The sequence below is a fragment of the Streptomyces sp. NPDC104106 genome (assembly GCF_055584345.1).
Map to the genome: position 1 here is coordinate 789,573 of NZ_JBVJMF010000001.1, position 57,438 is coordinate 847,010.

Sequence of the window (57,438 nt, forward strand, 5' to 3'; positions counted from 1 at the left end):
CAGGAAGCGCAGGGCCTGGCCGTATCGTCCCCGTACTGGCAGCACGTCGCACCTCCGTAACCGCGCGGCAACATCGCCGTGCTGGCGTGATGTTAGCCACATCACGGAGGCTGAGTCAGTACCCCGGAAGAGACCTTTCTGTGACCTCGTCGGCGCCATGGCCGAAAACGGCGGCGCCCTGACCGCCGTATACAGCGGTCAGGGCGTTGAAACCCCCGGTCAGAGGGGTCAGCGGGCCGCGCGGTTGACGGCCGAGACGACCGCCTTCAGCGACGCACGCGTCGTGTTCGCGTCGATGCCGATGCCCCACAGGACCTTGCCGTCGATCGCGCACTCGATGTAGGAGGCGGCCTGCGCGGAGGCGCCCTCGCTCATCGTGTGCTCCTGGTAGTCCAGCAGGCGTACGTCGATGCCGATGGACTGCAGGGCGTCGAAGAAGGCCGAGATCGGACCGTTGCCGGAGCCAGTCAGGACCGTGTCCTCGCCGTCGACCGTCGCCTCGACGGTCAGGGTGTCGACGCCGTCCGTGTCCGTCGTGGACTGGCCGGTCCTGACCTGGATGCGGCCCCAGGGGTTGTCCGGGTTCGGCAGGTACTCGTCCTGGAAGACCGCCCAGATCTCCTTCGGCGTGATCTCGCCGCCCTCGGCGTCCGTCTTCGCCTGGATGAGCTTGGAGAACTCGATCTGCATCCGGCGGGGCAGGTCCAGCTTGTGGTCGTTCTTCAGGACGTAGGAGACACCGCCCTTGCCGGACTGCGAGTTGACCCGGATGACGGCCTCGTAGGAGCGGCCGACGTCCTTGGGGTCGATGGGCAGGTACGGCACGGCCCACTCGATGTCGTCGACGGTGACGCCCTTGGCCCTCGCGTCGGCCTCCATGGCGTCGAAGCCCTTCTTGATGGCGTCCTGGTGGGAGCCGGAGAAGGACGTGTAGACCAGGTCGCCCACGTACGGGTGGCGCGGGTGGACCTCCATCTGGTTGCAGTACTCCCACACGCGGCGGATCTCGTCGATGTCGGAGAAGTCGATCTGCGGGTCGACGCCCTGCGAGAACAGGTTCATGCCCAGGGTGACCAGGTCGACGTTGCCGGTGCGCTCGCCCTGTCCGAACAGGCAGCCCTCGACGCGGTCGGCGCCGGCCATCAGCGCCAGCTCGGCCGCCGCCACCGCCGTACCGCGGTCGTTGTGGGGGTGGACGGACAGGCAGACGTGCTCGCGGCGGGTCAGGTTGCGGTGCATCCACTCGAAGCGGTCCGCGTGCGTGGACGGGGTCGAACGCTCAACGGTCGCGGGCAGGTTGAGGATGATCTCGCGGCCCGGGCCGGGCTGCCAGACGTCCATGACCGCCTCGCAGACCTCCAGGGCGAAGTCCAGCTCGGTGTCGGTGAAGATCTCCGGGCTGTACTGGTAGCCGAACTCGGTCTCCGGGCCCAGCAGCTTCTCGGCGTACTCCATCACCAGGCGGGTGCCGTCGACGGCGATCTGCTTGATGTCGCCCTTGGAGCCGCGGAAGACGACGCGGCGGAAGACCGGGGCGGTGGCGTTGTACAGGTGGACGGTGGCCCGCTTGGCGCCCTTCAGGGACTCCACGGTCCGCTCGATCAGGTCCTCGCGGGCCTGGGTCAGCACGGAGATCGTGACGTCGTCCGGGATCGCGCCCTCTTCCTCGATGATCGAGCGCACGAAGTCGAAGTCGGTCTGGCCGGAGGCCGGGAAGCCGACCTCGATCTCCTTGTAGCCCATCTTGACCAGCTGGTCGAACATCCGGCGCTTGCGCTCGGGCGACATCGGGTCGATGAGGGCCTGGTTGCCGTCACGCAGATCGGTGGACAGCCAGCGGGGGGCGGCGGTGATCCGCTTCTGGGGCCAGGTGCGGTCGGGGATGTCGACCTGCTCGTAGCGACCGTACTTGTGGATCGGCATGGTGCTGGGCTGCTGGCGGTTGGCCATGGTGGCGTGGGCTCCTCAGGGTGTCCGGATGTGGGGTGTCTTTCCGGATGTCCGGGTCGGCCGACGACGCAACGCCAAGCTCCGCGGGGAGGGAGTCGGCCTTGACTACAGGCCCTCGCCGCGGCAGCTAAGGAGAAGCAGCCCGAAACGCATGATGCTTCGCAGCGTAGCCGAGGCGCGCCGGTTGCGCGGGTCCGTATCAGTATGCGGGATCGACCGAGCAAGGGGGATGAACAGGGACAAAAAGTGCGCCATACCACTCCCGGCTACGGAGTGTGGCCAGGCGTCCCGATATTTCACCCAATCACGGTCGCGACTAGTGACACTGACGTCACGCAGTGCGATGGTTTTCGGCATGACGACCAACGGGGGCTTCCAGCCCGTCTTCTGCACGATCGTGCCGCCGCACATCCTCGACCGGCTCGCCCAGCACGAGGACCAGGCGCTCTCCGCATCCGCGCTGCGCACCCTCCAGCACGACTCCGCGCTGCGCAGCCGCCGCCGCGACACCGCGGTCGCCACCCAGACCGTCATCGCCACCGCCGCCCAGGCCGACAGCAAGCCCCGGCGCACGATCTACGACGTCCGGCACGGCAGCGACCTGCCCGGCACCGAGGTCCGCGCGGAGGGCCAGGACCCGGTCCAGGACGCCGGCGTCAACCGCGCCTACGCCGGTCTCGGCGCCACCTTCGAGCTGTACCTGAAGGCCTACGCGCGGGACTCCATCGACGGCAACGGCCTGCCGCTCAACGCGTCCGTGCACTACGAGACCGACTACGACAACGCCTTCTGGAACGGCGAGCAGATGGTCTTCGGGGACGGCGACGGCCAGGTCTTCGTCGACTTCACCAGCTGCGTCGACGTCATCGGCCACGAACTCACCCACGGGGTGACGCAGTACACCGCGAACCTGGAGTACCAGGGCCAGTCCGGCGCGCTCAACGAGTCGGTCTCCGACGTCTTCGGCTCGCTCATCAAGCAGTACTCGCTCGGCCAGAGCGCCGACCAGGCCGACTGGCTGATCGGCGAGGGCCTGCTCGCCCCCGGCGTCCACGGCACGGCGCTGCGGTCGATGAAGGCCCCGGGCACCGCGTACGACGACCCGAGGCTCGGCAAGGACCCGCAGCCCGCGACCATGGCGGGCTATGTGCACACCAGCAGCGACAACGGAGGCGTCCACACCAACTCCGGCATCCCCAACCACGCCTTCTACCTGCTCGCCACGGCCATCGGCGGCAACGCCTGGGAGAAGGCCGGCCAGATCTGGTACGACGTGCTCACCGGCGGCGAGTTGCGCTCGAACGCCCAGTTCGCCGACTTCGCCAAGCTCACGGTGAAGGCGGCCACGGCGCGGTTCGGCTCCGGGGACGAACTGGAGGCCGTGCAGAAGGCGTGGGAGACGGTCGGGGTGCGGACGACGTAGATCCGTACTAGACACGGACCCATGCGTATTCGAGTGCAGCGCACGGGTGGTTTCGCGGGGATCGGGCGCGGGGCCGAGGTGGACACCTCGGGCCGGCCCGACGCCGCCGAGTGGCAGGCCCTGGCCGAACGGGTCCTCGCGTCCGGCCCGGGCGCCCCGCCCACCGGCGTCCCCGACGGCTTCCGGTACGAGATCACCGTGGACAGCCGCACGGTGTACGCGGCCGATCCCCGACTCACCGACGACCAGCGGGAGTTGATCTCCCGCGTACTGAAGGAGGGGGCGTGAGCGTCCGGGAGGCGGGCGTCTGAGCAACGGTTGCCGCCGGGGCGTTGACTTCTGTTACCGAGGGTAAGGATGATCCGGCCATGGCGACTGACGCAGGCGATCCGATACCCCGGTTCCCCGACGGCTTCCTGTGGGGTGTGTCGACCTCGGCCCACCAGATCGAGGGCGCGGCCGAAGAGCGCGAACCTTCCGTGTGGGACGTGTTCACGGCCGAGCCCGGCCGGGTGAAGGACGGCTCGACGGCCGCGGTGGCCTGCGACCACTACCACCGCTACCGCGAGGACGTCGCCCTCCTCACCGGCCTGGGCGTGGACGCGTACCGCTTCTCCGTCTCCTGGCCGCGGGTGAACTCCCCGGGCGGGCTGGACTTCTACGACCGCCTGGTGGACGAGCTGTGCGCGGCGGGCGTCCGGCCCGTGCCCACGCTCTTCCACTGGGACCTGCCCGCTTCGCTGGAGGAGGCGGGCGGCTGGCTGGAGCGGGAGACGGCGGCCCGGTTCGCCGATCACGTGAGCGTGGTGGCCGAGCGGCTCGGCGACCGCGTGCCGAAGTGGATCACCCTCAACGAGCCCGCCGAACACACACTGCTGGGGCATGCGCTGGGCGCCCATGCCCCCGGCAGGCGGCTCCTGTTCGACGCGCTCCCGGTCGCCCACCACCAGCTCCTCGCCCACGGCCTCGCGGTACGGGCCCTGCGCGCGGCCGGCGCGCACGACATCGGCATCGCCAACTCCCACGGCCCCACCTGGCCCGCCTCCGACGCCCCGGCCGACCGGGAGGCTGCGGGCTTCTACGACGTCCTCCTCAACCGCCTGTTCGCCGAACCGGTCATCCTCGGCCAATACCCCGAGGGCATGGGCGAGCTGATGCCGGGCGACGACGTCGCGGCCGACCTGGAGGTCATCGCCGAGCCCGTCGACTGGTACGGGATCAACTACTACGCGCCCACCCGGGTCGGCGCGCCCGGGGGCGGCGACGGCGAGTACGGCGGCCTCACCCTTCCCGCCGAACTCCCCTTCTCGGTGAGGGAGATCGAGGGCGCGGCGAGGACCGACTTCGGCTGGCCGGTCGTCCCGGAGGCGCTGACGGAACTGCTGACCGGCTTCCGCGAGGCCTACGGCGACAAGCTCCCGCCGATCGTCATCACCGAGAACGGCTGCTCGTACGACGGCCTGGACGACCGGGACCGCATCGCCTACCTGGACGGCCACCTGCGCGCCCTGCACCGCGCGCTCGCGGCCGGGGTGGACGTGCGCGGCTACTTCGTGTGGTCCCTGCTGGACAACTTCGAGTGGGCGGAGGGCTACGCGCGCCGCTTCGGCCTGGTGCACGTGGACTTCGCCGATCCGGCCACGCTGAAGCGCACCCCGAAGGCCTCCTACCACTGGTTCCGGGACGTGCTCTCGGCCCAGAGATGACCGCGGTCCGCCCCGCGGCGGCGCTGTCCGAGCCGGCCGAACCGGTCGGCCGGGGCTGGACCACGGCGCTCTCGCTCGCCAACGGGGCGATCTGGGTGGGCTGGTTCGGCCCGCTGCAGATCCTGCTGGCCTCCCAGGCCAAGGACTTCGCGCCCGGCTCCGGGATGTCAAAGGAGACCGTGCTCGCCTGGGTGACGGGGGCGGGCGCGGGGGTCTCGCTGCTCGCCAACCCCTTCTTCGGCGCGCTGTCGGACCGGACGACCGCCCGCCCGGGCCGCCGTACGCCGTGGATCGTGGCCGGGACGGCGGGCGGGGCGCTGTCGCTGCTGCTGCTCGCGCGGGCGGGCGGGGTGTGGTCGATGGCGGCGGGCTGGTGCCTGGTGCAGCTCACCCTGAACGCGGCGTTCGCGGCGGTGACGGCGGCCGTGCCGGACCGGGTGCCCAGGGGCCAACGCGGCGCGGTGGGCGGCTGGTTGGGCGCCGCTCAGATCCTGGGCGTGGTCGGCGGCACCGGACTCGCGACGGCGGCCGGCGGCACCGGGGCCGGGTACGCGGCGTGCGCGGTGTGCACGGTGGCGGGCGTGCTGCCGTACGTGCTGCGGTACCCGGACCTGCCGCTGTCCGCCGGTGACCGCCCGCCGTGGTCCTGGCGCGGTTTCCTGGCGGGCTTCTGGCTGAGCCCGCGCCGGTACCCGGACCTGGGCTGGGCGTGGCTGACCCGGTTCCTGATCAACCTCAGCAACGCGCTGGTGCTGCTGTACCTGCTGTACTACCTGCGCGACCGCCTCCATTACCACGACCCCGGCCAGGGAGTGCTGATCCTGACGGCCGTCAACAGCCTGACGCTGATGGCGACCGTCGTGGCGGGCGGGGTCTGGTCGGACCGGGTGGGCCGGCGCAAGCCGTTCGTCGTCTGGTCCGGGGTGCTGATGGCGGTGGCGACGGCGGCGCTGGCGGGGTGGCAGACCTGGTCCGGCGCGGTCGTCGCGGCGGCGGTCCTCGGGATCGGCTTCGGCGTGTTCACCTCCGTGGACTTCGCGCTGATGACGGACGTCCTGCCGAAGGCGCTGGACCGGGGCAAGGACCTCGGCGTGATCAACGTGGCCAACGCCCTGCCCCAGGTCGCGGCCCCCGCCCTCGCCGCGCCGGTCGTGACCTACCTGGGCGGGTACCGGGTGCTGTACCTGACGGCGGCGGTGATCGGGCTGGCGGGGGCGGTGCTGGTGGGCCGGATCCGGGGCGTGGACTGAGAGGCCGTCGCTGACGCCTGTGGCTACAGGGCGCCGGCGTCGCGGGCGGTCCAGACGCTCGGGAAGAGCGGGCGGTAGCCGAGGTCGCGGCGGATCTTCCCGGTGGACATGATGCCGAGCCACGGGTCGGGGTCGGTCCGGGTGGCCATGCCGGCGGGCGGTTCGGCGCCGCCCAGTTGGTGCAGATCGACCGCGGTGACGGGGGCGTCGTCGGCGATGTTGTGGACCGGGCCGTTCACCGCCGGCGCGTACAGGAGCCGCAGGAGCCCCTGGGCGACGTCGGCGTGGTGGCCCATGTGCAGCCGCTGGGTGGGTGCCCAGTGCGCGGCCCAGCGCAGGGAGTCGGCGAGGTGCGGGTCGCCCTCGCCGTAGACGAAGGGGAGCCGGCCGATCCTCAGGTCCAGGCCGTCGAGGGCGAGCAGCTCCCGTTCGGCCGCCGCCTTGGACTCGGGGTAGGCGCCCCACATCGCGCCGCCGGGCCGGGACTCGTCGTCCTCGACCAGCGGCCGGCCGCGGCCGGTGCCGTACACCAGCCCGGTGCTGACCTGGACGAACCGTCGGACACCGGCGGCCTGCGCGGCCCGGCCCAGGGCCACGGCCGCGTCCCGGTTGACGGCCCGGGCCTCCTCGTCGGGCACCCCGCGGAAGGCGGCGGCGACGTTCACGACGGCGTCCGCCCCGGCCACGGCCTTGCCGAGCACGTCGTCGTCGCGCAGATCGCCGAGCACGACCTCGGCGCCGAGGCCTTCGAAGCGCTCCGCGCGGGCGGCGTCCCTGACCAGGACCCGCACCCTCTCCCCCGGCCGCGCCTGCGCCAGCAGCCTGGGCACGAAGCGGCGCCCGACCTGTCCTGTCGTCCCGGTCACCAATGTCAGCATCAGGTGCTCCTCTCGTCGCCGGCCAGCCTCGGTCCCGGCGGCGGCAGAGCGGGAGAGACCTGTCGGTCGGGGGATCGGCAGTCCCTGGATAAGCCCGGCGGCCTGCCGCACGCTGGAGGGGTGAACCGAGCCGAACTCGCCGATTTCCTGCGCCGGGGCCGCGCCCGGCTGAGCCCGTCGGACGTGGGCCTGACGCCGGGGGCCCGGCGGCGTACACCGGGCCTGCGCCGGGAGGAGGTGGCGGGGCTGGCGGGCATGTCGGTGGACTACTACACGCGGCTGGAGCAGTCCCGTGGCCCGCGCCCGTCCCGCCAGATGCTGACGGCGCTGGCGCGTGCGCTGCGTCTCGGCGACGCCGAGCACGACCACCTGTTCCACCTGGCCGGCGAGGAGCCGCCGCGCCGCGAGACCGCGTCGGCGCATGTCCGGCCCGGTCTGCTGCTGATCCTGGACCGGCTGTACGACACTCCGGCGCAGCTCTTGAACGACTGCGGGGAGGTCCTGGCCCAGAACGCGATGGCCCGGGCGCTGGTCGGCGACGTGATGTCCCGTCCCCGGCGCGAACGGAACCTGGCCCGCCGCTTCTTCCTGGACCCGGCCGCGCGCTCGCTCTTCCCGCCGGAGGACCACGAGCCGCACGCGCGCGCCCACGTGGCCAATCTGCGCGCGGTGGCCGCCGCCCGCCCCGACGACCCGGAGCCGGCCGGGCTGGTCGCCGAACTCCGGTCATCCAGCGAGGAGTTCGCGCGTCTGTGGGACGAACACGAGGTGTCCCTGCGCGACCGGGCGACCAAGCGCTTCCAGCATCCGCTGGTCGGCCTCCTGGAGCTGGACTGCGAGGTCATGCTGAGTCACGAGCACCACCACCTGCTCGTCGTCCACACGGCCCGCCCGGGAACGGACTCCTACGAACGGCTCCAGCTGCTGCGGGTGGTGGGCCTGCAGGACATGGCCCCCCACCCCGCCGACCGCTGAAGGCGGACGAGCACCTCCACCTGCTCACGGGACCGGCTAGAAGCCCAGCCTGCGCAGCTGCTTCGGGTCGCGCTGCCAGTCCTTGGCGACCTTGACGTGCAGGTCGAGGAAGACCGGTGTGCCCAGGAGGGCCTCGATCTGTTTGCGGGACTTGATGCCGACGTCCTTCAGGCGCTTGCCCTTGGGGCCGATGATGATGCCCTTCTGGCTGGGGCGCTCGATGTAGACGTTGGCGTGGATGTCCAGCAGCGGCTTGTCCGCCGGGCGGTCCTCGCGCGGGAGCATCTCCTCGACCACGACCGCGATGGAGTGCGGCAGCTCGTCCCGGACGCCTTCCAGCGCGGCCTCGCGGATCAGCTCGGCGACCATCACCTGCTCGGGCTCGTCCGTCAGGTCACCCTCGGGGTAGAGCGCCGGGCCCTCGGGGAGGAGGGGGATCAGCAGGTCGGCCAGCAGCTGCACCTGCTTGTCGCCGACCGCCGACACCGGCACGATCTGCGCCCACTCGAACCCCAGCTCCTTGCCGAGCTGGTCGATGGCGATCAGCTGCTCGGCCAGGGCCCTCGAGTCGACCAGGTCGGTCTTCGTGACGACGGCGACCTTCGGGGTCTTCCTGATGCCGGCCAGTTCCTTGGCGATGAAGCGGTCACCGGGGCCGATCTTCTGGTCGGCGGGCAGGCAGAAGCCGATCACGTCGACCTCGGCCCACGTGGTCCGCACGACGTCGTTCAGGCGCTCGCCCAGCAGCGTGCGCGGTTTGTGCAGCCCCGGGGTGTCCACCAGGATCAGCTGCGCGTCCGGCCGGTGCACGATGCCGCGCACCGTGTGCCGGGTGGTCTGCGGCCGGTTCGAGGTGATCGCCACCTTCTGCCCGACCAGAGCGTTCGTGAGGGTGGACTTGCCCGCGTTCGGGCGGCCCACGAAGCAGGCGAAGCCGGCGCGGTGGACGGCCTCGGCCGACTGCTCGGATGACTGGGTACGCACGCTCATGCCGTTCATTGTCCCTGATCCACAGGGCCCGGCCGCACAGTGAGGTTTTGGTAACCCTCGGGCAATGAAACGTCACGGAAACACACCCGTACGCGACCGGAAACGCGCGCCGGTGACCCTCTGACGCAGCCCCGACCCCCGTTGGAGACGCCCGTGACCCTCGCCGCCGCGCCCCAAGTGAACACCGGCGACACCGCCTGGCTCCTCGCCGCCACCGCCCTCGTCCTGCTGATGACGCCGGGGCTGGCCCTGTTCTACGGCGGCATGGTCCGCACGAAGAGCGTCCTCAACATGCTGATGATGAGCTTCGTGTCGATCGCCCTGGTCACGGTGGTCTGGCTGGCCGCCGGCTACTCCCTCGCCTTCGGGGACGACGCGTTCGGCGGGCTCGTCGGCGGCCTCGGCCACGCCGGCATGGCCGGCATCACTCCGGGCAGCGTGCACGGCACGGTCCCCACCCTCCTCTTCGCGACCTTCCAGCTGACCTTCGCGATCATCACCGCCGCCCTGATCAGCGGCGCGGTGGCCGACCGGACGAAGTTCTCGGCCTGGCTGGTCTTCGTCCCCGTCTGGGCCCTCGTCGTATACGTCCCGGTGACCCACTGGGTGTGGGGCCCCGGCGGCTGGATCGCGGACAAGCTCGGCGCGCTCGACTTCGCGGGCGGTCTGCCCGTCGAGATCACCTCCGGCGCCTCCGGGCTCGCCCTGTGCCTGGTCCTCGGGCCCCGCCTCGGGTTCAAGAAGGACGCCATGCGCCCGCACAACCTGCCCATGGTGATCCTCGGCGCCGGTCTGCTCTGGTTCGGCTGGTTCGGTTTCAACGCGGGCAGCGCGCTCGGCGCGAACGGCCTGGCCGCGGCGGCATTCCTCAACACCATGGCGGCCGGCTGCACCGGCCTGCTCGGCTGGCTCTTCGTGGAGCACAAGCGCGACGGTCACCCCACCACCCTCGGCGCCGCCTCCGGCGCGGTCGCCGGTCTCGTCGCCATCACCCCGTCCTGCGGCACGGTCTCCCTGCTCGGCGCCCTCGTCGTCGGCCTCGCCGCCGGTGTCGTCTGCTCGTACGCGGTGAGCTGGAAGTTCAAGCTGAACTACGACGACTCGCTCGACGTCGTCGGCGTCCACCTGGTCGGCGGCGTCATCGGCACCCTGCTGATCGGACTGTTCGCCGAGAGGGCGATGACCGGCGGCACGGACGGCCTGTTCTACGGCGGCGGCCTCGCCCCGCTCGGCAGGCAGTTCCTCGCCGTGGTCGTCGTGGCGGTGTACGCCTTCGCGGTGACGTACGGCCTCGGCAAGCTGCTCGACAAGGCGCTGGGCTTCCGGGCGAGCGAGGAGCAGGAGCACACCGGGCTGGACCTTACGGTGCACGCGGAGACGGCATACGATCACGGCGTCCTGGGCCACGGCGCCCCGGTCAGCGCGTCCGTCGTCCCCTCCGTCCAGAAGGTCAAGCCCCAGGCATGAAGCTCATCACCGCCATCGTCAAGCCGTACCGCCTCGACGAGGTCAAGACCGCCCTGCAGGAGCTGGGGGTGCACGGTCTGACCGTCACCGAGGCGAGCGGCTACGGCCGTCAGCGCGGCCACACCGAGGTGTACCGGGGGGCCGAGTACCGGGTCGACCTGGTGCCGAAGGCGCGCATCGAGGTCGTCGTGGAGGACGCGGACGCCGACGCCGTGATCGACGCGATCGTCAGGGCCGCGCGGACGGGGAAGATCGGGGACGGGAAGGTGTGGTCCGTGCCCGTCGAGACGGTCGTCCGCGTGCGGACCGGCGAACACGGCCCCGACGCGCTCTGACCAGCAGCGCGCCGCACACCGCAGCCGCCCCGGCCGACAGCCCGGCGAGGAGCCACGGCAGCGCGAGGAAGGCGGCGCTCGCCGACTGCCGGGTGCCCGGCGCGCTCACGGTCAACGTCACCTTCGCCCGGTCGAGTTGGGGCGCCCCGGACCACGCCTCGGTCAGCCGCACGCGTTGCCCCGGCAGCAGCTCGGAGGGGACCCGGGTCAGGGTGCGGTCGAGCAGCGTACGGCCGAACAGCCCGCGTGCCCTCAGCCGCACCCGCGGGTCGACGGTGACGTTGCCCGTGTTGCGCAGGGTGTAGGAGATGGTCGCCGTACTGGCGCCGAGCCCCGGGATCAGCGGCTGGTGGTGGCTGATCCGCACCTGCTCGACCGCGACCGCGGGGAGCGTGGGCCCGCTGACCCGGAGGTAGACCCGGGCGCCGACGGCCTGCCGCACGCCGAGGGCGAGGGAGCCGCCGCCGCGCTCCATGTGCTCGTCGAGGGCGACGATCGCGCCCGGGTGGTCGCCCGGTTCGGCGCCCTGCGGCACGCGCAGCGTGAACGGCACGGTGACGGTCGCGTGCCCCGGCACGGTGATCCGGGACCTGGCGGGCTCCGCCCAGGCGCCGACCCCGTGCATCGGCTCCGCCGGGCCGCGCACGGCGAATCCGCCGTCGCGGGCGGTGTTGTAGGCGTCGGCCGCGTAGAGCCGGAAGGTGAGCGGGCCGCCGGTCTTGTTCTGCACGGCGACCTTGTCGGTGAGGCTCTGGCCGGGATCGGCGGTCAGGGAGAAGTACGGGCGCGCGGCGACCTGCGAGGCGACCGGGTAGACGGACCAGCTGCCGTTGTCGGCGGCGTGCGCGGGTACGGCCTGCCATGCCGGCAGCAGGCCCAGGAGGAGGACGTACAGCTTGCGCATGGGTGCGGACCCCTGGGGTGAGGAAGGGACGGACGGGCGGGTGCGGACGCCCGTGTGCTCGGTCGGGCTCAGGTGAGCGTCAGCGTGAGCACGCCCGCGTACGAACCCGGGGGCGTGAACGCCGGGACGTCCAGGGAGAGTCCGGCGTCCACCGTGAACTGGCCGCCGGTGAGCGTGCCGTCGGAGGTCGACGCGAGGGTCGCTCCCGAACCGCCCACGGTCCCCGCCGAACCTGCCTTGCAGGTGCTGGGGCTGCCCGCCTTGGTGGCGCAGGCGGGTGTCCAGCTGAGCCTGCCGGCGTCGATCTTCGCCCCGGGCCCGGTGAAGTCGGTGACCTTGCCGGTGAGCGACCAGCCGGCCGGTCCGCCGCGGAAGTCCTTGACGGTCACCGTCTGGAGCTTGCCGGTCGAGGCCCCGCCCTGGCCGAAGTCGACCGACGACAGCGTGACGGAGTCCCCGGCCTGGGTCATGGCGAGGGTGCCCGCCTTGACGCTGGTCGTCAGCTTCTGGCTGCCCGGCGGGACGGGCGTGGTGTCGTTGACGACGTAGGCGGCCGGCCCCGCGCCCTTGTCCGCGCTCCAGGAGCCGCCCTCGTAGGCCACGATCCCGGTCGTCGTCCTGTCGTTGACGACGAGGGGGGCGCTGAAGGAGCCCTGGGCGTTCGCGGTCACGGTCGCGGTGTCCTGGGTCTGCCGGTCCCCGGCCCGGCCGGCCAGGGTGACGCTCGCGCCCGGCGTGAAGCCGCTGCCGCTGACGGTGACGCTCACTCCCGGGTTGCCGGAGGCCGAACTCAGCGCGATCGACCGGGTGTTGGCGGGAGTGCCGTCGCCGGCCGTGACGGTCTCGGAGACCGGTGCGGGCGGGTTGGTGACCGTGCAGGGGGTGTCCAGCTCCATGATGTAGCTGGTGTGGATGTTGTAGTCGCCGGGCGACAGGGTGATCTTCCCCGGCTTGGTGACGGTGAACGTGCCGGTCATGGAGAAGGACGGGAAGGCCGCCTTCCCCGGCACCGGCGGGTTCTTCCTCGGCCCGGCGACCGTGACGTCCCCGCTCTGCGCGCCGCCGAGGGTGACCTTGCCGGTCGGGGTCATGATGTCGGCGGGCAGGGCCAGTTCGGTCGGGTTGGCCGCGGCGGCGGTCACCACGGTGTACGTGACGGTGACGGTGTCGCCGACCTTGGGACTGGTGTTGTCCACCGAGACGGCGGCGGTGGTGGTGCCGTCGATGGGCGGCAGGCCGGCGACGGCGGGCGGGATGCAGTGCGTGGCGAAGTCGACGTTCGCGCCGGCGGCACCGGCCGGACAGGCCAGCGCACCGCCCGCGGCGACCGCGAGCGCGGTGGCCCCGAACAGCGAGATCCAGCGCCATCGCGGGGATCTTCGTGGTCTGGTCCGTGCTTCCGGGAGTGTGGCTGTGGCACCCATGGGCCCCCTCCTGAGGGTCGCGGGCGCAGCGGCTCGGCTGCGCCGACAGGGGGCATTGACGTGGAGCGGCGGTGAGAAGTCAATGAAGATGCCGCAGAAACCTGACGGTTCATCAGTTTCTGCGGCATCCGGAACAGATCAGTCGGTTCGGCCGGTCTCGGGCGTCAGTCGAAGACGAAGGGTCCGGGCGACTGCGGGCCGCTCGCGGTACAGGTCACGGTGATCCCGAAGATCACCATCTGCAGCGAGCCGCCGTATGCGTCCAGGCTGTCACCGGAGGCGACGGTGCCGCTGAGGGGACCGACGCTGACGGAGTCACCGGCGTTCATGGCCGGGTTCCTGGTCCCGCTGAAGACGACACTGCCGCCGCCCGCGTCGGCCATGGTGAGGGTGGAGGTGATGGAGTCCTGCGCCACCGCGACCGGCGTGGTGATCGCCGAGGAGGTGAGGGTCAGGGTGGCCGAGGTGCCGCTCTGGGTGGCGGTCAGCGTGGCCGAACCGCCGCCGAAGATGCCGCAGCTCGCGGTGATGGTCGCCGACTGTGGGGTGACGGCGGCCGCGGAGGGCGCGAAGGCCAGACCGGTGACCGCGAGGGCCCCGGCGGCCAGTGCCGCACCCATTGCCGTGCGCTTGCCTCTCATGGAGATCCGCTTCCCTTCCCTGGTGGGGAGTGCCAAGTGGGGGCCGACGGACGAGAGGCCTTGAGCAGGCGGGTGCGGGCACGCTGCTGCGGCGGTGCGGATCTGACGGCCCGTCGGAAAGGTACGGCTCCATTGATGCGCAAGGGCGAGAACCCAACAAGGATGAAATCCAGCCGACCTGTCGGTCGGCTGGACAACGGCCGGCTCAGCCCGCGGAGACGGTGCCGCGGACCTCGCCGTCCGGGCCGGCGATCAGGACGGGCGTCCCGGATCCGCCGAGGTCGGCCACGGCGGCCAGGTCCTCCGCGGGCACGGACTCCTTCTCGCTCACCACCGCCGCCGCCTCCAGGGACGTCGCCCCGGACGCCACGGCCATCGCGACGGCGGTCCGCAGCGCGCTCAGCCGCAGCGAGGCCAGCTCCACCGTCCCCGCGACGTACGTCCGCCCCGTCTCGTCCCGTACGGCCGCCCCCTCGGGCACACCGTTGCGGGCCCGCGCGGAACGGGCCAGGGTCACGATCTTGCGGTCCTCGGGATCAAGCGCGTTGCTCTCGGTCATGCCCCGAGCATACGAAGCGGCGCCCCGCCCGCCCCGCCACGGGGTCAGTGCAGGGTCTGGGTGATCGCGCTCCGCGCCGCCGTGTGCACCACGCGGCCGCGCGCGCCGTTCACCAGCGGCAGGAAGGGCGCGACATGCCCGCACTCGACGTCGGCGACGATCGGCACCCCGAGCGGTCCGAGCGCGTCGAGCACCGCCTCGTACTGGGTGAGGGTGGGGCGGTCGGGGGCGTGGGTCCGGCCGACGAGGACGGCGCCGGCGCGGTCGAAGAACCCGGCGAGACGCAGGCCGTGCAGATTGCGGCAGATGGTGAACGCGTTGTCCTCGCAGGCCTCGACGTACACGAGCAGCGGCTCGTCCCCGGCGAAGCCGGCGGTGTCCAGGTACGGCGTCCCCGCGACGTTGACGAGGGTCTCGATGCAGCCGCCGATCAGCCGTCCCTCGACGTCGACGTCACCGCCGCCGTCCAGCCGGGTCCAGGAGCCCTCCGCGTCCAGGGTGAACTCCCGCACCTCCGGGTCGCGCCGCCAGTCGTCGTAACCCCCCGACCGGTACCGGCCGGGGGGCACCTGGGTGAACGGCTCGCCCTGCGGCGCGGCCACGATGTCCAGCCAGGAGGCGAGCCCCTGCGGCGTCCGGTACGGGGTGTCCATGAGGTTGGTGCCGTGGACGGTCGCGACGCCGGTGAGCAGGGTCAGCGGGGTGATGATCGTGGACATGTCCGAGTAGCCGACGACCCAGGTCGGCTCGGCCCGTCCGATCGCCTCGAAGTCGAGGAGCGGCAGGAGGTCGACGGCGGTCTCCCCGCCCCACGGCGGCACCACGGCCCGGACCGCCGGATCGGTGAGCATGTCGGTGAGTTCGGCGGCGCGCTCGGCAGCCGGGGCGCTGAGGTGGGTCGAGCCGTCCATGCAGCGGCCGACGACCACCTCGTACCCGCGCGCCTCGATGTCCCGGACCGCGACGTCGAGCCGCCCCCGCAGTTCCTCCGCCACCCCGCTCGACGGGGAGGTCACACCGACACGGTCACCGGGGCGCAGGGGGCGCGGATAGCGAATCGTCATACACCGGATGCTCTCGGGCGGCACCAGGGACCCGCAACGGAATTACGACCGGTCCAGCCGCAGCCGCTCCGCACGCGGCAGCCCCGCGACGACCAGGTCGTACGAGTCCTCGATCAGCTCCCGGACCAGCCGCGCCGGCAGGCCCCCGTCCACCGTGACGGTGTTCCAGTGCCGCTTGTTCATGTGCCAGCCGGGCACGATCAGTCCCTCGTGCTCCCCGCGCAGCCGCACCGCGTCCTCCGGGTCGCACTTGAGGTTGACCGTCAACGGCCGCCCGCCCAGGTTCGACAGGGCGAACATCTTGCCCAGCACCTTGAAGACCGACGTCTCCGGGTTGAACGGGAACTCCTCCACGGCGGTGTTGAAGGACAGGCAGAAGGCGCGCAACTGGTCGGGGGTCACTCGGGTTTCTCCTCGTCCTCCGTGCCGGAGGGTTCCACCAGCACCGTGACGATCTTGTTGCGGCGGCCCGCGGCGGCCTCCGCCGTGAGCTTCAGGCGGCGCTCGTCGGGCAGTTCGACCTCGGCGGACGCGCCCGCGATGGGCACGCGGCCGAGGGCCTTGGCGAGCAGTCCGCCGACGGTCTCGACGTCCTCGTCGTCGTACTCCTCCAGCCCGTACAGCTCGCCGAGGTCGGTGATGTCGAGCCGGGCGGTGACCCGGAAGCGGTTGTCGCCGAGGTCCTCCACGGGCGGCAGCTCGCGGTCGTACTCGTCGGTGATCTCGCCGACGATCTCCTCCAGGATGTCCTCGATGGTGACGATGCCGGCGGTGCCGCCGTACTCGTCGATGACGACGGCGACGTGGTTGCGCTCCTTCTGCATCTCGCGCAGCAGGTCGCCGGCGTTCTTGGTGTCGGGCACGAAGACGGCCGGGCGCATGGCGGTGGAGACCAGGTCGCTCTCGGCGTCGCGGCTGATGTGCGTCTTGCGGACCAGGTCCTTCAGATACACGATCCCGACGATGTCGTCCTCGCTCTCGCCGGTCACCGGTATCCGGGAGAAGCCCGAGCGGAGCGCCAGCGTCAGCGCCTGGCGGATGGTCTTGAAGCGCTCGATGGTGACCAGGTCCGTCCTCGGCACCATCACCTCGCGCACCAGTGTGTCGCCGAGTTCGAAGACCGAGTGCACCATCCGGCGCTCCTCGTCCTCGATCAGCGACTCCTGCTCGGCGAGGTCGACGAGGGCGCGCAGCTCCGCCTCGGAGGCGAACGGCCCGCGCCGGAAGCCCTTGCCGGGCGTCAGGGCGTTGCCGATCAGGATGAGCAGCGACGGGATCGGGCCCATCACGCGCGCGAGCGGCACGAGCACGTACGCCGCCGCTGTCGCGGTGTTGAGGGGGTGCTGGCGGCCGATGGTCCGCGGGGAGACGCCGACCGCGACGTACGACACGAGCACCATGACCCCGATGGCCACCAGCAGGGCCTCCCAGGTGGCGGTGGACGCCTCCAGGCAGGCGTAGGTCACCAGGGCCGCGGCCGCCATCTCGCAGGCGACGCGCACCAGCAGGGCCAGGTTCAGATAGCGGGTGGGGTCCGCGGCGACCTGGGCGAGCTTGGCGCTGCCGCGCCGGCCGGACTTGACGGCCTCCTCGGCGCGGAAGCTGGAGACGCGCGCGAGGCCCGCCTCCGCGCAGGCGGCGAGCCAGGCGGCGACGACCAGCGCGATCGCGCCGATCACGATCTGCGGGGACATGGACGGACCAGCCCGCCTACGAGACCGTCGGCGCCGGCGACGGTCCGGTCAGGCCGCGCTCGGCCCGCCAGCCGTCGACGATGGCGGCCTGGAGCCCGAACATCTCCGCCTTCTCGTCGGGCTCCTCGTGGTCGTAGCCGAGCAGGTGCAGCACGCCGTGGACGGTGAGCAGCTGCAGCTCCTCGTCCATGGAGTGCTGCGTCGGGGCCTCCGCCCCCTGCTTGGCGGCGACCTCGGGGCACAGCACGATGTCGCCGAGCAGCCCCTGCGGCGGCTCGTCGTCGTCCTTGGACGGCGGCCGCAGCTCGTCCATCGGGAACGACATGACATCGGTGGGCCCCGGCAGGTCCATCCACTGGATGTGCAGCTGCTCCATGGCGTCGGCGTCCACGACGATCACCGAGAGCTCGGACAGCGGGTGGATGCGCATCCGCGCGAGCGCGTAGCGGGCGATGTCGAGGATCGCCTGCTCGTCGACCTCGGTACCGGACTCGTTGTTGACGTCGATCGACATGGTCGTGCTGGTCTACTTCCCCTTGGAGCCCTTGGCACCGGGCTTGCCGTGGCCGTCCTTGTGGGTGCCGTTCTCGGTGCCGTACTTGCTGTCGTACTTCTCGTACGCGTCGACGATACGGCCCACCAGCTTGTGCCGTACGACATCGTGGGACGACAGCCGGGAGAAGTGGACGTCCTCGACGCCCTCCAGGATCTCCTGCACCTGCCGCAGACCGCTCCTGGTCCCGCCCGGCAGATCCACCTGGGTCACGTCACCCGTGATCACGATCTTCGAGTCGAAGCCGAGGCGGGTGAGGAACATCTTCATCTGCTCGGGGCTCGTGTTCTGGGCCTCGTCCAGGATGATGAAGGCGTCGTTGAGGGTCCGGCCGCGCATGTAGGCGAGCGGCGCGACCTCGATGGTCCCCGCCGCCATCAGCCGCGGGATCGAGTCCGGGTCGAGCATGTCGTGCAGCGCGTCGTACAGCGGGCGCAGGTAGGGGTCGATCTTCTCGTAGAGCGTGCCGGGCAGGAAGCCGAGCCGCTCGCCCGCCTCCACCGCCGGCCGGGTCAGGATGATCCGGTTGACCTGCTTGGACTGCAGGGCCTGAACGGCCTTGGCCATGGCCAGGTAGGTCTTGCCCGTACCGGCGGGGCCGATGCCGAAGACGATGGTGTGCTTGTCGATCGCGTCGACGTACCGCTTCTGGTTGAGGGTCTTCGGGCGGATGGTCCGCCCCCGCGAGGACAGGATGTTCTGCGTCAGCACCTGGGCCGGGGTCTCCGGGCCGTCGCTCGTCCCGTTCTCGCTCGCCTTGAGCATGGCGATCGAGCGTTCCACTGCGTCCTCCGTCATCGGCTGCCCGGTGCGGAGCACCAGCATCATCTCGTCGAACACGCGCGAAATGAGGGCGACGTCGGCGGGATCGCCGGCCGCGCTGATCTCATTGCCCCGGACGTGTATGTCGGCCGCCGGGAAGGCCCTCTCGATCACGCGCAGGAGGGAGTCGCCGGAACCCAGCACGGTCACCATGGGGTGCTGGGCGGGGACGGTGAACTGCGCTCTCGCCTGCTCCTGCGCGGGGGTGTGAGCTGTGGATGTCTGTGTCATGGGCCGGCGCTGAGGCCTGCGCTTCCTCCTCGTCACGGCCGCCTGGCTGAGGGCGGCCTCGCGATTCCAGGGTACGACGGTGCGCCGACAACCCCGTATGCCTTTTCCGTGACCGTCCCCCACCGCCGCCCCGGCTACCCCACATCCCCGACACCACCACGAGACCCCGCTCCCAAACCCACCACGCCCCCTGCGTCCCCCCTCCCGGCTGTCCACACACCCTCGTACCTGCCACACCGCCACCCCCGGCTCCTCCACGCCCCGACACCAGCACCACCAGCGGCCACCTCCGGCGCCTCCCACACCGCCGTTCCAACGCCGCCCTCCGGCTCTCCCGCATCCCCGACACCGCCACCGCCACCGCCACCGCCACCGGCCCCGCTTCCCACGGTCTCCACCTACCGCCCCCGGCTCCCCCAGGCGCCGCCGGCCGCCCCCGCCCCCGAACAGCCCCGCTCCCCCAAACCCGCGGACGCCACTCACCGACGCCCTCGCCCTTCGCCCCCGGCCTCTCGCCCACCGCGACGTCTCCGCGCACCCCAGCACCGGGCGCCCGCCGTCCAGCCGACCGAGACGGGTGGGCGCGTGGGCGAAGAGGGGGTGCAGGGGGCGGAGCCCCCTGGGACGTCAGCCGGAGCGGCGGAAACCGATGGTCGGCACCGCACGCCGCAGCGGCCACGGCCGGTCCAGCTCCTCCGGCACGAGCCCGTCCAGGAACGCGTACCGCTGCAACGCCGCCGGATCCTGCCCCGGCAGGGACTGCACCCGGCGCCACCACGCCCCGATCTCCGACCACCCCGGCGCCGACAGCGATCCCCCGAACTCCTGCACCGACAGCGCCGCCGTGAGCCCGGCGAACGCCAGCCGGTCGGCCAGCGGCCACCCCGCCAGGGACCCGGTCACGAACCCGGCGACGAACACGTCCCCCGCCCCGGTCGGATCCAGCGCCTCCACGGCGATCGCGGGCACCTCGGCGGCCTCGCCCGTCCGCCGGTCCACCGCGTACGCCCCCTCCGAACCCAGCGTGACCACGGCCACCGGCACGTGTTCGGTCAGCGCGTGCGCTGCGACGCGCGGGCAGTCGGCACCCGTGTACCGCTTCGCCTCCTCGGCGTTCGGCAGGAACGCCTCGCAGTGCCGCAGGTCGGCGAGCCCCGACAGATCCCACGCCCCGGTGTCGTCCCAGCCGACGTCGGCGAAGATCCGGGTGCCCTCGCGGGCGGCCTGCGCGATCCAGGACGCGCGCGTGCCCGGCGTCAGGGAGGCCACGGCGGCCCGCGCGCGGGGCGCGCGAGCCGGCGCGCCCCCCTGGGGGAACACCGCCTCCGGCGGCGGCTCGTGCCCGTGCGACACCATCGTCCGCTCGCCCTCGTACGCCATCGACACGGTCACCGGCGAGTGCCAGCCGGGCACGGTCCGCGAGGCCGTGAGGTCGATGCCCTCGCCCTGTGCGAGCGCGTCCCAGCAGTACTCGCCGTAGTGGTCGTCGCCGAAGGCCGCCGCGAGGGAGGTCCTCAGCCCGAGCCGGGCGAGCGCGGTGGCCATGTTGGCGACGCCGCCGGGGCTGGAGCCCATGCCCCGGGCCCAGGACTCGGTGCCGCGCACGGGCGCCGAGTCCAGGCCGGTGAAGATGATGTCGAGGAAGACCGTGCCGGTCAGGTAGACGTCCCAGGGCGGGTCGCCGGGCGCGCGCAGCGCGGCGAGGGGGTCGACGTGGACCTGTCGGCTCCCGGCCTGGGTGAGGTGGTCCGGTTCCTCTCCGGCGATCGTGTGCGAGGCGGTCACGGTGCGCTCCCTGACGTGGTGCGGGTCTGGCCAGTGTGCACCACGTCACTCCGCGGATCGCCGGTTACGGCCACCCCGCGCACCGCTCCGCCCGGCCCGCCGGTCTCACCAGCGCGGCATCACCGGCTGCCGCCACCCCGGTTCGCCGGTCCGCATCGCCGCCGCGTCGTCGCGGTCGCGCAGCGCGCCGTCGTCCTCGGCCCACCGTCGGTGCAGCCGGTCCAGTTCGTCGCGGTCGAGCGCGACGCCGAGGCCCGGCGCGTCGGACACCGCGACCCGCCCGCCGTCGAAGACGAGCCGTTCGGTGAGGACGTCCTCCGACTGCCAGGGGTAGTGGGAGTCGCAGGCGTGGTGCAGGTTCGGCACCGTGGCGGCCACCTGGGTCATCGCGGCGAGGCTGATGCCGAGGTGGGTGTTGGAGTGCATGGACACGCCGACCCCGAACGCGGCGCAGATCGCGGCGAGTTCGCGGGTGTTGCGCAGCCCGCCCCAGTAGTGGTGGTCGGAGAGGACCACCTGGACGGCGTCCTTGGTGAACGCCTCCTTGATCTCCCCGAAGGTGGTCACGCACATATTGGTCGCGAGCGGTACGTGGGTCCCCGCCGCCACCTCGGCCATCGCCGGGGTGCCCAGCGTCGGGTCCTCCAGGTATTCGAGGACGTCCCCGAGTTCCTCCGCCACCTTCAGCGAGGTCTCGACGGACCAGGCACCGTTGGGGTCGAGGCGCAGCGGGTGCCCGGGGAAGGCCTCGGCGAGGGCGCGTACGGCCGCGATCTCCTCCTCCGGCGGGAAGACACCGCCCTTGAGCTTGAACGACGTGAAGCCGTAGCGCTCCTTGAACGTCCGTGCCTGCGCCACGACGCCCGCCGGGTCGAGGGCGGCCCCCCAGTCGTCGGGCTCGGCGGCGACGCCCGCCGGGTGGCCGGCCCACTTGTAGAACAGGTAGGCGCTGTACTCGACGGTGTCGCGCAGCTTGCCGCCGAGCAGGGCGTGCACGGGCAGCCCGAGCGCCTTGCCCTGGGCGTCGAGGCAGGCGACCTCGAAGGCGGAGAGCACGGACAGCCGCAGCTTGTCGGCGCTCTGCACGCCGCGCAGGCCGCCCGCGTCGACCTGGCCCTGGACCCGGGACTCGTCGACGCCGAGGTCGAGGGCGAACAGATCGTTCACATCCATGACCGACCGCCCGGTGAGCCGCTCGGCCAGCGAGCGGGCCGGCTCCAGGTACTTGGTGTCGCCGTAGGTCTCGCCGAGCCCGGTGATCCCGTCGGCGGTGACGATCTCCACGATCAGGCGGGGGGTGTACGGCTGGTGCACGCCCTGGGTGTTGAGCAACGGCGCGTCGGCCACCAGGATCGGCGTCAGGCGTACCTCGGCGATGGTCAGATCACGGGTCACGGGGCGGCTCCTACGAGGTCGAGTCCAGCGGCGAGCCGGGCCTTGAGGTCGGCGAGGCGCGAGTGGCTTCTACATATGAGAACCGAGATTAGATAGGCGAATCACGATCGTCAACGGAACCGTCGCCGTCCGGACCGCGAACGGCCGGGACGGCGACGGCCGGCTATCTCGCTCAGGACAGGCCGTCGCCGAAGTCGTACGCCTCCACCTCGGCGAGGTAGCGCGCCCGGCGCTCCTCGTCATCCTCCAGGAAGGAGGCGAGGAAGGAGTTGCGCGCCAGCTCGCGCAGCCGGTCCTCGGTCAGACCCAGGGTGCGGTGGACGGCAGCGAAGTTGTCGCCCGCGTAGCCGCCGAAGTAGGCCGGGTCGTCGGAGTTGACCGTGCACATGAGGCCGGCGTCGAGCATGGCCGGCAGCGGGTGGTCGGCCAGGGTGTCCACGGTCCGCAGCCGGACGTTGGACAGCGGGCACAGGGTCAGCGGGATCCGCTCCCGGACCAGCCGCTCGACCAGCGCCGGGTCCTCCACGCAGCGCAGCCCGTGGTCGACGCGCTCCACGCCGAGCACGTCGAGCGCCTCGGTGATGTACTGCGGCGGCCCCTCCTCACCCGCGTGCGCCACGCGCCGCAGGCCCAGCGCGGCGGCGGCCTCGTACACCTCCCGGAACTTCACCGGCGGATGCCCGACCTCCGCGGAGTCGAGTCCGACACCGGTGATCCGGTCCAGGTAGGGCGTCGCGGCCTGGAGGGTCTGCATGGCCGACTCGGCGGACTCGTCCCGCAGGAAGCACATGATGAGCTTCGTGGAGACGCCGTGGACGCGCTCGCTGTCGCCGAGCGCCCGCCACAGCCCCTCCACGACCGTGCCCAGGGCCACGCCCCGGGCGAGGTGGGCCTGCGGGTCGAAGAAGATCTCCGCGTGCCGCACGCCCTGCGCGGCGGCCCGGGCGAGATAGGCGTCCGCCAGGTCGGCGAAGTCCTGTTCGGTGCGCAGGACGGCCATCAGCTCGTAGTAGAGGTTCAGGAAGGACTGCAGGTCGTCGAAGTCGTACGCCGTGCGCAGCTCGCCGGTGTCCGCGTACGGGAGGGTCACGCCGTTGCGCGCGGCCAGCTCGAAGGCGAGTTCCGGCTCCAGGGTGCCTTCGATGTGGAGGTGCAGTTCTGCTTTCGGGAGGGGCATCAAAGCATCGTACGGGCGCTTTACCGCCGTTTCGGAACCGCCACCCGCAGCAGATCGTGCGCCACGCTCAGCTCCCCGTCGAAGCCGGCGGCCCGCGCCTGCCGCTCGAACTCCTCCGGATCGGAGTAGCGCTGGCTGAAGTGGGTGAGGACGAGGTGCCGTACGCCCGCGTCCCGAGCCACGGCGGCGGCCTGCCCGGCGGTCAGATGGCCGTGCTCCGCGGCCAGTTCGACGTCCTCGTCCAGGAACGTCGACTCGATGACCAGCAGGTCGCAGCCCTCCGCGAGCGCGTGCGCCCCGTCGCACAGCCGGGTGTCCATGACGAACGCGAACCGCTGCCCGCGCCGCACCTCGCTGACGTCCTCCAGCGTGACGTCCCCGAGCCGCCCCTCGCGCTGGAGCCGGCCGACGTCCGGGCCCGTGATCCCGTGCGCGGCGAGCCGGTCGGGCAGCATCCGGCGGCCGTCGGGCTCGGTGAGGCGGTAGCCGTAGGACTCGACCGGGTGGGACAGCCGGCGGGCCTCGAGGGTGTACGACGCCGTCACCGCGAGGACGCCGTCGGCGCGGACCGGCGCCTCGGTGACACCGACCGTCTCCCGGTAGGCCGTCGCGTACCGCAGGCGGTCGAAGAAGCGCTGCCCGGAGCGCGGGTAGTGCGCGGTGACCTCGTGCGGCACCTGGTCGAGATTGATCCGCTGGATCACACCGGCGAGGCCGAGGCAGTGGTCGCCGTGGAAGTGGGTGACGCAGATCCGGTTCAGGTCGTGGGCGGCGGCCCCGGCGCGCACCATCTGGCGCTGTGTGCCCTCGCCGGGGTCGAAGAGGATGCCCTCGCCGTCCCACCGCAGCAGATAGCCGTTGTGATTGCGGTGCCGGGTGGGGACCTGGCTGGCGGTGCCGAGGACCAACAGTTCACGTACGGACACGACGACCTATCCGGGGGGCCATTCCAGGCCACGGCCGCCGAGGACGTGTGCGTGGGCGTGCCACACGGTCTGGCCGGCGCCGGGGCCGGTGTTGAAGACGATGCGGTAGCTGTCGAGCTTCTCCTCGTCGGCCACGGCCTGGGTCTCGGCGAGCACGTCGGCGGCGGCCTGCGGCGCCCGGGCGGCGAGGGCGGCGGCGTTCTCGTAGTGGACCTTCGGGATCACCAGGACGTGGGTCGGCGCCTGGGGGTTTATGTCCCGGAAGGCGAGGGTGGTGTCTGTCTCGCGGACGACCGTCGCCGGGATGTGTCCCGCGACGATCTTGCAGAACAGGCAGTCGTCCTGCGGTTCGCCTGGCATCGCGTGTGCGCTCGCTTTCGCCGGTGATCAGTACGGGGGCATCGTAGTCGTTTCAGGTGGGCAGCCCGGGTGGGATTTTCGCGGGCCGCTCCTGAAGCGCCTCCAGCGCGAGGCGGATCGCCGCGTCCAGTTGGGCGTCCGTGCCCGCCGCCCAGTCCTGGGGCCGCTGGACGACCTCCACGTCCGGGTCCACGCCGTGGTTCTCCAGGTCCCAGCCCTGTCCCTCCAGCCAGATCGCGTACTTCGGCTGGGTGACCAGGGTGCCGTCGACCAGGCGGTAGCGGCTGTCGATGCCGATCACGCCGCCCCAGGTGCGGGTGCCGACGACCGGGCCGATGCCGAGGGCCCTGATGGCCGCGATGACGATGTCGCCGTCGGAGCCGGAGAACTCGTTGGCGACGGCGACGACCGGGCCGCGCGGGGCGTCCAGGGGGTAGCTGGTGGGGCGCACGCCCCGGGGCATGTCCCAGCCGATGACGCGGCGGGCCAGCTTCTCGACCACGAGCTGGGAGGTGTGGCCGCCGCGGTTCTCGCGGACGTCGACCACCAGGCCCTCGCGGGCGACCTCGACGCGCAGGTCCCGGTGGATCTGGGCCCAGCCCGGCGCCTGCATGTCGGGGACGTGGAGGTAGCCGAGGCGGCCGCCGGAGGCCGCGTGGACGTGGGCGCGGCGGTCGGCCACCCAGGCGTGGTAGCGCAGCGGTTCCTCGTCGGCGAGGGGGACGACGACCGTGTGGCGGGGCTCGCCGCCGCCCGCCGGGGAGACGGTCAGCTCGACCGGGTGGCCCGCCGTGCCCACGAGCAGCGGCCCGGGGCCCGTGACCGGGTCGACCGGGTGGCCGGCGACGGCGACGATCGCGTCGCCGGGGCGGACGGCGACACCGGGCGCGGCGAGCGGGGACCGGGCGTCCGGGTCGGAGGTCTCCGCCGGGAGGATCCGGTCGATGCGCCAACTGCCGTCCGCGTGGCAGGAGATGTCGGCACCGAGCAGTCCGTGCCGGGCGCCGCCGCGGCCACCGGGGGGAATGACGTAGGCGTGCGACGTGCCGAGTTCGCCGTGCACCTCCCAGAGCAGGTCGGTCAGGTCGCTGTGGGTGGCGAGGCGGGAAAGGAGGGGGCGGTAGCGGTCCAGGACGCCCGGCCAGTCGGCACCGCCGAGGTCGGGGCGCCAGAAGTGGTCGCGCATGAGGCGGCCGGTCTCCTCGTACATCTGGCGCCACTCGGCGGCCGGGTCGAGGATCTGCCGGATGCGGCCGAGGTCGACGGTGACGCTGGTGTCGCCGTCGTCGTCGTTGCCGGTACGGCGGTCGCTCGGGACGACGCGCAGCCGCTCGTCGCTCCACAGCAGGACGCGTTTGCCGTCGCCGCTGACCTCGAAGTGGTCGGCCTCGGAGGCCAGGTGCTCCAGGCGCCGCTGGGCGAGGTCGTAGCGCTCCAGCTCGGTGTGCGGGCCGGGGTCCTCGGGGTGGGCGCGGGTGGCGCCGAGGACGCCGTGCACGGGGTGGCGCAGCCAGAGGACGCCGTCCTTGGCCGCGCGCAGGGTGGAGTAGCGGCCGGCCTCCACCGGGAACGGCACGATGCGGTCGGCGAGGCCGTCGAGGTCGATGCGGGTGGCGGGGGTGCCCTCGCTGTCGGGGGTCTCGTCCTTGTCCGGCGTATCGAAGGGGCGGCCGTGGCGCTGCGGGCCGAACGGCGAGGGCGTGGTGGCGGCCAGCGTGATCAGGTGCGGGCGGGCGCCGACCACGAAGGCCAGGTCGAAGACGTGCTCGTCGTAGACGGGGTCGAAGGCGCGGTTGGACAGGAACGCGAGGTGTTTGCCGTCGAGGGTGAAGGCGGGGGCGTAGTCCTGGAAGCGCAGGGGGGTCGCCTCGGTGACCGACAGGTCGGTGGTGTGGGCGAGACGCAGCTGGGAGAGCGGGCGGGGGCCGGGGTGCGCCCAGGCGAGCCAGGCGGAGTCGGGTGAGAAGGCGAGGCCGGAGACCTCTCCGTCGTCGCTGCGGTCCACCTCGCGGACCTCGCCGGTCTCCCGTTCGACGAGCAGCAGCCGTCCGTCGTGCGCGGCCACGGCGGCGCGGCTGCCGTCGGGGGCCATGGCCAGCTCCAGGACGCGGCCGAGCTGTCCGGCGGCGAGGCGGCGCGGGGTGGCGCCGGGCACGGTGCCGGTGGCGGGGGCGAACTCCAGGGCGTCGTCGCCCTCGGCGTCCGTCACCCACACCACCCACTCCTCGCCGTCGGCGCGGAAGGCGCGGGGCAGCCGGGCGCGGACGCCGGGGGTGGCGGCCAGGGCGCGGGCGGGCCCGGAGCGGTGGGTGACCCAGTGGATCCCGCCGCGCACGCAGACCGCGCTGCCGCGCGCGGTGTGGTCGGGGGAGGCGGCCCCGAACCAGCGGGCGGCGGTCACCGGTCGCGGGCGCAGGTCGACGCGGGGCCCGCCCAGGCGCACGTCCAGCCGGCGCGGCTCGGCGCCCTCCAGGTCGTCCAGGAGCCAGAGTTCACCGGCCGAGCTGTAGACGACCCGGGTGCCGTCGCCGGAGGCGTGCCGGGCGTAGAAGTCCCCGAGGGGCGTGTGGCGGCGCAGGTCGGAGCCGTCGGCGAGGGAGGAGTACAGGGCGCCGGTGCCCTCGTGGTCGCTGAGGAAGGCGATGCGCTCCCCCGCCCACACCGGGCACTCGATGTTCCCGTCGAGGTCGGCGTGGAGGCGGGCGAACTCCCCGTCACCCTCGCGGTCGATCCACAACTTGCCCGCGGTACCGCCCCGGTAGCGCTTCCAGTAGGCGGCCTCGCGGCCCATCTGCGCGGACAGCAGCACGGTGGCCGGGCCGAACGCCACGTCGCCGACCGGGCCGTAGGGCAGGGGCTCGGCGGGGCCGCCGTCCAGCGGGACGGCGTGCGCCCAGCTCTGGCGGAAGCTGGGGCGGCCCTGCGCGCTGAGCGCGAGCACCCGCCCGTCGGCGGTCCAGCCACGCACCTCGGTACGGCGGTTGCCCCAGTGCGTCAGCCGGGCGGCGGGGCCGCCGTCGACGGGGGCGACATGCACCTCGGGCGCGCCGTCGCGGGTGGAGGTCCAGGCGAGGTGGCGCCCGTCCGGGGATATGCGGGGCGTGCTCACCGGCGTGTTGTCGGCGCTGACCCGCCAGGCCCGGCCGCCGCCGAGGGGCGCGAGCCATACGTCGTCCTCGGCGACGAAGGTCACCGACTCGCCGTGCAGATGGGGGAAGCGGAGATAGCCCGTCGAAGCACCCTGAGTCACCCGGTCACTGTACGCAGTGACCGGCGTGTCCCGCCCGGGATTCGGTTCACTTGCCCTGGGCGGGCCAGCACGTCGGGTCGCCCTTGCACCACAGGGTGCGGGTGACGGTGACGGTCACGGTGGGCCGCGCACCGCCGGGGTGGTAGGTGGGCGGCTTGTACGTCGGCCCCGGTGTGGCAGCGCAGTCACCGAGCCCGCTCACGTGGAACACCTGCCGGCCGCCGACCTCGGCGGTCAGGTCCCCGCGCACGCACGCCCCGTCGACGGCCCTGGTGACCTTCCCGGTGACGGTGATCTTCCGCCGGTCCCTGGTCTCGCCCCTGCAGTCGACGGAGACGACATCGGTCTGGGTCGGGGTCGGCGTGCCGGCCGCCTTGCCGCTGCTGCCGTAGTCACCCGTGCAACTGAGCCAACTGACGTCCACGTGCTGCTGTTTCAGCCTGGCCGTCGCGGTCGTACCGGTGGTGTAGGCGGCGGCCGAGGCGTTGAGATCGGACGGCTGACAGGCCACCAGCGCACCACCGGCCACGACGGCCAGCCCCGCCGCGGCCGCGGCTCGTGCGGGCCGCGGGAGACGGCGCGTCCTCCTGAATGCCCCCATGAAGGGCAGCGTGCCACCGACTCCGGCGGAGCGGAAGGCCCGCTTACGGCCACTCATCCGTTCGGGGCACCAGTCCCTTCGGTCCCGGTTCACCCCCGGAGCAGCAGCCACTGCTGAAGCTCCACCAGGTTCCCCTCCGGGTCCTTGAGGTGGGCGACGCGCATCCGGTCGGTCATGGGTGCCGGGCCGTGCAGCAAGGTGGCGCCCCGGGAGGTGATCTCCGTGGCGTAGGCGTCGAGGTCGTCGACGCGCAGGACGACCAGGGAGCGGTGCCCGGTCGCGGTCTCGCCCAGTTCGTCGAGGATCTCGGCCATCATCGCCCGGTCCTGGAGGGCGATCCCGGCGGAGCCGGTGTGCGGGCTGAACTTCTCGTACGGGCCCTCGGCCGCGCCGGACTGCGGCTTCAGGCCGAGGACGTCGGCGTAGAAGCGGTAGCAGGCGGCGAAGTCGGTGACCAGGAGCCGGACTTGGGCGAGTTCCACGGTGTCCCCCAGGTGGTGTCAGGACCAGCGGCCGGTGCGGCCCAGCAGCAGGGCCGCGGCGGCGCTGCCGGCGGTGGATGTGCGCAACACGGTGGGCCCGAGCACGTACGGCCGCGCGCCCGCCTCCTCGAAGAGCGCCAACTCGTCGCGCGCGACGCCGCCTTCGGGGCCGACCACCAGGACGATCTCGCCCTCGGCGGGCAGTTCGGCGGTGGCCAGCGGCCGGCCTGCCTGCTCGAAGTCGGAGTGGAGCACGGCGGCGAGGTCGGCTTCGGCCAGAAGTGCGGCGACCTGCTTGGTGGTCGCCGCGTCCGCGACCTCGGGGAAGCGGACCCGGCGGGACTGCTTGCCGGCCTCGCGCGCGGTGGCCCGCCACTTGCCGAGGGACTTCAGACCCCGCTCGCCCTTCCACTGCGTGATGCACCGGGCCGCCTGCCACGGCACGATGGCGTCGACGCCGACCTCCGTCATCGTCTCCACGGCGAGTTCGCCCCGGTCGCCCTTGGGCAGGGCCTGGACGACGGTGATGCGGGGGCTGGGCGCCGGCTCCTCGGACACGCCGCTCATGTGCACGATCAGCCGGTCCTTGCCCTCGCTGCCGATCACCTCGCACACCGCGTACCGCCCGGCGCCGTCGGTGAGGACGACCTCCTCGCCGGGCCGCAGCCGCTTGACCGAGACCGCGTGCCGGCCCTCGGGCCCGTCCAGGACGTACCGGCCGCTGTCCGCGTCGAAGTGCTCGACGAGGAAGACGGGTGCGGTCATCGCCCGTCACCCCCGTCCGACAACGCTGTCCGGGCGGCGGCGAGTTCGGCCGCCAGCGCCTCCACCAGTTCACCGGCGGGCAGGTCCCGGGCCAGCAGGTGGCCCTGGCCCGCCCACAGCGCCATGCCCTGCGCGTCCCCGGCCTTGGCGGCGGCCTTGCGCAGCGGCGAGGTGAGGTGGTGGATCTCCGGGTAGGCGGCGGGGGCGTACGGGCCGTGCTCGCGCAGGAAGCGGTTGACCAGCCCGCGCGCCGGTCTGCCGGAGAAGGCGCGGGTCAACTCGGTGCGCGCGAACAGGGGGTTGGTCAGCGCCTGCTTGTGCAGGGCGTGGGCGCCGGACTCGGGGGTGGCGAGGAAGGCGGTGCCGAGCTGGGCCGCGCTCGCGCCGGCCGCGAGGACGGCGGCGATCTGGCTGCCGCGCATGATGCCGCCGGCGGCGACGATCGGCAGGCTCACGGCCTCCCTGATCTGCGCGACCAGGGACAGCAGCCCGATCCCGGAGCCGCCGTTCTCGGGCAGGTCGCGGTGCGTGCCCTGGTGACCGCCGGCCTCCACGCCCTGCGCGACCACCGCGTCCGCCCCGGCCCGCTCCACGGCGCGGGCCTCCTCGACGGTGGTGGCCGTGACCAGGGTGACGGTGCCGGCCCGGCGCAGCCGGTCGAGCACGTCCCGGCCGGGCACCCCGAAGTGGAAGGAGACCGCCGGTACCGGGTTGTCGAGGAGTACGGCGAGCTTGGCGTCGTAGCCGTCGTCCCGGCCGCTGTCCGGATCGCCCAGCTCGGTCTCGTACCAGGCGGCCTCGCCGGCCAGCTGATGCGCGTAGACCTCGACGGCACCTGACTCGGCGTGGTCCGACTGCGGCATGAACACGTTCACGCCGAAAGGGCGGCTCGTGAGCCCGCGCAACTGCTTGATCTCCTGGTACATCCCGTCGGCGGTCTTGTAACCGGCGGCGAGGAATCCGAGACCACCGGCCTCGGAGACGGCGGCGACGAGCTGCGGCACGGAGACACCGCCCGCCATGGGGGCCTGCACGATCGGGTGAGGCAAGAGATCGGTCAGCGCGGAGGACATGCCCGCATGGTGTCACGTCCTTCGAACAAGTCCGAATCGGGGCGTCCGACGGCATAGGACAGGGGCATACGGGCCGCCTGAGCACCCCGTACGCCCCTCCGCCAAGCCCTGATCACCGCCTGCTCAGCGACCGTTGAACGCGTCCTTCAACCGGCTGAACAGCCCCTGCTGACCCGGCTGACCGTGCCTGCCCGGGGGACAACCCCCGGACCCCCGGCCCCCCGACAGCTCGCGTCAGCGACCGTTGAACGCGTCCTTCAACCGGCTGAACAGCCCCTGCTGACCCGGCTGGAACTGTCCCTGGGGGCGTTCCTCGCCGCGCAGTTTGGCCAGCTCGCGGAGCAGGCGTTCCTGCTCGGGGTCCAGCTTGGTCGGGGTCTGGACCTCGACGTGGACGACCAGGTCGCCCCGGCCGCCGCCGCGCAGATGGGTGACGCCCCGGTTGTGCAGCGGGATCGACTGGCCGGACTGGGTGCCGGGCCGGATGTCGACCTCCTCCATGCCGTCGAGGGTCTCCAGCGGCACCTTGGTGCCGAGGGCCGCCGCCGTCATCGGGATCGTCACCGTGCAGTGCAGGTCGTCGCCGCGCCGCTGGAAGGTCGCGTGCGGCAGCTCGTGGATCTCGACGTACAGGTCGCCGGCGGGACCGCCGCCGGGGCCGACCTCGCCCTCACCGGCGAGCTGGATCCGGGTGCCGTTGTCGACACCGGCCGGGATCTTGACGGTGAGGGTGCGGCGGGAACGGACCCGGCCGTCGCCCGCGCACTCCGGGCACGGGGTCGGCACGACGGTGCCGAAGCCCTGGCACTGGGGGCAGGGGCGCGAGGTCATGACCTGGCCCAGGAAGGACCGGGTGACCTGCGAGACCTCACCGCGGCCCCGGCACATGTCACACGTCTGGGCGGTCGTGCCCGGCGCCGCGCCCTCACCGTTGCAGGTGTTGCAGACGACCGCCGTGTCGACCTGGATGTCCTTGGTCGTCCCGAAGGCCGCCTCGTCCAGCTCGATCTCGATCCGGATCATCGCGTCCTGGCCGCGCCGGGTGCGCGAGCGCGGGCCGCGCTGCGACGCCGTACCGAAGAACGCGTCCATGATGTCGGAGAAGTTGCCGAAGCCGCCGGCCCCGAAGCCGCCCGCGCCGGCGCCGCCGGACTGCGAGAGCGGGTCGCCGCCGAGGTCGTAGACCTGCTTCTTCTGCGGGTCCGACAGCACCTCGTAAGCGGCGTTGATCTCCTTGAACCGCTCCTGGGTCTTCGGATCCGGGTTGACGTCCGGGTGCAGCTCGCGCGCGAGCCGACGGAACGCCTTCTTGATCTCATCCTGCGACGCGTCGCGGCGCACGCCGAGAACGGCGTAGTAGTCCGTGGCCACTTACGACTCCGCCAGGATCTGTCCGACGTACCGTGCCACTGCGCGTACCGCTCCCATCGTTCCCGGATAGTCCATGCGGGTCGGTCCGACCACGCCGAGCTTGGCAACCGCCTCGCCGCCCGAACCGTAACCGACCGACACCACGGAGGTGGAGTTGAGTCCCTCGTGGGCGTTCTCGTGGCCGATGCGCACGGTCACACCCGGATCCTTGGCCTCGCCGAGGAGTTTGAGGAGCACGACCTGCTCCTCCAGCGCCTCCAGCACCGGCCGGATCGTGAGGGGAAAGTCATGTCCGAAGCGGGTGAGATTGGCGGTGCCGCCGATCATCAGCCGCTCCTCGTTCTCTTCCACGAGTGTCTCCAGGAGAGTGGAGAGCACCGTGGAGACCGTACCGCGGTCCTCCGGATCGAAGGCGTCCGGGAGGTCCTCGACCAGCATCGGCACGTCCGTGAACCGGCGGCCCGCGACCCTGCTGTTGAGCCGGGCCCGCAGATCCGCCAGCGAGGCCTCGCCGAACGGCGCCGGGCAGTCGACCATCCGCTGCTCGACCCGGCCGGTGTCCGTGATCAGCACGAGCATCACGCGCGCGGGGGCGAGCGAGAGCAGCTCGACGTGCCGGACGGTGGACCGGGTCAGGGACGGGTACTGCACGACGGCGACCTGCCGCGTGAGCTGCGCGAGCAGCCGCACGGTGCGGGCCACGACGTCGTCGAGGTCGACGGCGCCCTCCAGGAAGTTCTGGATGGCCCGCCGCTCGGGCGCGGTCATCGGCTTGACGCCCGCGAGCTTGTCGACGAACAGCCGGTAGCCCTTGTCGGTGGGGATCCGCCCGGCGCTGGTGTGCGGCTGGGCGATGTACCCCTCGTCCTCCAGGGCGGCCATGTCGTTGCGGACGGTCGCCGGGGAGACCCCGAGGCTGTGCCGCTCGGTCAGGGCCTTGGAGCCGACCGGCTCCTCGGTGCCGACATAGTCCTGGACGATGGCGCGCAGCACCTGGAGCCTGCGTTCACTCAGCATGCGCGCGCACCTCCAGCACGTCGTCCCTCAACCGCTCGGCCGTCGGGTCGGCCGCCTGGCACTCTTCCCATGCGAGTGCCAGCCTTCCCGCGCCCAGTGTACGGCTGCCGGGTACACCCGGGGCAAGGTCGGTGCCCTCGTCCCGGCTCGTAGGGCTAGCGTCGCGGTATGACGGTGACTTGGGAAGAGCTGGGGTGGCAGCGGCTGGCCGCCGGGGTCGGGCGGTGCCGGCTGCCGGGCTGGGACTGCACGGCGGGCCTGGTCCTCGGCGAGGGTACGGCGCTCATGGTGGACGCGGGGTCGAGTCTGGCCGAAGGCGCGCGGCTGCGGGCGCGGGCCGAGGAACTGGCCGGCGGCCGTGTGACCCATCTCGCGCTCACCCATCCCCATTTCGACCATGTCCTCGGGGCACCGGCGTTCGCCGGGGCGCAGGTGTACGCGGCGGTGGGCGTGGACGCGGTGTTCGTCCACGAGCGCGAGGAGCTGCGCCTGGACGCGATCAGGAACGGGCTGCCGGTGGCCGAGGCGGACGAGGCGGCGGACGCGCTGGTCCCGCCCGGCCACCACGTCAGCGGGGAGTGGACCCTGGAGCTGGGCGCCGGCCGCCAGGTGCTGCTGGCCAACGTCGGCCCCGGCCACAGCGCGCACGATCTGGCGGTCCTGGTCCCCGGCGAGCGCGAGGTGGTCTTCTGCGGCGACCTGGTCGAGGAGTCCGGCGAGCCCCAGGCGGGCCCGGACGCCGTCCCGTCGCAGTGGCCCGCGGCCCTGGACCGGCTGCTGGCGCTGGGCGGCGAGGACGCGCTGTACGTACCGGGTCACGGAGCGGTGGTGGACGCGGGGTTCGTCCGCCGGCAGCGCGATCGGCTGGCGGCGCGTTTCGGCGTGTCGTGAGCGCCGCTCCACGACTTCTCCTATCGTCACTCGAATGCGCCCACCCGTCCCCCGCCACCGCCCCTCCAGCGAGGGCCCTTCGGGCCCGCCCCCTCGTACGTACTCCGCCGACCTGACCCCGCCGTGGAAGAAGCCGAAGCCCGTGCCGGAGGTACCGGCGGAGCCGGGCCTGGTGGTGGAGGAGCCCGGCACCGGTTTCTGCGGCGCGGTGATCCGCTGCGAGGCGGGCACGGTGACGTTGGAGGACCGGTTCGGCAAGCACCGGGTCTTCCCGCTGGAGCCGCGCGGCTTCCTGCTGGAGGGACGCGTGGTCACCCTCGTACGGCCGTCGTCGGGTGCCCCGGTCCGGCCCGCCCGTACCGCCTCCGGCTCGGTCGCCGTCCCCGGCGCCCGCGCGCGCGTGGCCCGCGCCGGCCGTATCTACGTCGAGGGCCGGCACGACGCCGAACTCGTCGAGAAGGTCTGGGGCGACGACCTGCGGATCGAGGGCGTGGTCGTGGAGTACCTGGAGGGCGTGGACGACCTGCCGGGGATCGTCGCGGACTTCGCCCCGGGTCCGGACGCGCGGCTGGGCGTCCTGGTGGACCACCTGGTCCCGGGCACGAAGGAGTGGCGCATCGCCGAGTCGGTGACCAGCGAACACGCGCTGGTCGTCGGCCACCCCTACATCGACATCTGGGAAGCCGTGAAGCCGGCCGCACTGGGCATCCCCGGGTGGCCGAAAGTGCCGCACGGACAGGACTGGAAGACGGGCGTGTGCCGGGCGCTGGGCTGGCCGTCGGAGAACACGGGCGCGGTGTGGCAGGCGATCCTGAAGCGGGTCGGGTCCTACAAGGACCTGGAGCCGGAGCTGCTGGGGCGCGTGGAGGAGCTGATCGATTTCGTCACGGGTAGCGGTGGGGTTTGACGTTCTTGTAGGTACCGAACTCGGTGGTGTCCAGTTCGAGTCCCAGATCCTCCAGCGGCAGAGGAGCCCCGAACTTGGTGATCTGTTGCCTCTGGTAGTCGGCGTGCTCGCCCTTCCCGACGGGCATCGTCAGCAGGACGCACTGTGCCATGATCGGGTCCACGATGAGATACGCCGACACCTCGCCGGCGGCATAGATCGACCGCTTGATTTCGTAGTCCCGCTGGTCTTCGAAACCACCTCGACCACCATCGTGACCAACTGGGACGGCAGCAGACGGCCTGATTCCGGGGCGGTACCGCGTTCCAGCACCACCAAGTCCGGAATGGGCTCGCTGGTCTCATCGATGATGTCCACGTCGGTCACCTGAAGCCGTTCCCAGCGCTTACGCGGGATCTGGTCCGCCACGTCCGCCACGATCCGGTTGTGCACCAGATCGGGAGTCGCCATCATCACGATTTCCCCCCGGAGAAGCTCGGCCTTGACGCCCTCGGGAGGCTGGAACTCCTCGAAGAACTTGGCAATCCCACGCTCGTCCACAGCGGTCATCTCCGTGGCCTCCACATCCGCCGCGTTCTTTTGGCGGCAGCCTACGAACCAGGCTAGTGCCCCGGCAGGCGACGTTTGCCCGTCACGGAGCGGCGTCCGGTGCGTGCCGTCGGCGTGCCGGCCGGAAGTCCTCGTACTGGGCGTACGTGGGCTTTCGGCCGGTGCGGCGAGTGGGGGCACCTCCCGCGCAGCGGGGGAGCGTGCCGGGCGTCGCGACCGGGCGAACGTCGCCTGCCCGGGCACTAGAGACCGAACCGGCGTTCCGGGGCCATTCACTCGCCCGAGTGATCAGTCCACCAGGTCCCGCACCACCGCGTCCGCCAGCAGCCGCCCCCGCAGCGTCAGCACGGCCCGCCCCTCCCCGTACGGCCCTTCCTGGAGCAGCCCCTCCCCCAGCGCGCGCCGGGACGCCGCCAGGCCCGCCTCCCTCAGCAGGGACAGCGGCACCCCCTCGCGCAGCCGCAGTTCCAGCAGGATCCGCTCCACCCGCCGGTCCTCCTCGGAGAGGATCTCCCGGCCCGCGCCCGGTGAGCGGCCGGAGGCGAGGGCCGCCGCGTACGCCCCCGGGTGCTTGACGTTCCACCAGCGCACCCCGCCCACGTGCGAGTGCGCCCCCGGGCCCGCGCCCCACCAGTCGGCGCCGCGCCAGTACAGCTCGTTGTGCAGGCAGCGCCCGGCCTCGGAGGTGGCCCAGTTGGAGACCTCGTACCAGTCGAAGCCCGCCTGCGACAGGACCGACTCCGCGATCAGGTAGCGGTCGGCGTGGACGTCGTCGTCGGTCATCGGGACCTCGCCCCGGCGGATGCGGCGCGCGAGCTGCGTGCCCTCCTCCACGATGAGCGCGTACGCGCTGACGTGGTCCGGGCCGGCCCCCAGCGCCGCCTCCAGCGACGCCCGCCAGTCGTCGTCGCTCTCGCCCGGGGTGCCGTAGATCAGGTCGAGGTTGACGTGCTCGAAGCCGGCCGCCCTCGCCTCCGCGACGCAGGCCTCGGGGCGGCCCGGGGTGTGCGTGCGGTCGAGCACGCGCAGCACGTGCTGACGCGCGCTCTGCATGCCGAAGGAGATCCGGTTGAAGCCGCCCTCGCGAAGGGTGGCCAGGTACGCGGGGTCCACGGACTCCGGGTTCGCCTCCGTCGTCACCTCCGCGTCCGGCGCCAGCCCGAACTCGTCGCGGATCGCGTGCAGCATCCGTACGAGATCGCCGGCGGCCAGCAGCGTCGGCGTGCCGCCGCCGACGAAGACCGTGCGGACCTCGCGGGGGTCGTCGCCGAGCACCTTGCGCGCGAGGCGGATCTCGTCGGTCAGCGTCTCGGCGTAGTTGTCGCGGGAGGCCAGCACCCCGCCCGTGCCGCGCAGCTCGGTCGCGGTGTAGGTGTTGAAGTCGCAGTAGCCGCAGCGGGTCGCGCAGTACGGGACGTGCAGGTAGAAGCCGAGCGGGCGGTCCGGGGCCCCGGCGAGCGCGGACGCGGGCAGCGCGCCGTCGGCGGGGACGGGCTCGCCGTCGGGGAGTGCGGAAGGCATGTCCCCATTGTCCAGCACCCGCGCGGTCGCTCCGCCTGGCGCGGGTGTCACTCCGCCTGGAGCACCAGCAGCGCCAGGTCGTCCTCGGGCTGGCCGCCGCCGAAGTCGTGCACCAGGCGGCGGATCCTTTCCGCGATCCGCTCGGCGCTCAGCCCCGCGCAGCCGGACAGGGCGCGGGCCAGCCCGTCGCCGTCGTCGAACTGGCGGGAGCCGCAGCGCCGCTCGGTCACGCCGTCGGTGACGCAGAGCAGGCTGTCGCCGGGCCGCAGGTCGAGGGTCTCGCTGGTGTAGGTCTCGTCCTCGATCACGCCGAGGAGCGTCTGCGGGCGGGCCGCCGTACGCACCGTGCCGTCCGGGCCGAGCACGAGCGGCAGCGGGTGGCCGGCCGAGGCCAGGGTGCAGCGGACCCCGCCCTCGTACGGCGTCAGCTCGCCGTAGAGCAGGGACAGGAAGCGGGTCTGCGCGCCCTCCCCGGGGGCCACGGGGTGCCCGCCCGCCGCGACCAGGGCGCGGGCGGCGGCGTCGGCGGCCTCGGTGGCGTCGTCGAGGAGGAGCTGGTTGAGGCGGTCGAGGACGTCGGCGACGCGGTAGCCCTCGCGGGCCAGGAGGCGCAGCCAGGGCCGGGCGAGGCCGATCACGACGGCCGCCTCGGGGCCCTTGCCCTGGACGTCGCCGACGGCGAAGCACCAGCGGCCGTCGCCCGCCGGGAACAGGTCGTAGAAGTCGCCGCTCGGGCCGCCCTTGTCGCACGGCTCGTACACGAGCGCGCTGCTCATCCCGGGGATCTGGGCGACCGCGCCGGGCAGCAGACCGCGCTGGAGGACGGCGCTGATGGTGGCCTGGCGGGCGTACTGGCGGGCCGCGCCGATGGCGAGCGCCACCCGGCGCCCCAGGTCCTCCACGAGTCCGGTGACCTCGTCGGGGAAGCCGGCGGGCCCGGACCGGCCGATGACCAGCGTGCCGAGCGGCCGGCCGCCCGCGATCAGCCGGTACGCCAGCGCCGTGCCGTCGGCGCCGCGCGGGCCGAGCGCGTCGCCGGGCCAGGGGTACGGCTCGGGGCCCGAGCGCAGTGCCTCGCGCGGGGCGAGCGGCTCCTTCACCAGGGCGCGGTGCAGTTCCTCGACGTGGCCCTCGCAGGCGTGCCAGACCCGGGCGGGTCCGTCGGCGACGCCGCCGCGGGCGCTCGCCTCGTCCTCCAGCCAGACCGCGCACCACTCGGCGAGCCGGGGCACGATGAGCTGGCCGGTGAGCGCGGTGACCAGGGACTCGTCCAGCTGCCCGGCGAGCAGGTCGGAGGCCTCGGCGAGGAAGGACAGCGCGCCCCGGCCGAGCCAGTCGGCGTCGCCGTCGGCGCGCAGCGGCTGCGGGGCCAGCTCCGCGGCGGCCTCCAGGGCGGGCACCGGCGCCGGTCCGTCCGGCTCGTCCACGCCGCCCGGGGGCAGCCGCGCCCAGACGGTCTTGGTGCCGGCGCGGTAGGTGACGCCCCAGGACTCGGCGAGCGTGGCCACAAGCCGGAGGCCGCGCCCGTGCTCGGGGGTGTCGTACGGCGCTTCGGCGCCGACCGGGTCGCGCGGGGCGCGGGAGGGGTGCCGGTCGCCCACCTCCACGGTGAGCGCGCCGGTCTCCTCCAGCCGCCACTCCACCTCGACATCCGTACCGGCGTGCACGACGGCGTTGGTGACCAGCTCGCTGACGATGGCCAGGGCGTCGTCCACGAGCCGCGCCGCCAGGCCCGGCTCCTCGGCCAGCGCGGCCCGCACCAGCGCCCGCGCCGAGCCGGGCGCAAGCGCACTCCCGGGCAGCACCGCCCGCCCCCGCGCCTCCCGGGGCCGGGGCTCGCTCTCCCGCTGCGTGGGTATGGCCGCCATGTCCATGCGGCCAGGGTGACAGACAGGGGGCGATCAGAAGCGCTGAGTTATCGAAGTGGCCAGAAGAGGGCGACTTTTGAACGCGGGTGAGCGTCGCCCCCTCTGTCGCCCTCTCCGGCGTCACCCCCGTGAGGGTGCGCGGTCACTTCTCCCTGGTGCCGGCGTACATCTCGTCGATCAGGTGCTTGTACTCCCGCTCCACCACCGGCCGCTTCAGCTTCAGGCTCGGCGTGATCTCGCCGTGCTCCACGTCGAGGTCCCTGGGCAGCAGCCGGAACTTCTTGACCGTCTGCCAGCGCTGCAGCCCGGCGTTGAGCTGCTGGACGTAGCCGTCGACCATCTCGACCGTCTGCGGGGCGGCCACCACGTCGGCGTACGACCGGCCCGCCAGCCCGTTCTCCTTCGCCCACTCCAGGATCGCGATCTCGTCCAGGGCGATGAGGGCGGTGCAGTAGTTCCGGTCGGCGCCGTGCACCAGGATGTTGGAGACGTACGGGCACACCGCCTTGAACTGGCCCTCGACCTCGGCCGGGGCGACGTACTTGCCGCCGGACGTCTTGATCAGGTCCTTCTTGCGGTCGGTGATGCGCAGGTAGCCGTCGGGCGACAGCTCGCCGATGTCGCCGGTGTGGAACCAGCCGTCGGACTCCAGCACCTCGGCGGTCTTCTCGGGCAGCCCGTGGTAGCCCTGCATGATGCCGGGGCCGCGCAGCAGGATCTCGCCGTCCTCCGCGATGCGGACCTCGGTGCCGGGCAGCGGCTTGCCGACCGTGCCGGTGCGGTACGCCTCGCCGGGGTTGACGAAGGAGGCCGCGGAGGACTCGGTGAGGCCGTAGCCCTCCAGGATGTGGATGCCGGCGCCGGCGAAGAAGTAGCCGATCTCGGGGGCCAGTGCGGAGGCGCCGGAGACGCAGGCGCGCAGCCGGCCGCCGAAGGCCTCGCGGATCTTGGCGTAGACGAGGGCGTCGGCGACCTTGTGCCGGGCGGTGAGGCCGAAGGGCGCGGAGTGGGTGCCGGTGCGGCGGAACGTGTCCTGGGTGGCCTTGGCGTACTCGCGGGCGACGTCGGCGGCCCACTGGAAGATCTTGTACTTGGCCGGGCCCCCCTCGCGGGCCTTGGCGGCGACGCCGTTGTACACCTTCTCGAAGATGCGCGGCACGGCGGCCATGTACGTCGGCTGCACCACCGGGAGATTCTCGATGATCTTGTCGACGCGGCCGTCCACGGCGGTGACGTGCCCGACCTCGATCTGGCCGGAGGTGAGCACCTTGCCGAAGACGTGCGCGAGCGGCAGCCACAGGTACTGCACGTCGTCGATGGTGACCAGGCCGGTCGCGGCGATCGCCTTGGCCATGTACGCCCAGTTGTCGTGCGGGAGCCTGACTCCCTTGGGGCGGCCGGTGGTGCCGGAGGTGTAGATCAGGGTGGCGAGCTGGTCCTTGGTGATCGCGCCGACCCGCTCCTTGATCAGCTGCGGGTGCTCCTCCAGGTAGGCGGCGCCGCGCCGCTCCAGCTCGGCGAGGGTGGTCACCCAGTCATCGGTCTCGACGCCGGCCGGGTCGATGACGACGACCTTGGCCAGGTCGGGCAGCTCGGCGCGCTTCTCGACGGCCTTGGCGGCCTGGGCGGCGTCCTCGGCGATCAGCACCCGGCTCTCGGAGTCGGAGAGGATGAAGGCCGACTCGTCGGCGTTGGTCTGCGGATAGATGGTGGTCGTGGCGCCGCCGGCGCACAGGATGCCGAGGTCGGCGAGGATCCACTCGACGCGGGTCGAGGAGGCGAGCGCCACCCGCTGCTCGGGTTCGAGGCCCAGCTCGATGAGACCGGCCGCGATCGCGTAGACCCGCTCGGCCGCCTGCGCCCAGCTCAGCGACTTCCAGTCGTCGGGGCCCTGGCCCGAGGCCGCGGGGACCGGGTGACGGTAGGCCTCGGCGTCCGGTGTGGCCGCGACGCGCTCCAGGAAGAGGGCCGCCACGGACGGCGGACGGTTCTCGATCAGGGTCTGTGTGTCGCTCACGACATCCTCCGGGCCCGCGACGGTGCGGCTGGCTCACATGCGGCTGGGGTTGACTCACGGTGGGGTTCGCGCGTGTTGTTTAACTCGCGAGTAACTATCGAGCAGGGATCAGAGTAAGCCGCGACCGGCCGCTGCGTAAGGGGCATCGGCCTGTCTGTTTCCGCGCGTGTTCGACCCAGAGCGACGCTACGCACGCGTAGGGGCCCGCCGCACTTTCGTACGACGAGCCCCCGCATGCCCGGTTTGCGGACGTAACCCGTTGTTACCCGCGGTTACTTCTTGCCCTTGGCCGACCCCGCGCTGTCATCGCTGGACAGGACCGCGATGAAGGCCTCCTGCGGAACCTCCACCGAACCCACCATCTTCATCCGCTTCTTGCCTTCCTTCTGCTTCTCCAGCAGCTTGCGCTTACGGGAGATGTCACCGCCGTAGCACTTGGCGAGGACGTCCTTGCGGATGGCGCGGATGGTCTCGCGGGCGATCACCCGGGAGCCGATGGCGGCCTGCACCGGCACCTCGAAGTTCTGCCGCGGGATCAGTTCCTTGAGCTTGGCGACGAGCCGCACGCCGTACGCGTACGCCTGGTCCTTGTGGGTGATCGCCGAGAAGGCGTCCACCTTGTCGCCGTGCAGCAGGATGTCGACCTTGACCAGGCTGGACGACTGCTCGCCCGTAGGCTCGTAGTCCAGGGAGGCGTAGCCGCGCGTCTTGGACTTCAGCTGGTCGAAGAAGTCGAAGACGATCTCCGCGAGGGGGAGCGTGTAGCGGATCTCGACCCGGTCCTCGGAGAGGTAGTCCATGCCGAGCAGGGTGCCGCGCCGGGTCTGGCACAGCTCCATGATCGCGCCGATGAACTCGGTCGGCGCGAGGATCGTCGCCCGCACGACCGGCTCGAAGACCTCGTCGATCTTGCCCTCGGGGAACTCGCTCGGGTTGGTGACCGTGACCTCGTCGCCGTCCTCCATGATCACGCGGTAGACGACGTTGGGGGCGGTGGCGATGAGGTCGAGCCCGAACTCGCGCTCCAGCCGCTCCCGGATCACGTCCAGGTGCAGCAGGCCGAGGAAGCCGACGCGGAAGCCGAAGCCGAGCGCGGCGGAGGTCTCCGGCTCGTAGACCAGCGCGGCGTCGTTCAGCTGGAGCTTGTCCAGCGCCTCGCGCAGCTCGGGGTAGTCGGAGCCGTCGAGCGGATACAGCCCGGAGAAGACCATCGGCTTCGGGTCCTTGTACCCGCCGAGGGCCTCGGTCGCGCCCTTGTTCTGGCTGGTGACGGTGTCACCGACCTTGGACTGGCGCACGTCCTTCACACCGGTGATCAGATAGCCCACCTCGCCGACGCCGAGGCCGTCGGCCGGGAGCATCTCGGGCGAGTTGACACCGATCTCCAGCAGCTCGTGCGTGGCGCCGGTCGACATCATCCTGATCCGCTCGCGCCTGTTGAGCTGACCGTCGATGACACGCACGTACGTCACGACACCGCGGTAGGAGTCGTACACGGAGTCGAAGATCATCGCGCGGGCGGGCGCGTCGGCGACCCCGACCGGGGCCGGGATCTCCTTGACGACCTTGTTCAGCAGCGCGTCGACACCGAGGCCTGTCTTGGCGGAGACCTTGAGCACGTCGGACGGGTCGCAGCCGACCAGGTTCGCCAGCTCCTCGGCGAACTTCTCCGGCTGGGCCGCCGGCAGGTCGATCTTGTTCAGGACGGGGATGATCGTGAGGTCGTTCTCCATCGCCAGGTAGAGGTTGGCGAGGGTCTGCGCCTCGATGCCCTGGGCGGCGTCGACGAGGAGGATGGTCCCCTCGCAGGCGGCCAGCGACCGCGAGACCTCGTAGGTGAAGTCGACGTGCCCCGGGGTGTCGATCATGTTGAGGATGTGGGTCGTGCCCTGGTCCGGGCCCTCGGTGGGGGCCCAGGGCAGACGCACCGCCTGGGACTTGATCGTGATGCCGCGCTCGCGCTCGATGTCCATCCGGTCGAGGTACTGAGCACGCATCTGCCGCTGCTCGACCACACCGGTCAGTTGGAGCATCCGGTCGGCGAGCGTGGACTTGCCGTGGTCGATGTGCGCGATGATGCAGAAATTGCGGATCAGAGCCGGGTCGGTACGGCTCGGCTCGGGCACATGGTTAGGGGTCGCGGGCACGCAGGGTCCTGTCTCTTGAGGCGCCTTATGCCTCGGGTCGGATCGATACGTAGTCTCCATGGTCCCACGCGGAGGAAGCGGAGACCGTTTTGGGCCGCCGGCAGGGCCGCTGGTACTGTAGATGGCTGCGCCTCATGCCCTCTCAGCGCGAGGCGCGTCAGAGAAATTTTGGATCACCGGTACGGGACCTTCACGGCCCCGCACCAGAACCTGAAAAGGCTCCTTCGTGGCGAACATCAAGTCCCAGATCAAGCGGATCAAGACCAACGAGAAGGCTCGGCTGCGCAACAAGGCCGTCAAGTCCTCCCTGAAGACCGCGATCCGCAAGGCCCGCGAGGCCGCTGCCGCGGGTGACCTCCAGAAGGCCACCGAACTGCAGCGCGCCGCCGCGCGTCAGCTCGACAAGGCTGTCTCGAAGGGCGTCATCCACAAGAACCAGGCCGCCAACAAGAAGTCGGCGCTTGCTTCCAAGGTCGCGTCCCTCCAGGGCTGAACCTCCCTGTGATCTGACCGCCGGAAGGACCCAGAGCGGGCCCTCTCTCATCCGCTCCCGACCGGCACCACGGATTCGCACGCGGCCTGCGTTCGCCACGCGGGTGCGAGTCCAACAGCGCGAACGCGAACCCCGGTTGCTCTCCCTTCCCCAGGGAGGGCGCCGGGGTTCTCGGCATGTGGCCCCGGCTCCCCTACCCCCGGCCGCGTGACCGGGCGGCACGGGCGATGATCACCACCGCCTTCTCCAGCGCGTACTCAGGATCGTCACCGCCTCCCTTCACTCCCGCGTCGGCCTCCGCGACGGCCCGCATCGCCACCGCCACACCGTCCGGCGTCCAGCCCCGCATCTGCTGCCGCACCCGGTCGATCTTCCACGGCGGCATCCCCAGCTCACGGGCGAGATCTGCCGGCCGCCCCCCGCGCGCCGAGGACAGCTTCCCGATGGCCCGCACTCCCTGGGCCAGCGCGCTGGTGATCATCACCGGCGCCACGCCCGTCGCCAGCGACCACCGCAGCGCCTCCAGCGCCTCCGCCGTACGCCCCTCCACGGCCCGGTCGGCGACCGTGAAGCTGGAGGCCTCGGCCCGGCCGGTGTAGTAACGCCCGACGACCGCCTCGTCGATCGTGCCCTCCACATCGGCCACCAGCTGGGAGACCGCCGAGGCCAGCTCGCGCAGATCGCTGCCGATGGCGTCGCACAGCGCCTGGCACGCCTCGGGCGTCGCCGACCGCCCCGCCGTGCGGAACTCCTGCCGTACGAAGGCCAGCCGGTCCGCCGGCTTGGTCATCTTCGGGCAGGCCACCTCCCGCGCCCCCGCCTTGCGCGCGGCGTCCAGCAGGCCCTTGCCCTTGGCCCCGCCCGCGTGCAGCAGCACGAGCGTGATCTCCTCGGCGGGCGAGACGAGATACGCCTTCACGTCCTTGACCGTGTCGGCCGAAAGGTCCTGGGCGTTGCGTACGACCACGACTTTGCGCTCGGCGAAGAGCGACGGACTGGTCAGCTCGGCGAGCGTGCCGGGCTGCAACTGGTCCGGGGTGAGGTCGCGTACGTCCGTGTCGGCGTCGGCGGCCTTCGCGGCGGCCACCACCTCCTGCACGGCACGGTCGAGCAGGAGGTCCTCCTGGCCCACGGCGAGGGTCACCGGGGCGAGAGGGTCGTCATTCGCAGTCTTCCTGGCCATCGCTCACAGCATCCCACGCGGCACTGACAACGAAGCGGCCCGCGGACCCCGAGCGGTCCCCGAACCCACCCGGAGCCCGTCTCGGGGGTCCGGGCTCCCCGGGCTCAGGGCTCCTCGCGCCAGCCGTCCCACTCACCGGCGAACGCGTCCAGTTCGGCGGGGTCCAGCCGCTCCTGCTCGTCGCGCACGACCACCAGCCACTGCGCGTCCTCGGCGTCGTCCTCGCCGGCCAGGGCGTCACGGACCAGCTGCGGCTCCTCGTCGAGGCCGAACCGCTCCCCGAGCGCCTCGGCCGCCTCGTGCGCGGCGTCCCGGTCGGGCAGCACCAGCACGTGTCTCACATCGCTCACGCGCCCATTCTCCGGCATCGCGAAAGCGGCGAACCGCCAGGTCAGCCCTTGGCCACGAGCTGCACGTCGAGATCGACCCGGACACCGGAGCCGACCACCGCGATGCCCCGCGCCAGCATCGACTACCAGCTGACCGTGAAGTCCTCCCGGTGCAGCTCGGTGGTGGCCCGGCAGGTGGCCCGGACCTCGCCCTCCATGCCGTTGCCGAGCCCGAGGTACTCGGTGTCGAGCGTGACCGTGCGCGTCACCCCGTGCAGCGACAGCACGCCGGTGACCGTCCACCGGCTGCCGCCCTTGTGCACGAACCGGTCGCCGTAGAACTCCAGCGTCGGGAACCGCTGCACGTCCAGGAAGTCCGCCGACCGCAGATGGTCGTCCCGCATCCCCACGCCGGTGTCGATGGAGCCGGCGTCGATCACGACGGGCATCGCCGAGCGCTCCAGCCGCTCGCCGATCCGCACCACTCCGGCGAAGGCGGAGAACTGCCCGTGGATCCGGGCCAGCCCGATGTGCCGCGCGGTGAAGCCGATCGAGGAGTGCATGGGCTCGATCTCCCAGTCGCCCGGCGCGGGCGGCTCCGGCGGCCGGGACAGCTGGAGGGTCACATCGCCCAGGGAGGCGAGGGATTCCTCGCCGACCCGCGCGGTGCACCGGTAGGGGGTGCAGCCCTCGGCGGACAGCGCGAGGCGGTACTCCCCCGCCGGCACCATCGCCAGGAACGTCCCGTAGGGGTCCGTGCCGCCGTGCATGACCTTGCGGCCCGTGGTGTCGCTGACCGTGAACTCGGCGCCCGCGACCGGCTCGTCGACCGGATCGAGCACCCGGCAGCTGAGCACTACGGCGCCGGGCGGCGTCCGCACCGCCGTCAGGGGACTCGTCGGTTGCTTCTGGTTCGTCCGGATACCCGGCCAACGGCCGAACATCTACGACACCCCTGTACGCCTCGACATCATCTGTTGCCGAAGGTTCATTCGATCACTGATGCGGCGTTCCAGGCACCACGGGCCCACATCACGGGAATCCAGCGTATGCGCCGGAACTGATCCGAATTACGAGGTGAGGTTCCGGTTTCGCACCGTCGGAACACGGCTCAGCTCGATCCCGAACCGCTCCCGGTACGCCGCCAGCACCTCCTCGTCCGTCTCCAACTCCCGTGTCCCGCGCGTCCCGTCCACGGCCGTCGTGGTCAGCGCGCGCCCGCTGAGCGTGATCCTCCCGCCGTCGTCGGCGATCCGTGAGCAGACCAGCGACCCGGTGAAGTGCGAGAGCGGCGAGGTGCTGTGCCACCAGGCGCCGGCCCTGAAGTCCCCGAGCATCCGGGGCCGGGTCTCCAGCCGGTACTGCGGCGTTCCGTCCCGTACGACGTCCAGGTCCGCCTCCCCGGCCCCCGCAGCGCCGTCGCCGCGCGCTCCTGCCGCGTCCGGCCCGGCCGCCACGATCCGGAACACTCCGCCAGGGTCGGCCTGCTCCCCGCGCTCGGCGTACCTGAGCGGGTAGTGGCTGTTCGCCCCGAACCCCACGTCGGCCAGCCAGGTGTCCCCCTCCACCGTCCGCACCCGCAGGGCGAGATGGTCGTACGGGATGCCGAGCCGGCCCTCGTCGCCGTGGACCCGCGCCGCGAGCAGTTCCACCCCGTAGCCGAGCGCGGCGAGCAGCGCGCCGAACGCGCCGTTCAGTTCGTAGCAGAAGCCGCCCCGGCGCGCCCCGACCACCTTGTCCAGCAGCCGCTCCTCCTCCAGCACGATCTCCTCGCCGAGGTGGACGGACAGGTTCTCGAAGGGGACGGTCCGCAGATGGCACAGATGCAGTGCGCGCAGCGCCTCGCCGGTGGGCCGCAGCGGGCGTGCGGCCCCGATCCGGTGGAGGTAGGCGCCGGCCTGGCGTGAGTTCATGCGCTCAGTCTCCCGCCACGCGTATCCTGCCGCCCGCTCCTCCCGTCCCGCCGACCGCGAGGGCGCCGTCCCGGTCGGTGTGCAGCACCAGCGCGCCGCCCGCCCGCAGCGCGGCCAGGGTCGTAGGCGCCGGGTGCCCATAGGGGTTGTCGGCGCCCGCCGAGATCAGGGCCACCCGGGGAGCCGCGAGCCGTATCAGCTCCGGGTCCTGGTACGCCGAGCCGTGGTGGGCCACCTTCAGCACGTCCACCCCGGCCAGCTCCGCCGCGCGGGGTGAGCGCAACAGGGCTCGCTGGGCCGGGGGTTCGAGGTCACCGAGCAGCAGCAGCCGCAGTCCGCCCGAGCGGACCAGCATCGCCACGCTGGCGTCGTTCGGACCGTCCAGCTCCGGCACCGGCATCGCCCCCGGCCGCGCGGGGTCACCCGCGTCCGGCGGGGGCCACAGCACCCGCCAGGTGAGCGGGCCGGCGCGCCGCTCCTCCCCGGCCACGGCCCGGACGACCGGGATGTGCCGCCGTGCCGCCTCCCTCCTGACGAACTCGGCCTGTTCGGGCGGTTCCTCGTATCCCGTCGTCTCGATCGCGGCCACCGACCTGCCCCGCAGCACACCGGTCAGACCCGCCACGTGGTCGGCGTGGAAGTGGGTCAGGACGAGCAGCGGGACGCGGGTGATGCCCAGCCGGCGCAGGCAGCGGTCGACCGGTGCCGGATCCGGTCCGGCGTCCACCACGACCCCGGCACCGTCCCCCGCCGCCAGCACCGTCGCGTCGCCCTGCCCGACGTCGCACATCGCGAACCTCCAGTCCGGTGGTGGCCAGCCCGTGAGAACCCGGGTCAGCGGCGCCGGCCGCACCACGGCCAGCAGGAGCAGCAGCCCGAGCAGCCCGCACCACCACGGGTGCCGTGTCAGGCGCCGCCCGGCCAGGACGACGGCCACGGTGACCCCGGCGAGCAGCAGCGCCCCCGGCCAGCTGCCCGGCCAGTCCACACCCGCTCCCGGCAGCGCCGCCCCGGTCCGGGCGACCCCGGCGATCCAGTCGGCGGGCCAACTCGCGCACCAGGCGAGCGCCTTGGCCACCGGCATCACCACGGGCGCCGCCACCAGCGCCGCGAACCCCAGCACCGTCGCCGGTGCCACCGCAGCCTCCGCCAGCAGGTTGCATGGCACCGCGACCAGACTCACCCGGGCCGACAGCACCGCCACGACCGGCGCGCACACCGCCTGCGCCGCCCCGGCCGCCGCCAGCGCCTCGGCGAGCCTCGGTGGCACCCCGCGCCGGCGCAGCCCCTCGCTCCAGCCCGGCGCCAGCACGAGCAGCGCGCCGGTGGCCAGCACGGAGAGGACAAAGCCGTAGCTCCGGGCCAGCCACGGGTCGTAGAGCACCAGCAACAGGACCGCCGTGGCCAGCGCCGGGACCAGGGATCTGCGGCGCCCGGTGGCCAGGGCGAGCAGCGCGACCGCGCCACAGGCGGCGGCCCGCAGCACGCTGGGCTCCGGCCGGCACACGATCACGAACCCCAGCGTGAGCCCCCCGGCCCCTAGAGCGGTCGCCCGCAGCGAGAGCCCCAGGCGCGGGGCCAGGCCACGGCGCTCGGCCCGCTGGGCCAGGGCGGGCGGCCCGATCAGCAGCGCGAGCAACACGGTCAGGTTACTGCCGGACACGGCGAGCGTGTGCGCCAGGTCCGTCTCCTTGAACGCGTCGTCCAGCTCGGAGGTGATCCGCGCGGTGTCCCCGACGACCAGCCCCGGCAGCAGTGCCCGCGCGTCCCCCGGCAGTCCGTCCGTCGCCTCCCGCAACCCGGCCCGGAGCCGCCCCGCCAGCCGCTGCGGACCGCTGGGTCCCGCAAGGATCCGCGGCCCCGGCCGCCCCCGCACCCGCATCACGGCCGCGGTCCGGTCACCCCCGCTCAGCGCGGGCGCCAGCCGCCCGCTCACCCGCAGCCGTGTGGACGGCAACAGCCCGAGCCAGGCGGCCCGCGCCCGCCGGGCGGTGGCCGACGCCGCCCTGGACGCCCCGTCCTGCGTCGCCCCGCTCTGCTCTGCGGAACCGGTGCCGGCGCTCCCGTCCGGTGCCGGGACGTCCGCGTCGACGACCAGCAGCACGGGGCTCCTGGTCCGCAGCCGCGTCCCGTCGTGCTCCTCCACGCTCCGCACCTGTGCGCGTGCCAGCACCGACGAGGGCGCCGCGTGATCGCCGCGCACCTTGGGACGGCTGAGCCAGGGGTCGCCCGTCAGCTCGATCTCGGCGGTCACGGTGCTGAACCGCCGGGCCAGTTCGGGCACCGGCCCGCGCCGCACGTCCGCTCCGTGCAGCCCGGCGGAGACGGCGGCCGCGGCGACACAGAGCAGCACGGCGGCGACCGAGGCCCGGGCCCAGGCGAACCGCCCGAGGGCCCCCGTGCCGCGCCCCGGCTCCCGGGAGCGGCCTGCTCTGCCCGCGCCCCCGGCCCCCGCACTCCCCGCGGCAGCGCGCACGAACAGCAGCACGGTCCCGCCGACCAGGCAGACCACCGCCAACGCGGCCGTCCAGCCCGCCGGAGCGTCCAGCGTGAGGGCCGCCGTGGCCCAGGCCGCGAGGGCCGGCGGAACAAGCCGTAGATCCAGCGGCCCCGCCCCGTCACCCCGCACGCTCCCCGGCCCCGCCCCTGAAGGCTCCCGCGCCGCGCCTCCAGCCCTGTGCGCCCCAGCCGCTGCCTGCCGAATCCGGCTCGCGGCCCTGTGTGCCTCACGCGGGGGCCTGCCGACCTCACCCGCGGCGCCGCCGGGCGGTCCCGTGTCGGACGCGCGGCTCATGGCCGTACCAGCTCGCGCAGGTCGCTGAAGCGGCGGTCGCCGATGCCGCTGACCTCGCGCAGTTCGTCGACGGAGCGGAAACCGCCGTGCTGGGTGCGGTACTCGACGATGTGCCGGGCGAGCACCGGGCCGACGCCGGGCAGGGCGTCGAGCTGGTCCACCGTGGCCGTGTTGAGGGAGACCGGGGCCCCGGCGCCCGCGCCCGACGCTCCGGAGGCCGGGCCCCCTCCCGGTCCGGGCGGTGGCATCGCTCCCGTCGGGGCGCCGACGACGACCTGTTCGCCGTCGACCAGGAAGCGGGCCCGGTTGAGGCCTTCGGTGCTCACGCCCGGACGGACACCGCCCGCGGCCCGCAGCGCGTCGGCCACCCGGGAACCGGCCGGCAGCCGCCGGATCCCCGGCTCCCGGACCTTGCCGCTGACGTCCACGACGATCTCCCCGCCCGGCGCCCCCGAGGCGGGCGCGCTCCCACCGGGGCCCGCCCCGGCCTTCGCTCCCTCTCCCCTCTTCGCGCCCTCCCCCTTCTTCGCGTACGGGGCCTCCGCACGCACCACTTGGGGGGCGTTCAGGGACTCGGTACGCCCGGCCCAGAAGTGCTGTACGGCGAACACGGCGGCGGCCACGAGCACCACGGTGAGCGCGACGACTCCCCGCCGGTCCACGCCGCACCGTGCCTGCAACCACACCGGCATCCGCTCCCGCAACGCCAGCCCGGTCCGCTTCCGCACGCCGGGCCCGGTGGGCTCGGGAAACACTGGCGGCACCGACGCACGCCCGTATTCCGCCGGTTCAGGATCGTCGGTCGCCGCAGTCGCCGCCATGTTCGCCGCAGTCGCCGTCGCGGTCGCCGCACGCCCGTCCTCCCGCGGCGGCCCGTTGTCCAGCTCCCGTCGCCGGACGGCCCGTTCCCCGAAGAGGAGTTCCGCCCGCCGGCGCAGTTCCTCGGCCGGGGCCGGCGGGCGGCTGCGGGCCTGGGGGTGCTCCATGCCGCGGCGATGCCGAACCCGCCCGTCCGAGGCGGGCCCACGGCCTGGCCCGCTGCTCGCGGAGGTGATACGTGTGCGTGATCGAAGTGCCATGCGACGAGGATGGGGCATCCCGCCGCTTCGCGATGATCTTGGTCAATTCCCGGGCATTACCGCCCGGTTGTGGAAAACTTCGCCACCCACACGAGTGAAGCGCGCTCCGCGCGCACGACGGTCAGCGGGCCGAGACCACCGCTCCCAGGAGCCCCGGCCCGGTGTGCGCCCCGATCACCGCCCCGACCTCGCTGACATGCAGGTCGGCCAGGCCCGGCACGCGGGTGCGGAGCCGGTCGGCGAGGACGGCGGCACGCTCGGGGGCCGCGAGGTGGTGGACGGCGATGTCGACCTCGGCGTCGCCCGCCCGCTCGGCGGTCAACTCCTCCAGACGCGCGATGGCCTTGGACGCCGTACGGACCTTCTCCAGCAGCTCGATCCGGCCGCCGTCCAGCTGGAGCAGGGGTTTGACGGCGAGCGCGGAGCCGAGGAGGGCTTGGGCGGCCCCGATGCGGCCGCCGCGGCGCAGATAGTCGAGGGTGTCGACGTAGAAGTAGGCGGACGTGCCCGCGGCGCGCTTCTCGGCGGCGGTGACGGCCTCGTCCACCGTGCCGCCGGCCTCGGCGGTCTCGGCGGCGGCGAGCGCGCAGAAACCGAGGGCCATGGCGACCATCCCGGTGTCCACCACCCGCACCGGCACCGGTGCCTCCCGCGCCGCGAGGACCGCCGCGTCGTAGGTGCCGGACAGTTCGGCGGACAGGTGCAGTGAGACGATGCCGCGCGCGCCGGACTCGGCGACCCGGCGGTACGTCTCCGCGAACACCTCGGGGCTCGGACGGGACGTCGTGACGGGACGGCGCTTCTGCAGTGCCTGGGCCAGCGAGCGGGTCGAGATCTCGGTGCCCTCCTCCAGCGCCTCGTCGCCGAGGACCACGGTCAGGGGTACCGCGGTGACACCGTGGCGCTCCATCGTCCGGGGCGGCAGGTAGGCCGTTGAATCGGTGACGATCGCGACATGGCGGGACATGAGCTGGAGGTTACCTGCCGTAGCGCTCGCGCGGCAGCCCGGCCCCTGCGCGCGGGAACGGGGCGCTCCGCTCAGGCGGTGCTCTCGGGGCGGGGCTTCTTCTGCCAGGGGTAGGCGGGGCGGGGCGACGGCGGGGTGATCGCCTGCTGCTCCCTGTCCTCGGCGGAGCGGGAGCCGGTGGCCCGGAACTGGGTGTGCCGGGCGGCGCGGTCCTCGGGCGCGGAGGCGTCGGGCCCCTGCGGGGACCGCGGGGAGGTCCCGGCCGCCGGGGTCCAGTGGCGCAGGGCGTCCGCCTCCAGGTCGATCTGGTCGCTGAGCGCGCCGAGGTCGTCGTCGGTGAAGCGGCGGGCCCGGTCGCGCACAGCCCAGCGCAGCGAGTCGGCGGACTGGGCGATGCGCTCGGTACGGCTGCGCAGTTCGGCCAGCCGCTCGCGGACCTCGGCCCGGTCCGGCTCGCCCTCCAGGCGCCTGAGGTCGGCGTCCAGTTGGTGGCCGTGGGCGCTGAGCCGCTCGAAGAGGCCGAGGGACTCCTTCAGGGACTCGTCCTCGGCGGCGCCCGCGCGCAGGGCGTCCTGGGTGGCGCGCATCGACGTGCGCAGCGTGAGCCTCAGCTGGGCGATCTCTGCGGTGGGGCCGACCTGGACGAAGGATTTCGCGCGCAGGGTGTGGTCCTCGACCGTGCGCCGGGCCTGCTCGACCCGTCGGTCCACACCGCGCTTGGCGGCACCGACCGCTTTCACCGTGGCGTACGCGCCCAGGACGATGAACAGCAGGAAGAGCAGGGAGACCACGGCGATCACTGCTTCCACGACGCTCCTCCTCCGATCGGCGCGGCGCTCACCGCGGCACTTTCCACGGTAAACGCCGCGGGCAGGCCCGGAGTTCCGGAAGAACCCCGAACCTGCCCCGAGTCTGCCCGTAGGGGACGCCCCGATGCCCACCGAGGCGGGCCCGCGCTCGTCAGCCCGTGACGATGTTCACCAGCTTCGGCGCGCGCACGATCACCTTGCGGACGGCGGCGTCGCCCAGCGCCCGGACGACGGCCTCGTCGCCCAGCGCGGCCTTCTCCAGCTCCTCCTCGGAGATGGCCGGCGGCACCTCCAGGCGCGCCTTGACCTTGCCCTTGATCTGCACGACGCAGGTCACGGTCTCGTCGACGACGTAGGCCGGGTCGGCGACGGGGAAGTCCTGGTGGACGACGGAGTCGGTGTGACCCAGCTTGCGCCACAGCTCCTCGGCGATGTGCGGGGCCAGCGGGGCCACCATCAGCACCAGCGGCTCGGCGACCGAACGCGGCACCGCGGTACCCGCCTTGGTCAGGTGGTTGTTCAGCTCGGTGACCTTGGCGATCGCGGTGTTGAAGCGCAGGCCCTCCAGGTCCTGGCCGACACCGTCGATGGCCTTGTGCAGGGCGCGCAGGGTCTCCTCGTCCGGCTCGGCGCCGGTGACGGTGACCTCGCCGGTGGCCTCGTCGACGATGTTGCGCCACAGCCGCTGCAGCAGCCGGAACTGACCGACCACCGCGCGCGTGTCCCACGGCCGGGAGACGTCCAGCGGGCCCATGGCCATCTCGTACAGGCGCAGCGTGTCGGCGCCGTACTCGGCGGCGATCTCGTCCGGGGTCACCGCGTTCTTCAGGGACTTGCCCATCTTGCCCAGCAGCCGGGTGACCTTCTCGCCCTGGTAGTAGTAAGCGCCGTCGCGCTCCTCCACCTCGGCGGCCGGCACCGCGATGCCACGGCTGTCGCGGTAGACGTAGGCCTGGATCATGCCCTGGTTGAACAGCTTGTGGAACGGCTCCGCGGAGGAGACGTGCCCCAGGTCGTACAGGACCTTGGACCAGAAGCGCGCGTACAGCAGGTGCAGCACGGCGTGCTCGGCGCCGCCGACGTACAGGTCGACACCGCCGTGCGGCCGGCCCTCGCGCGGGCCCATCCAGTACCGCTCGATCTCGGGGTCGACCAGCTTCTGGTCGTTGTGCGGGTCCAGGTAGCGGAACTCGTACCAGCAGGAGCCGGCCCAGTTGGGCATGGTGTTGGTCTCACGGCGGTACTTCTTCGGCCCGTCGCCCAGGTCCAGGGTGACGTTCACCCACTCCTCGTTGCGCGACAGCGGCGTCTCGGGCTGGGTGTCCGCGTCGTCCGGGTCGAAGGTGCGCGGGCTGTAGTCCTCGACCTCGGGCAGCTCCAGCGGCAGCATCGACTCGGGCAGCGGGTGGGCGACGCCGTCCTCGTCGTAGACGATCGGGAAGGGCTCGCCCCAGTAGCGCTGGCGGCTGAACAGCCAGTCGCGCAGGCGGAAGTTGACGGTGCCCTCGCCGATGCCCCGCGCCGTCAGCCAGGCGGTGATGCGGGCCTTGGCCTCGGTGACGCCCAGGCCGTCCAGGCAGACCTCGTCGGTCGCGGAGTTGACGATCTTCGCGTCGTAGGAGGAGAAGGCGTCGTCCCAGGTCGCGGTGTCCGTGCCGCGGCCGTCGGTCGGCTCGACCACACAGCGGATCGGCAGCTCGAAGGCGCGCGCGAAGGCGAAGTCGCGTGTGTCGTGCGCGGGGACGGCCATGATCGCGCCGGTGCCGTAGCCCATCAGGACGTAGTCGGCGATGAAGACCGGGATCCGCTCGCCGTTGACCGGGTTGGTCGCGTAGGCACCGATGAAGACGCCGGTCTTGTCCTTGGCCTCGGCCTGCCGCTCGACGTCGGACTTCGAGGCGGCCTGCGCGCGGTAGGCGGCGACGGCCTGCTCCGGGGTGGTGTGGCCGCCTGTCCACGCGTCGTGCGTGCCCTCGGGCCAGGTCTCGGGGGTGAACTTCTCGACCAGCGGGTGCTCGGGCGCCAGCACCATGTAGGTGGCGCCGAACAGGGTGTCGGGACGGGTGGTGAAGACCGTGATGCGCTCGCCGTCGATCGGGAAGTCGACGCGGGCGCCCTCGCTGCGGCCGATCCAGTTGCGCTGCTGCAGCTTGATGGCCTCGGGCCAGTCCAGCTCCTCCAGGTCCTCCAGCAGCCGGTCGGCGTAGGCGGTGATGCGCATGTTCCACTGGCGCAGCTTGGCCTTGAAGACCGGGAAGTTGCCGCGCTCGGAGCGGCCGTCGGCGGTGACCTCCTCGTTGGCCAGCACGGTGCCCAGGCCCGGACACCAGTTCACGGGCGCGTCGGAGGCGTAGGCCAGGCGGTACTCGCTCAGGACGTCGGCGCGCTCGGCGGCGCTCAGCTCGCCCCACGCGCGCGTGGTGCCCGCGATCGCGCGCTCACCGGACTCGAACTGCGCGATCAGCTCGGCGATCGGGCGGGCCTTCCTCGCCTCCGCGTCGTACCAGGAGTTGAAGATCTGCAGGAAGATCCACTGGGTCCACTTGTAGTAGTCCGGGTCGATCGTGGCGAACGACCGGCGCTTGTCGTGGCCCAGGCCCAGCCGGCGCAGCTGGGACTTCATGTTCTCGATGTTGGCCTCGGTGGACACGCGCGGGTGCGTACCGGTCTGCACGGCGTACTGCTCGGCGGGCAGGCCGAAGGCGTCGAAGCCCAGGGTGTGCAGGACGTTGTGGCCGGTCATGCGCTGGAACCGGGCGTAGACGTCCGTCGCGATGTACCCCAGCGGGTGGCCGACGTGCAGGCCCGCACCGGAGGGATACGGGAACATGTCCATGATGAACTTCTTGGGCTTGGCGACCAGCTCGGCGTCGCCCGCCAGGTCACCGGTGGGGTTCGGTGCCGCGTAGGTGCAGTCGGCGTCCCAGAAGTCCTGCCAGCGTGCCTCGATCTCGGCTGCCATGGCGGCCGTGTAGCGGTGCGGCGCGGCCACCTCGGTGGCGGCAGCGGGGTTCGTCTCGCTCATGATCCTCAAAGCTCCATCGATCGTCTCTGCCTGCGGCTGTGACATTCAAAGAAACGAAAAATCCCCTCACACAGGAGGGGACGCCGCGCCGATGCCGACCTCACGGTGGCGACCGGGGTCGGTACTGATCAGCGCGGCCCGCTAAGCAGAAGGCGTACGGCACGCATGGCGCTAGGGTACCGCAGGCCCCGAGCCGGCCGCGACGGCCTTGAGCAAGCGGCGGCCCGCTTCCGTATCCCTTGTGGACATGCCAGGAAGCCCACCCACCGGAACTGAACCAAGGTCAAGAAATTCATCGCGTACTGTCCTGTACGGGACATCGCCACTGTCATATTGCCCGTTGATAACAACGCAATAACCGAAACCCCGTACCGATCGGTATGGCGCCACTTAGAGTTCGGCAGCGGGACCGCTTTCCCGAAACTGCTCGGAGTTGCCCCCATGAACCCTCGTCGTAGTACCAGCTCACTCCCCAAACCGGGCCGCTCGGCCTATGGGGTGGCGACGGCCGTCGCCCTGCTGCTGATACCCGTGGTCGTGCTGGTCGGAGGCGGCCCGGTCCGCGACTTCCTGAACTTCGGCGCGGGCGTGCTGTCCCTGGTCTCGCTCAGCTGCTCGGTGATCTGGGGCCTGTTCGCCCAGGACCGGATCTTCCTCAACATCCGGCAGCGGATCGTCGGCCAGGCGGTGCACCGCACGCTGGGAATCGCCTCGATCGCGTTCCTCCTGCTGCACATCATCACGAAGATCGCGCTCGGCCATACCCAGGTGATCGCGGCGATCATTCCGTTCTCGCTCGGCTTCACCGGAATCGGCGGCCTGATCGGACTGGGTTCGACGGCAGCGCTTTTGATGATCTTCGTGGGGGTCACCGGCGCGCTGCGCAGCAATTTCGCCACCCCGGCCCCGGTCGCCGCCCGCTGGCGCGCGATGCACATGCTGGCCTACCCGGCCTGGTGCGCGGCGCTGATCCACGGCCTGTACGCGGGCCGCGCGGCCAAGCCGTTCTTCGTCATCTCCTACGGCCTGTCCCTGCTGGGCGTGATGGCCGCCCTCGCCCTGCGCTCCGCCCCGCGCCCGGTCAAGCGCAGGATCGCCGACCGCCTGGTGGCGCTGTTCGGCAGCTCCGAGCGGCCGGACCTCGACGAGCTGGACGCGAGCCGCTCCCGGGCGGCCGAGCCGGGGCTCGCGGGCTTCGAGCGCCGGCTCGAGCCCGAGGCGGCGGGCTCCCCCGGCGCGCCGCTGTACCAGTCCCCCGCCGCCCCCGCGGCACAGCCCGCGTCCGGCTTCGCGGCGGCCTACCGCGCGGTGTCCCCGCGCGGCGGCGCCCAGCAGCCCTTCGCGGCCGGCCAGACCGCCCGCATGGACCTGCCGCTCGACCTGCGCGCCACGGAGGCCTTCCCGCGCGTGGACGGCCCCTCCAGCACCTCGGGCAGCTGGCCCGTCCCGTCCCCGCCGCCGGTCGGCGAGGCCCCGCCGTCCGTGTACGACCCGCTCCAGGACACCGGACACACCATCCCGGTCTACGGCGGCGCGGGCACGTCCGGGTACGGCGGCGGAAGTGAGATGTACGACACCGGTGAGACAAATGGCCGGTATGCCACGTACAACGCAAGTGACACGTACAACGACGGTCCCGCGACCGAAACGCTGCCCGGCGCGTCCTTCGACGCACCCGGTTCGGGCGAATCCTGGAACACCCCGTCCGGAGGCTTTAAGTGAACGAGGCCCTGCCCGACGTCCCCGAGGTCCGAGTCGTCGGCCTTCCGCAGCTCACGTCGGGCTTCGACCTTGTGGAACGACTCGACCTGCCCATGCACCTGAAGGTGCACGGGCCGCTCGACCCCCTGGGCGGCGAACAGCTCGCGCAGCTCGCCG

At 72.4% G+C, this 57,438-nt stretch carries 49 protein-coding genes and 2 pseudogenes (2 of these 51 running past the window's edge); 12 read left to right on the top strand and 39 right to left on the bottom strand.

Going from position 1 to position 57,438, the window contains the following annotated elements:
• Positions 1-45: the start of a TerB family tellurite resistance protein gene (locus ACZ60X_RS03685; RefSeq protein ID WP_469592817.1), read on the bottom strand. It extends 645 nt beyond the left edge of the window; 45 of the gene's 690 nt are visible here — the first part of the coding sequence; it begins with the start codon at positions 43-45; the stop codon falls past the left edge of the window.
• Between the two features lie 183 nt (positions 46-228).
• Positions 229-1,950 (bottom strand): 2-isopropylmalate synthase, encoded by a 1,722-nt coding sequence (gene leuA / locus ACZ60X_RS03690; protein WP_469592819.1) that lies wholly within the window; start codon positions 1,948-1,950, stop codon positions 229-231.
• A gap of 355 nt (positions 1,951-2,305) precedes the next feature.
• Here leuA and ACZ60X_RS03695 point away from each other — a divergent pair, with 355 nt between their 5' ends.
• The 4 genes from ACZ60X_RS03695 to ACZ60X_RS03710 all read left to right on the top strand — a co-directional run bounded on the left by ACZ60X_RS03695 (position 2,306) and on the right by ACZ60X_RS03710 (position 6,329).
• Positions 2,306-3,373, top strand: a complete 1,068-nt coding sequence (locus ACZ60X_RS03695) for a M4 family metallopeptidase (RefSeq protein ID WP_469592822.1) — start codon at positions 2,306-2,308, stop codon at positions 3,371-3,373.
• Positions 3,374-3,394: 21 nt separating this feature from the next.
• The gene (locus ACZ60X_RS03700; protein ID WP_469592824.1) at positions 3,395-3,661 is read left to right on the top strand and encodes a protealysin inhibitor emfourin; all 267 of its coding nucleotides are present in this window, start codon (positions 3,395-3,397) and stop codon (positions 3,659-3,661) included.
• An 80-nt stretch (positions 3,662-3,741) separates the two neighbouring features.
• On the top strand, positions 3,742-5,079 hold the full coding sequence (locus tag ACZ60X_RS03705) for a GH1 family beta-glucosidase (RefSeq protein ID WP_469592826.1): 1,338 nt from the start codon (positions 3,742-3,744) through the stop codon (positions 5,077-5,079).
• On the top strand, positions 5,076-6,329 hold the full coding sequence (locus tag ACZ60X_RS03710; RefSeq protein WP_469592828.1) for an MFS transporter: 1,254 nt from the start codon (positions 5,076-5,078) through the stop codon (positions 6,327-6,329). Before ACZ60X_RS03705 ends, ACZ60X_RS03710 begins: the two co-directional genes overlap by 4 nt.
• 23 nt (positions 6,330-6,352) lie before the next feature.
• Here the strand turns inward: ACZ60X_RS03710 and ACZ60X_RS03715 are convergent, their stop codons facing one another.
• Positions 6,353-7,207 (bottom strand): NAD-dependent epimerase/dehydratase family protein, encoded by an 855-nt coding sequence (locus tag ACZ60X_RS03715; RefSeq protein WP_469592830.1) that lies wholly within the window; start codon positions 7,205-7,207, stop codon positions 6,353-6,355.
• Between the two features lie 120 nt (positions 7,208-7,327).
• Here ACZ60X_RS03715 and ACZ60X_RS03720 point away from each other — a divergent pair, with 120 nt between their 5' ends.
• The gene (locus ACZ60X_RS03720) at positions 7,328-8,182 is read left to right on the top strand and encodes a helix-turn-helix transcriptional regulator (protein ID WP_469592832.1); all 855 of its coding nucleotides are present in this window, start codon (positions 7,328-7,330) and stop codon (positions 8,180-8,182) included.
• A gap of 36 nt (positions 8,183-8,218) precedes the next feature.
• On the opposite strand, the gene era is transcribed toward ACZ60X_RS03720, so the two are convergent.
• A complete protein-coding gene (era, locus tag ACZ60X_RS03725; RefSeq protein ID WP_469592834.1) occupies positions 8,219-9,172 on the bottom strand; it encodes a GTPase Era in 954 nt (317 codons plus the stop codon).
• 153 nt (positions 9,173-9,325) lie between these two features.
• On the opposite strand from era, the gene ACZ60X_RS03730 reads away from it, so the two are divergent.
• Positions 9,326-10,639, top strand: coding sequence for an ammonium transporter (locus tag ACZ60X_RS03730; protein WP_469592837.1), 1,314 nt, complete (start codon positions 9,326-9,328; stop codon positions 10,637-10,639).
• Positions 10,636-10,974, top strand: coding sequence for a P-II family nitrogen regulator (locus ACZ60X_RS03735; protein ID WP_469592839.1), 339 nt, complete (start codon positions 10,636-10,638; stop codon positions 10,972-10,974). Before ACZ60X_RS03730 ends, ACZ60X_RS03735 begins: the two co-directional genes overlap by 4 nt.
• Here the strand turns inward: ACZ60X_RS03735 and ACZ60X_RS03740 are convergent.
• From ACZ60X_RS03740 to hrcA, 21 genes are all read right to left on the bottom strand, one after another.
• Positions 10,868-11,878, bottom strand: a complete 1,011-nt coding sequence (locus ACZ60X_RS03740; protein ID WP_469592841.1) for a DUF916 domain-containing protein — start codon at positions 11,876-11,878, stop codon at positions 10,868-10,870. The genes ACZ60X_RS03735 and ACZ60X_RS03740 overlap by 107 nt on opposite strands.
• 68 nt (positions 11,879-11,946) lie before the next feature.
• Complete coding sequence (locus ACZ60X_RS03745) at positions 11,947-13,302, bottom strand: beta-xylosidase (RefSeq protein ID WP_469592843.1); 1,356 nt, start codon at positions 13,300-13,302, stop codon at positions 11,947-11,949.
• 164 nt (positions 13,303-13,466) lie between these two features.
• Positions 13,467-13,943 (bottom strand): hypothetical protein, encoded by a 477-nt coding sequence (locus tag ACZ60X_RS03750; protein ID WP_469592845.1) that lies wholly within the window; start codon positions 13,941-13,943, stop codon positions 13,467-13,469.
• A 205-nt stretch (positions 13,944-14,148) separates the two neighbouring features.
• On the bottom strand, positions 14,149-14,502 hold the full coding sequence (locus tag ACZ60X_RS03755; protein ID WP_469592847.1) for a cytidine deaminase: 354 nt from the start codon (positions 14,500-14,502) through the stop codon (positions 14,149-14,151).
• Between the two features lie 44 nt (positions 14,503-14,546).
• Positions 14,547-15,566: a S66 family peptidase gene (locus tag ACZ60X_RS03760; RefSeq protein WP_469592849.1), complete on the bottom strand. Its 1,020-nt coding sequence runs from the start codon at positions 15,564-15,566 to the stop codon at positions 14,547-14,549.
• 42 nt (positions 15,567-15,608) lie between these two features.
• A complete protein-coding gene (locus tag ACZ60X_RS03765) occupies positions 15,609-15,968 on the bottom strand; it encodes an MmcQ/YjbR family DNA-binding protein (protein WP_469592851.1) in 360 nt (119 codons plus the stop codon).
• Positions 15,965-17,260, bottom strand: a complete 1,296-nt coding sequence (locus ACZ60X_RS03770; RefSeq protein WP_469592854.1) for a hemolysin family protein — start codon at positions 17,258-17,260, stop codon at positions 15,965-15,967. Before ACZ60X_RS03770 ends, ACZ60X_RS03765 begins: the two co-directional genes overlap by 4 nt.
• Positions 17,261-17,276: 16 nt before the next feature.
• Positions 17,277-17,774, bottom strand: a complete 498-nt coding sequence (gene ybeY / locus ACZ60X_RS03775; RefSeq protein ID WP_030657030.1) for an rRNA maturation RNase YbeY — start codon at positions 17,772-17,774, stop codon at positions 17,277-17,279.
• Positions 17,775-17,786: 12 nt separating this feature from the next.
• Positions 17,787-18,866 carry a PhoH family protein gene (locus tag ACZ60X_RS03780; protein ID WP_469592856.1) on the bottom strand — a complete coding sequence of 360 codons (1,080 nt, stop codon included), beginning with the start codon at positions 18,864-18,866 and terminating at the stop codon, positions 17,787-17,789.
• Between the two features lie 627 nt (positions 18,867-19,493).
• Entirely contained in the window at positions 19,494-20,651 is a 1,158-nt protein-coding gene (locus ACZ60X_RS03785; protein ID WP_469592858.1) for a carbohydrate kinase family protein, read from the bottom strand.
• 105 nt (positions 20,652-20,756) lie between these two features.
• Complete coding sequence (locus ACZ60X_RS03790) at positions 20,757-22,046, bottom strand: glucarate dehydratase family protein (RefSeq protein WP_469592861.1); 1,290 nt, start codon at positions 22,044-22,046, stop codon at positions 20,757-20,759.
• 172 nt (positions 22,047-22,218) lie between these two features.
• Positions 22,219-23,223 (bottom strand): adenosine deaminase, encoded by a 1,005-nt coding sequence (locus ACZ60X_RS03795; protein ID WP_469592863.1) that lies wholly within the window; start codon positions 23,221-23,223, stop codon positions 22,219-22,221.
• Between the two features lie 20 nt (positions 23,224-23,243).
• Positions 23,244-24,149, bottom strand: a complete 906-nt coding sequence (locus tag ACZ60X_RS03800) for a ribonuclease Z (RefSeq protein WP_469592865.1) — start codon at positions 24,147-24,149, stop codon at positions 23,244-23,246.
• 6 nt (positions 24,150-24,155) lie between these two features.
• On the bottom strand, positions 24,156-24,509 hold the full coding sequence (locus ACZ60X_RS03805; protein ID WP_469592867.1) for a histidine triad nucleotide-binding protein: 354 nt from the start codon (positions 24,507-24,509) through the stop codon (positions 24,156-24,158).
• A 52-nt stretch (positions 24,510-24,561) separates the two neighbouring features.
• Complete coding sequence (locus ACZ60X_RS03810) at positions 24,562-27,759, bottom strand: S41 family peptidase (RefSeq protein ID WP_469592870.1); 3,198 nt, start codon at positions 27,757-27,759, stop codon at positions 24,562-24,564.
• A gap of 46 nt (positions 27,760-27,805) precedes the next feature.
• On the bottom strand, positions 27,806-28,360 hold the full coding sequence (locus ACZ60X_RS03815; protein ID WP_469592872.1) for a hypothetical protein: 555 nt from the start codon (positions 28,358-28,360) through the stop codon (positions 27,806-27,808).
• Between the two features lie 89 nt (positions 28,361-28,449).
• Positions 28,450-28,842 carry a VOC family protein gene (locus ACZ60X_RS03820; RefSeq protein ID WP_469592874.1) on the bottom strand — a complete coding sequence of 131 codons (393 nt, stop codon included), beginning with the start codon at positions 28,840-28,842 and terminating at the stop codon, positions 28,450-28,452.
• Positions 28,843-28,860: 18 nt separating this feature from the next.
• On the bottom strand, positions 28,861-29,607 hold the full coding sequence (locus ACZ60X_RS03825; protein WP_469592876.1) for a 16S rRNA (uracil(1498)-N(3))-methyltransferase: 747 nt from the start codon (positions 29,605-29,607) through the stop codon (positions 28,861-28,863).
• The gene (locus ACZ60X_RS03830) at positions 29,604-30,680 is read right to left on the bottom strand and encodes a nitronate monooxygenase (protein WP_469592878.1); all 1,077 of its coding nucleotides are present in this window, start codon (positions 30,678-30,680) and stop codon (positions 29,604-29,606) included. The genes ACZ60X_RS03825 and ACZ60X_RS03830 overlap by 4 nt, the downstream gene beginning before the upstream one ends.
• A gap of 234 nt (positions 30,681-30,914) precedes the next feature.
• Complete coding sequence (gene dnaJ / locus ACZ60X_RS03835; RefSeq protein ID WP_469592880.1) at positions 30,915-32,051, bottom strand: molecular chaperone DnaJ; 1,137 nt, start codon at positions 32,049-32,051, stop codon at positions 30,915-30,917.
• Positions 32,052-33,068: a heat-inducible transcriptional repressor HrcA gene (gene hrcA / locus ACZ60X_RS03840; RefSeq protein ID WP_469592882.1), complete on the bottom strand. Its 1,017-nt coding sequence runs from the start codon at positions 33,066-33,068 to the stop codon at positions 32,052-32,054. It lies immediately after the preceding gene.
• 168 nt (positions 33,069-33,236) lie between these two features.
• On the opposite strand from hrcA, the gene ACZ60X_RS03845 reads away from it, so the two are divergent.
• Together ACZ60X_RS03845 and ACZ60X_RS03850 are read left to right on the top strand one after the other, a co-directional pair.
• Positions 33,237-33,959: an MBL fold metallo-hydrolase gene (locus tag ACZ60X_RS03845; protein ID WP_469592884.1), complete on the top strand. Its 723-nt coding sequence runs from the start codon at positions 33,237-33,239 to the stop codon at positions 33,957-33,959.
• 34 nt (positions 33,960-33,993) lie between these two features.
• Positions 33,994-34,866, top strand: a complete 873-nt coding sequence (locus ACZ60X_RS03850; RefSeq protein ID WP_469592886.1) for a DUF3097 domain-containing protein — start codon at positions 33,994-33,996, stop codon at positions 34,864-34,866.
• On the opposite strand, the pseudogene ACZ60X_RS03855 reads toward ACZ60X_RS03850, so the two are convergent.
• The 5 genes and pseudogenes from ACZ60X_RS03855 to lepA all read right to left on the bottom strand — a co-directional run bounded on the left by ACZ60X_RS03855 (position 34,844) and on the right by lepA (position 42,968).
• A pseudogene (locus ACZ60X_RS03855) lies at positions 34,844-35,415 on the bottom strand (Uma2 family endonuclease). The gene ACZ60X_RS03850 and the pseudogene ACZ60X_RS03855 overlap by 23 nt on opposite strands.
• Positions 35,416-35,703: 288 nt before the next feature.
• On the bottom strand, positions 35,704-36,936 hold the full coding sequence (hemW, locus tag ACZ60X_RS03860; protein WP_469592888.1) for a radical SAM family heme chaperone HemW: 1,233 nt from the start codon (positions 36,934-36,936) through the stop codon (positions 35,704-35,706).
• 47 nt (positions 36,937-36,983) lie between these two features.
• Positions 36,984-38,804, bottom strand: coding sequence for a SpoIIE family protein phosphatase (locus ACZ60X_RS03865; protein WP_469593021.1), 1,821 nt, complete (start codon positions 38,802-38,804; stop codon positions 36,984-36,986).
• Positions 38,805-38,946: 142 nt separating this feature from the next.
• On the bottom strand, positions 38,947-40,821 hold the full coding sequence (locus ACZ60X_RS03870) for an AMP-dependent synthetase/ligase (RefSeq protein ID WP_469592890.1): 1,875 nt from the start codon (positions 40,819-40,821) through the stop codon (positions 38,947-38,949).
• 272 nt (positions 40,822-41,093) lie between these two features.
• On the bottom strand, positions 41,094-42,968 hold the full coding sequence (lepA, locus tag ACZ60X_RS03875; protein ID WP_469592892.1) for a translation elongation factor 4: 1,875 nt from the start codon (positions 42,966-42,968) through the stop codon (positions 41,094-41,096).
• 226 nt (positions 42,969-43,194) lie between these two features.
• On the opposite strand from lepA, the gene rpsT reads away from it, so the two are divergent.
• On the top strand, positions 43,195-43,461 hold the full coding sequence (gene rpsT, locus ACZ60X_RS03880) for a 30S ribosomal protein S20 (protein ID WP_469592894.1): 267 nt from the start codon (positions 43,195-43,197) through the stop codon (positions 43,459-43,461).
• Positions 43,462-43,654: 193 nt separating this feature from the next.
• Here rpsT and holA read toward each other — a convergent pair whose 3' ends face one another.
• From holA to leuS, 9 genes and pseudogenes are all read right to left on the bottom strand, one after another.
• Positions 43,655-44,644: a DNA polymerase III subunit delta gene (gene holA, locus ACZ60X_RS03885; RefSeq protein WP_469592896.1), complete on the bottom strand. Its 990-nt coding sequence runs from the start codon at positions 44,642-44,644 to the stop codon at positions 43,655-43,657.
• A 104-nt stretch (positions 44,645-44,748) separates the two neighbouring features.
• A complete protein-coding gene (locus tag ACZ60X_RS03890; RefSeq protein ID WP_469592898.1) occupies positions 44,749-44,994 on the bottom strand; it encodes a hypothetical protein in 246 nt (81 codons plus the stop codon).
• A 41-nt stretch (positions 44,995-45,035) separates the two neighbouring features.
• Positions 45,036-45,917, bottom strand: a pseudogene (locus ACZ60X_RS03895) (YceI family protein).
• Between the two features lie 126 nt (positions 45,918-46,043).
• Positions 46,044-46,886: an arylamine N-acetyltransferase family protein gene (locus ACZ60X_RS03900; protein ID WP_469592900.1), complete on the bottom strand. Its 843-nt coding sequence runs from the start codon at positions 46,884-46,886 to the stop codon at positions 46,044-46,046.
• A gap of 4 nt (positions 46,887-46,890) precedes the next feature.
• A complete protein-coding gene (locus ACZ60X_RS03905; protein ID WP_469592902.1) occupies positions 46,891-49,680 on the bottom strand; it encodes a ComEC/Rec2 family competence protein in 2,790 nt (929 codons plus the stop codon).
• Entirely contained in the window at positions 49,677-50,759 is a 1,083-nt protein-coding gene (locus ACZ60X_RS03910; protein WP_469592904.1) for a ComEA family DNA-binding protein, read from the bottom strand. The genes ACZ60X_RS03905 and ACZ60X_RS03910 overlap by 4 nt, the downstream gene beginning before the upstream one ends.
• 121 nt (positions 50,760-50,880) lie before the next feature.
• Complete coding sequence (locus ACZ60X_RS03915; RefSeq protein ID WP_469592907.1) at positions 50,881-51,726, bottom strand: DegV family protein; 846 nt, start codon at positions 51,724-51,726, stop codon at positions 50,881-50,883.
• 71 nt (positions 51,727-51,797) lie between these two features.
• Entirely contained in the window at positions 51,798-52,535 is a 738-nt protein-coding gene (locus ACZ60X_RS03920; RefSeq protein WP_469592909.1) for a hypothetical protein, read from the bottom strand.
• A 151-nt stretch (positions 52,536-52,686) separates the two neighbouring features.
• On the bottom strand, positions 52,687-55,560 hold the full coding sequence (leuS, locus tag ACZ60X_RS03925; RefSeq protein WP_469592911.1) for a leucine--tRNA ligase: 2,874 nt from the start codon (positions 55,558-55,560) through the stop codon (positions 52,687-52,689).
• 441 nt (positions 55,561-56,001) lie between these two features.
• On the opposite strand from leuS, the gene ACZ60X_RS03930 reads away from it, so the two are divergent.
• Both ACZ60X_RS03930 and ACZ60X_RS03935 read left to right on the top strand, forming a co-directional pair.
• Positions 56,002-57,282: a cytochrome b/b6 domain-containing protein gene (locus ACZ60X_RS03930; RefSeq protein ID WP_469592913.1), complete on the top strand. Its 1,281-nt coding sequence runs from the start codon at positions 56,002-56,004 to the stop codon at positions 57,280-57,282.
• Positions 57,279-57,438, top strand: partial view of an NADH-ubiquinone oxidoreductase-F iron-sulfur binding region domain-containing protein gene (locus ACZ60X_RS03935; RefSeq protein ID WP_469592915.1) — the beginning only. It continues 1,451 nt past the right edge of the window; only the first 160 of its 1,611 coding nucleotides appear in the window; its start codon is at positions 57,279-57,281; its stop codon lies beyond the right edge, outside the window. Before ACZ60X_RS03930 ends, ACZ60X_RS03935 begins: the two co-directional genes overlap by 4 nt.

Coding starts and splice junctions, on each gene's coding strand:
- leuA (WP_469592819.1), bottom strand. CDS start 1,950: ATGGCCAACCGCCAGCAGCCCAGCACCATGCCGATCCACAAGTACGGT.
- ACZ60X_RS03695 (WP_469592822.1), top strand. CDS start 2,306: ATGACGACCAACGGGGGCTTCCAGCCCGTCTTCTGCACGATCGTGCCG.
- ACZ60X_RS03700 (WP_469592824.1), top strand. CDS start 3,395: ATGCGTATTCGAGTGCAGCGCACGGGTGGTTTCGCGGGGATCGGGCGC.
- ACZ60X_RS03705 (WP_469592826.1), top strand. CDS start 3,742: ATGGCGACTGACGCAGGCGATCCGATACCCCGGTTCCCCGACGGCTTC.
- ACZ60X_RS03710 (WP_469592828.1), top strand. CDS start 5,076: ATGACCGCGGTCCGCCCCGCGGCGGCGCTGTCCGAGCCGGCCGAACCG.
- ACZ60X_RS03715 (WP_469592830.1), bottom strand. CDS start 7,207: ATGCTGACATTGGTGACCGGGACGACAGGACAGGTCGGGCGCCGCTTC.
- era (WP_469592834.1), bottom strand. CDS start 9,172: ATGAGCGTGCGTACCCAGTCATCCGAGCAGTCGGCCGAGGCCGTCCAC.
- ACZ60X_RS03735 (WP_469592839.1), top strand. CDS start 10,636: ATGAAGCTCATCACCGCCATCGTCAAGCCGTACCGCCTCGACGAGGTC.
- ACZ60X_RS03740 (WP_469592841.1), bottom strand. CDS start 11,878: ATGCGCAAGCTGTACGTCCTCCTCCTGGGCCTGCTGCCGGCATGGCAG.
- ACZ60X_RS03745 (WP_469592843.1), bottom strand. CDS start 13,302: ATGGGTGCCACAGCCACACTCCCGGAAGCACGGACCAGACCACGAAGA.
- ACZ60X_RS03750 (WP_469592845.1), bottom strand. CDS start 13,943: ATGAGAGGCAAGCGCACGGCAATGGGTGCGGCACTGGCCGCCGGGGCC.
- ACZ60X_RS03755 (WP_469592847.1), bottom strand. CDS start 14,502: ATGACCGAGAGCAACGCGCTTGATCCCGAGGACCGCAAGATCGTGACC.
- ACZ60X_RS03760 (WP_469592849.1), bottom strand. CDS start 15,566: ATGACGATTCGCTATCCGCGCCCCCTGCGCCCCGGTGACCGTGTCGGT.
- ACZ60X_RS03770 (WP_469592854.1), bottom strand. CDS start 17,260: ATGTCCCCGCAGATCGTGATCGGCGCGATCGCGCTGGTCGTCGCCGCC.
- ybeY (WP_030657030.1), bottom strand. CDS start 17,774: ATGTCGATCGACGTCAACAACGAGTCCGGTACCGAGGTCGACGAGCAG.
- ACZ60X_RS03780 (WP_469592856.1), bottom strand. CDS start 18,866: ATGACACAGACATCCACAGCTCACACCCCCGCGCAGGAGCAGGCGAGA.
- ACZ60X_RS03795 (WP_469592863.1), bottom strand. CDS start 23,223: ATGCCCCTCCCGAAAGCAGAACTGCACCTCCACATCGAAGGCACCCTG.
- ACZ60X_RS03805 (WP_469592867.1), bottom strand. CDS start 24,509: ATGCCAGGCGAACCGCAGGACGACTGCCTGTTCTGCAAGATCGTCGCG.
- ACZ60X_RS03815 (WP_469592872.1), bottom strand. CDS start 28,360: ATGGGGGCATTCAGGAGGACGCGCCGTCTCCCGCGGCCCGCACGAGCC.
- ACZ60X_RS03825 (WP_469592876.1), bottom strand. CDS start 29,607: ATGACCGCACCCGTCTTCCTCGTCGAGCACTTCGACGCGGACAGCGGC.
- ACZ60X_RS03830 (WP_469592878.1), bottom strand. CDS start 30,680: ATGTCCTCCGCGCTGACCGATCTCTTGCCTCACCCGATCGTGCAGGCC.
- hrcA (WP_469592882.1), bottom strand. CDS start 33,068: ATGCTGAGTGAACGCAGGCTCCAGGTGCTGCGCGCCATCGTCCAGGAC.
- ACZ60X_RS03845 (WP_469592884.1), top strand. CDS start 33,237: ATGACGGTGACTTGGGAAGAGCTGGGGTGGCAGCGGCTGGCCGCCGGG.
- ACZ60X_RS03850 (WP_469592886.1), top strand. CDS start 33,994: ATGCGCCCACCCGTCCCCCGCCACCGCCCCTCCAGCGAGGGCCCTTCG.
- hemW (WP_469592888.1), bottom strand. CDS start 36,936: ATGCCTTCCGCACTCCCCGACGGCGAGCCCGTCCCCGCCGACGGCGCG.
- ACZ60X_RS03865 (WP_469593021.1), bottom strand. CDS start 38,804: ATGGCGGCCATACCCACGCAGCGGGAGAGCGAGCCCCGGCCCCGGGAG.
- holA (WP_469592896.1), bottom strand. CDS start 44,644: ATGGCCAGGAAGACTGCGAATGACGACCCTCTCGCCCCGGTGACCCTC.
- ACZ60X_RS03900 (WP_469592900.1), bottom strand. CDS start 46,886: ATGAACTCACGCCAGGCCGGCGCCTACCTCCACCGGATCGGGGCCGCA.
- ACZ60X_RS03905 (WP_469592902.1), bottom strand. CDS start 49,680: ATGAGCCGCGCGTCCGACACGGGACCGCCCGGCGGCGCCGCGGGTGAG.
- ACZ60X_RS03910 (WP_469592904.1), bottom strand. CDS start 50,759: ATGGCACTTCGATCACGCACACGTATCACCTCCGCGAGCAGCGGGCCA.
- ACZ60X_RS03915 (WP_469592907.1), bottom strand. CDS start 51,726: ATGTCCCGCCATGTCGCGATCGTCACCGATTCAACGGCCTACCTGCCG.
- leuS (WP_469592911.1), bottom strand. CDS start 55,560: ATGAGCGAGACGAACCCCGCTGCCGCCACCGAGGTGGCCGCGCCGCAC.
- ACZ60X_RS03930 (WP_469592913.1), top strand. CDS start 56,002: ATGAACCCTCGTCGTAGTACCAGCTCACTCCCCAAACCGGGCCGCTCG.